Origin of the sequence: Cupriavidus sp. D384, from assembly GCF_001652915.1 — a bacterium.
Taxonomy (GTDB): domain Bacteria; phylum Pseudomonadota; class Gammaproteobacteria; order Burkholderiales; family Burkholderiaceae; genus Cupriavidus.
In genome coordinates, this window is record NZ_BBQI01000132.1 from 57,672 (window position 1) to 115,342 (window position 57,671).

General features: G+C 63.7%; 42 protein-coding genes (2 of these 42 cut by a window edge). 23 read left to right on the forward strand and 19 right to left on the reverse strand.

The window, feature by feature from the left end:
- From A9J21_RS30335 to A9J21_RS30345, 3 genes are all read right to left on the reverse strand, one after another.
- On the reverse strand, positions 1-13,950 hold the 5' portion of the coding sequence (locus tag A9J21_RS30335; protein WP_066742947.1) for a leukotoxin LktA family filamentous adhesin. The gene continues 1,047 nt to the left of window position 1, outside the view; only the first 13,950 of its 14,997 coding nucleotides appear in the window; it begins with the start codon at positions 13,948-13,950; its stop codon lies beyond the left edge, outside the window.
- A gap of 157 nt (positions 13,951-14,107) precedes the next feature.
- Positions 14,108-14,923, reverse strand: coding sequence for a SapC family protein (locus A9J21_RS30340; RefSeq protein WP_066742950.1), 816 nt, complete (start codon positions 14,921-14,923; stop codon positions 14,108-14,110).
- Between the two features lie 221 nt (positions 14,924-15,144).
- Positions 15,145-15,813: a response regulator transcription factor gene (locus A9J21_RS30345; RefSeq protein ID WP_066742954.1), complete on the reverse strand. Its 669-nt coding sequence runs from the start codon at positions 15,811-15,813 to the stop codon at positions 15,145-15,147.
- Positions 15,814-15,954: 141 nt separating this feature from the next.
- On the opposite strand from A9J21_RS30345, the gene A9J21_RS30350 reads away from it, so the two are divergent.
- Positions 15,955-17,802, forward strand: coding sequence for an ATP-binding protein (locus tag A9J21_RS30350; protein ID WP_082926710.1), 1,848 nt, complete (start codon positions 15,955-15,957; stop codon positions 17,800-17,802).
- A gap of 323 nt (positions 17,803-18,125) precedes the next feature.
- On the opposite strand, the gene A9J21_RS30355 is transcribed toward A9J21_RS30350, so the two are convergent.
- Entirely contained in the window at positions 18,126-18,719 is a 594-nt protein-coding gene (locus A9J21_RS30355; RefSeq protein ID WP_066742958.1) for a chemotaxis protein CheB, read from the reverse strand.
- A 415-nt stretch (positions 18,720-19,134) separates the two neighbouring features.
- Here A9J21_RS30355 and A9J21_RS30360 point away from each other — a divergent pair, with 415 nt between their 5' ends.
- Positions 19,135-20,253, forward strand: coding sequence for a sensor histidine kinase (locus A9J21_RS30360; protein ID WP_066742961.1), 1,119 nt, complete (start codon positions 19,135-19,137; stop codon positions 20,251-20,253).
- On the opposite strand, the gene A9J21_RS30365 is transcribed toward A9J21_RS30360, so the two are convergent.
- Entirely contained in the window at positions 20,246-21,271 is a 1,026-nt protein-coding gene (locus A9J21_RS30365; protein ID WP_082926711.1) for a chemotaxis protein CheB, read from the reverse strand. The genes A9J21_RS30360 and A9J21_RS30365 overlap by 8 nt on opposite strands.
- Positions 21,272-21,700: 429 nt before the next feature.
- Here A9J21_RS30365 and A9J21_RS30370 point away from each other — a divergent pair, with 429 nt between their 5' ends.
- From A9J21_RS30370 to A9J21_RS30380, 3 genes are all read left to right on the forward strand, one after another.
- Complete coding sequence (locus A9J21_RS30370; RefSeq protein ID WP_066742967.1) at positions 21,701-22,375, forward strand: alpha/beta hydrolase; 675 nt, start codon at positions 21,701-21,703, stop codon at positions 22,373-22,375.
- A gap of 48 nt (positions 22,376-22,423) precedes the next feature.
- The gene (locus A9J21_RS30375; protein WP_066742970.1) at positions 22,424-24,055 is read left to right on the forward strand and encodes an ATP-binding protein; all 1,632 of its coding nucleotides are present in this window, start codon (positions 22,424-22,426) and stop codon (positions 24,053-24,055) included.
- A 299-nt stretch (positions 24,056-24,354) separates the two neighbouring features.
- Positions 24,355-25,569 carry a monovalent cation:proton antiporter-2 (CPA2) family protein gene (locus tag A9J21_RS30380; protein ID WP_066743107.1) on the forward strand — a complete coding sequence of 405 codons (1,215 nt, stop codon included), beginning with the start codon at positions 24,355-24,357 and terminating at the stop codon, positions 25,567-25,569.
- A 148-nt stretch (positions 25,570-25,717) separates the two neighbouring features.
- Here A9J21_RS30380 and A9J21_RS31850 read toward each other — a convergent pair whose 3' ends face one another.
- Both A9J21_RS31850 and A9J21_RS30385 read right to left on the reverse strand, forming a co-directional pair.
- The gene (locus tag A9J21_RS31850; RefSeq protein WP_156546380.1) at positions 25,718-26,101 is read right to left on the reverse strand and encodes a hypothetical protein; all 384 of its coding nucleotides are present in this window, start codon (positions 26,099-26,101) and stop codon (positions 25,718-25,720) included.
- Between the two features lie 227 nt (positions 26,102-26,328).
- Positions 26,329-26,994, reverse strand: a complete 666-nt coding sequence (locus A9J21_RS30385; RefSeq protein ID WP_066742973.1) for a response regulator transcription factor — start codon at positions 26,992-26,994, stop codon at positions 26,329-26,331.
- A gap of 245 nt (positions 26,995-27,239) precedes the next feature.
- Between A9J21_RS30385 and A9J21_RS30390 the strand changes: the two genes are divergently transcribed.
- Both A9J21_RS30390 and A9J21_RS30395 read left to right on the forward strand, forming a co-directional pair.
- Positions 27,240-27,803, forward strand: coding sequence for a hypothetical protein (locus tag A9J21_RS30390; protein ID WP_066742976.1), 564 nt, complete (start codon positions 27,240-27,242; stop codon positions 27,801-27,803).
- Positions 27,804-28,036: 233 nt separating this feature from the next.
- Positions 28,037-29,749: an ABC transporter ATP-binding protein/permease gene (locus tag A9J21_RS30395; protein WP_066743110.1), complete on the forward strand. Its 1,713-nt coding sequence runs from the start codon at positions 28,037-28,039 to the stop codon at positions 29,747-29,749.
- A 55-nt stretch (positions 29,750-29,804) separates the two neighbouring features.
- Here the strand turns inward: A9J21_RS30395 and A9J21_RS30400 are convergent, their stop codons facing one another.
- Positions 29,805-30,014, reverse strand: coding sequence for a hypothetical protein (locus A9J21_RS30400; protein ID WP_066742979.1), 210 nt, complete (start codon positions 30,012-30,014; stop codon positions 29,805-29,807).
- Between the two features lie 79 nt (positions 30,015-30,093).
- Here A9J21_RS30400 and A9J21_RS30405 point away from each other — a divergent pair, with 79 nt between their 5' ends.
- The 12 genes from A9J21_RS30405 to A9J21_RS30460 all read left to right on the forward strand — a co-directional run bounded on the left by A9J21_RS30405 (position 30,094) and on the right by A9J21_RS30460 (position 43,446).
- Positions 30,094-31,152 (forward strand): porin, encoded by a 1,059-nt coding sequence (locus A9J21_RS30405; RefSeq protein WP_066742981.1) that lies wholly within the window; start codon positions 30,094-30,096, stop codon positions 31,150-31,152.
- A 235-nt stretch (positions 31,153-31,387) separates the two neighbouring features.
- On the forward strand, positions 31,388-32,575 hold the full coding sequence (locus tag A9J21_RS30410) for an alpha/beta hydrolase (RefSeq protein WP_066742983.1): 1,188 nt from the start codon (positions 31,388-31,390) through the stop codon (positions 32,573-32,575).
- 41 nt (positions 32,576-32,616) lie between these two features.
- A complete protein-coding gene (locus A9J21_RS30415; RefSeq protein WP_066742990.1) occupies positions 32,617-34,323 on the forward strand; it encodes an AMP-binding protein in 1,707 nt (568 codons plus the stop codon).
- Positions 34,324-34,336: 13 nt separating this feature from the next.
- A complete protein-coding gene (locus tag A9J21_RS30420; protein ID WP_066742993.1) occupies positions 34,337-35,215 on the forward strand; it encodes a VOC family protein in 879 nt (292 codons plus the stop codon).
- Complete coding sequence (locus A9J21_RS30425; RefSeq protein ID WP_066742996.1) at positions 35,212-36,372, forward strand: FAD-dependent monooxygenase; 1,161 nt, start codon at positions 35,212-35,214, stop codon at positions 36,370-36,372. The genes A9J21_RS30420 and A9J21_RS30425 overlap by 4 nt, the downstream gene beginning before the upstream one ends.
- A complete protein-coding gene (locus A9J21_RS30430; protein WP_066742998.1) occupies positions 36,369-36,818 on the forward strand; it encodes a thioesterase family protein in 450 nt (149 codons plus the stop codon). The genes A9J21_RS30425 and A9J21_RS30430 overlap by 4 nt, the downstream gene beginning before the upstream one ends.
- Before the next feature lie 20 nt (positions 36,819-36,838).
- Positions 36,839-37,597, forward strand: coding sequence for an Asp/Glu racemase (locus A9J21_RS30435; RefSeq protein ID WP_066743001.1), 759 nt, complete (start codon positions 36,839-36,841; stop codon positions 37,595-37,597).
- Between the two features lie 64 nt (positions 37,598-37,661).
- Positions 37,662-38,909: an MFS transporter gene (locus A9J21_RS30440; RefSeq protein ID WP_066743004.1), complete on the forward strand. Its 1,248-nt coding sequence runs from the start codon at positions 37,662-37,664 to the stop codon at positions 38,907-38,909.
- Positions 38,910-38,922: 13 nt separating this feature from the next.
- Positions 38,923-39,801 carry a TetR/AcrR family transcriptional regulator gene (locus tag A9J21_RS30445; RefSeq protein WP_231907094.1) on the forward strand — a complete coding sequence of 293 codons (879 nt, stop codon included), beginning with the start codon at positions 38,923-38,925 and terminating at the stop codon, positions 39,799-39,801.
- A gap of 154 nt (positions 39,802-39,955) precedes the next feature.
- Complete coding sequence (locus A9J21_RS30450; protein ID WP_066743010.1) at positions 39,956-40,912, forward strand: tripartite tricarboxylate transporter substrate binding protein; 957 nt, start codon at positions 39,956-39,958, stop codon at positions 40,910-40,912.
- A 35-nt stretch (positions 40,913-40,947) separates the two neighbouring features.
- On the forward strand, positions 40,948-42,150 hold the full coding sequence (locus A9J21_RS30455; protein ID WP_066743013.1) for an MBL fold metallo-hydrolase: 1,203 nt from the start codon (positions 40,948-40,950) through the stop codon (positions 42,148-42,150).
- Positions 42,151-42,270: 120 nt separating this feature from the next.
- Complete coding sequence (locus A9J21_RS30460; protein ID WP_066743015.1) at positions 42,271-43,446, forward strand: porin; 1,176 nt, start codon at positions 42,271-42,273, stop codon at positions 43,444-43,446.
- On the opposite strand, the gene A9J21_RS31300 is transcribed toward A9J21_RS30460, so the two are convergent.
- From A9J21_RS31300 to A9J21_RS31855, 5 genes are all read right to left on the reverse strand, one after another.
- The gene (locus tag A9J21_RS31300) at positions 43,405-43,737 is read right to left on the reverse strand and encodes a hypothetical protein (protein WP_197497603.1); all 333 of its coding nucleotides are present in this window, start codon (positions 43,735-43,737) and stop codon (positions 43,405-43,407) included. The genes A9J21_RS30460 and A9J21_RS31300 overlap by 42 nt on opposite strands.
- Positions 43,738-43,831: 94 nt before the next feature.
- The gene (locus tag A9J21_RS30465) at positions 43,832-44,260 is read right to left on the reverse strand and encodes a hypothetical protein (RefSeq protein ID WP_066743018.1); all 429 of its coding nucleotides are present in this window, start codon (positions 44,258-44,260) and stop codon (positions 43,832-43,834) included.
- 124 nt (positions 44,261-44,384) lie between these two features.
- Positions 44,385-44,882, reverse strand: a complete 498-nt coding sequence (locus A9J21_RS30470) for a hypothetical protein (RefSeq protein WP_066743020.1) — start codon at positions 44,880-44,882, stop codon at positions 44,385-44,387.
- Positions 44,883-45,126: 244 nt separating this feature from the next.
- Positions 45,127-45,591 carry a YaiI/YqxD family protein gene (locus A9J21_RS30475; protein ID WP_066743022.1) on the reverse strand — a complete coding sequence of 155 codons (465 nt, stop codon included), beginning with the start codon at positions 45,589-45,591 and terminating at the stop codon, positions 45,127-45,129.
- Positions 45,592-45,795: 204 nt separating this feature from the next.
- Positions 45,796-46,014, reverse strand: a complete 219-nt coding sequence (locus A9J21_RS31855) for a hypothetical protein (RefSeq protein ID WP_156546384.1) — start codon at positions 46,012-46,014, stop codon at positions 45,796-45,798.
- A 548-nt stretch (positions 46,015-46,562) separates the two neighbouring features.
- Here A9J21_RS31855 and A9J21_RS30480 point away from each other — a divergent pair.
- Together A9J21_RS30480 and A9J21_RS30485 are read left to right on the forward strand one after the other, a co-directional pair.
- Positions 46,563-47,240, forward strand: a complete 678-nt coding sequence (locus A9J21_RS30480) for a carbonic anhydrase (protein WP_066743024.1) — start codon at positions 46,563-46,565, stop codon at positions 47,238-47,240.
- A gap of 196 nt (positions 47,241-47,436) precedes the next feature.
- On the forward strand, positions 47,437-48,021 hold the full coding sequence (locus A9J21_RS30485; protein WP_066743113.1) for a YSC84-related protein: 585 nt from the start codon (positions 47,437-47,439) through the stop codon (positions 48,019-48,021).
- Between the two features lie 254 nt (positions 48,022-48,275).
- On the opposite strand, the gene A9J21_RS30490 is transcribed toward A9J21_RS30485, so the two are convergent.
- Positions 48,276-49,844 (reverse strand): MFS transporter, encoded by a 1,569-nt coding sequence (locus tag A9J21_RS30490; RefSeq protein WP_231907098.1) that lies wholly within the window; start codon positions 49,842-49,844, stop codon positions 48,276-48,278.
- Positions 49,845-49,923: 79 nt separating this feature from the next.
- Complete coding sequence (locus A9J21_RS30495; RefSeq protein ID WP_066743027.1) at positions 49,924-51,120, reverse strand: polysaccharide pyruvyl transferase family protein; 1,197 nt, start codon at positions 51,118-51,120, stop codon at positions 49,924-49,926.
- A 305-nt stretch (positions 51,121-51,425) separates the two neighbouring features.
- Here A9J21_RS30495 and A9J21_RS30500 point away from each other — a divergent pair, with 305 nt between their 5' ends.
- Positions 51,426-52,292: an alpha/beta fold hydrolase gene (locus A9J21_RS30500; RefSeq protein ID WP_066743030.1), complete on the forward strand. Its 867-nt coding sequence runs from the start codon at positions 51,426-51,428 to the stop codon at positions 52,290-52,292.
- 53 nt (positions 52,293-52,345) lie between these two features.
- On the opposite strand, the gene A9J21_RS30505 is transcribed toward A9J21_RS30500, so the two are convergent.
- Both A9J21_RS30505 and A9J21_RS30510 read right to left on the reverse strand, forming a co-directional pair.
- On the reverse strand, positions 52,346-52,963 hold the full coding sequence (locus A9J21_RS30505; RefSeq protein ID WP_231907095.1) for a response regulator transcription factor: 618 nt from the start codon (positions 52,961-52,963) through the stop codon (positions 52,346-52,348).
- A gap of 28 nt (positions 52,964-52,991) precedes the next feature.
- Complete coding sequence (locus A9J21_RS30510; RefSeq protein WP_066743033.1) at positions 52,992-54,662, reverse strand: MASE1 domain-containing protein; 1,671 nt, start codon at positions 54,660-54,662, stop codon at positions 52,992-52,994.
- A 421-nt stretch (positions 54,663-55,083) separates the two neighbouring features.
- Between A9J21_RS30510 and A9J21_RS30515 the strand changes: the two genes are divergently transcribed.
- Complete coding sequence (locus A9J21_RS30515) at positions 55,084-55,341, forward strand: hypothetical protein (RefSeq protein WP_066743036.1); 258 nt, start codon at positions 55,084-55,086, stop codon at positions 55,339-55,341.
- Between the two features lie 663 nt (positions 55,342-56,004).
- On the opposite strand, the gene A9J21_RS30520 is transcribed toward A9J21_RS30515, so the two are convergent.
- Together A9J21_RS30520 and benD are read right to left on the reverse strand one after the other, a co-directional pair.
- Positions 56,005-57,378 carry an MFS transporter gene (locus tag A9J21_RS30520; protein WP_066743038.1) on the reverse strand — a complete coding sequence of 458 codons (1,374 nt, stop codon included), beginning with the start codon at positions 57,376-57,378 and terminating at the stop codon, positions 56,005-56,007.
- Between the two features lie 200 nt (positions 57,379-57,578).
- On the reverse strand, positions 57,579-57,671 hold the final stretch of the coding sequence (gene benD / locus A9J21_RS30525) for a benzoate diol dehydrogenase BenD (protein ID WP_066743047.1). It continues 684 nt past the right edge of the window; the window shows 93 of its 777 coding nt (coding positions 685-777); its start codon lies off the right edge, out of view; it ends in the stop codon at positions 57,579-57,581.

Genomic DNA, 57,671 nt, shown 5'->3' on the forward strand with positions numbered 1-57,671 from the left:
ATCGGCGGACAGCGCCCCTGCCTGCAGGTTCGCGGCAGTCAGCGTGCCGCCGATACGCAACGCGGCGTTACTCGCGACCGTCAACTGGTGCAGCGCGGCGTTGCCGGCGACGGCCAGCTCGGCGGAGCCGCTGGCGAGGCGCCCGCCCGCGAGCGAACCGGCGATATCGAGCGCGGCATGGCCGGCGGCTGTGACGGACATCGTGTCCAGGTTGCCCAGCGCGGCGAGGGCGAGGTTGCGGCCGCTGCGTGCATCGAGTGACGACGTGACGATCTCCAGCGCGTCGTCCGCACCAATACTGCCGTCCGCCGCCAGCACGATGCCGGCGCCCGGTGCACGCGTCGCCAGGTTGATGCCGTCACCATTGGCGTCAGTGATATTGCCGCCAGCGGTAAGGCGGATGGCGTCCGCCGCGGTGGCTGCGGCTGTCAGCTGGCCGAGGGCCATGTCGCCATTGGCAACCGCGTCGATACGCCCGGCCGCCTCGGCGGCGGCGCCATCCGCCATCGTCACGGATTCGCCTTGCAGGAACAGGCCGCCGGCCGCGCGGACGTTGCTGCTGGCCGCGAAGACCAGCCCGCGCGCGCTGTTCAGCGCCACCTCGGTGCCGACGACCGTGCCATACAGCGTCAGGTTGCCGCCCGCCGCCGCGATGCCGACGTCGCCGCCTGCGACGATGTCGCCCAGTGCCAGCGCCCGCTGGTCGCTACCGAGGAAGATCCCTTGCAACGCGGTGGCCGTCACATTGCCATCGGCGAGTACCGTCAGCGCGAGCGGGTTGACGCTGCTGCCAATCGCTCCGGCCGCCTGCAACGCCAGCGATCCGGCCTGGATGGCCTGCAGCCGGTCCGGGCCCCGCACGTCGACGATGTTGCCGGCACGGGCCGACAGCGACACCGCGCCGGGCGAGTAGATTTCCGCCACGTTCAGATCACCGGCAAGCTGCGCGACGTGTACGCCGAGCCCGCCACGCGCGGTCAGCGTGCCGCCGTCGGCAATCTGCGTGGTCAGCGGATTGGCGGCAGTGCCCACGCCGCCGTCGGCGGCCTCCAGTACCACGCTGCCGCCTTCAAGGTTCGGACGCGCCGGATCTGTTGCCACGCTGTAGATACCGCCCGCGCCCTTGACACGGATCGTGTCGCCCGCTTTCACCGCGTCGATATTGAGGTCGGTCTCGGACCCGAGGTAGACGTGTGTGCCCGCCGTGATCGAGATGGCACCGGTACTGGCCACGTCGACGTCGTCGCGCTGGAGGATGCGCAACTGCCCGTTGGCCAGCACGGCCACGTCATCGGCCTCGGCCGTCGCCAGCGCTTCGCGCTGCGCCTGCGTCAGCGTGGCGCCAGCCGTGGAGGCGTCGATCAGGACTTCGCCCTTCAGCGTGCCGACGCCGCCATTGCGCGCCACCAGCGAGACATTGCGGGCCTCGATATTGGGTTGCTCGATCTGCGTCTCGGTATCGGTGGTGGTCTTGTTGTAGACCGCACGGCTGATGCCGTACTTGAGTTCGTTGGCCGTCCACGTGGCGCCGGTGGTCACCGACGCCTTGTCCTCGGCGGTGACGTAGCCGGCGTAGGTAAAGCCAGCCTGGTACTGCTGCGTCAGGTCGCTGGCCGTGCCGTCGGCAGTGGTCAGATGGCTGAAGCGGGCGTGCAGCGCCTGTAGTTCGGGCGAGGCCGTGGCTGGATCGTAGGCATCAGCCACCAGCACCGGGTTGCCGTCCGGCCCCACCACCTGGCGCAGGTTGCGCAGGTTCCAGTAGGTCTGGTACTCGCGGTCGCGCAGGCCAACCAGGCTGCGCAGCGCCTGGTCGGCGCTGGCCTGGGCACCTTCGCCCAGCAACTGCATGTCGGTCCACAGCGATTCGAGCTGCGCCAGGGTCCGGGTGTCCCGCGTGCTGTTATCGTTGGCGTCGATGAAGCTGCCGTTGTCGAGCACGATGCTGACGTCGCGCCCGTGCGACACCACGCGGTTCAGACGCAGGTCGCCGTCGCGCTGGCTCAGGAAGATGTCGTTATTGGCCTGGGCATCGAGCTTGCCGTTGACGCCGTCGGTCTGGATCTCCAGTGCCCGGGCCGCCGTGCCCAGCGTGCCGCCGCGTGCGATCAGGTTCAGCGAGGTACCGCGAATGTCGGGCTGCCCGCCCGCCGCGGCGCGGCCTGCCAGGATCGACGCGTCGGCGTCGAGCGTGACGGTGCCGGCCCCGGTACCGATACGGCCGATCAGCATGTCGCCGCTGCGCTCGCGCACCGACACGTCGCCCGTGACCGTGCTCGCGTTCAGCAGGCCGCCGTCCCGCACGTCCACCGAAATGGCATTGCCGTTGTTGCCAATGCCGGTGGCGGCCGACAGGTTCACGTCCTGGCCCACCACGACGGTGCGGTCCGCGGCATTGATGCTGCCGGCAGTGGAGGTGATGGAAGCCGTGCCGTTGCCTGCGTTGACCGTGCTGCCGATGACCACGTTGCCCTTGCCGGTCACGTTGACGCTGCCGGTGTCATGGCCAACGAACGAGATGCCGATGGCGTAGTCGGCCTTGACCGAGTGTTTGTGGAAGTCCTGTTTCTCGTACTGGTAGACGAAGATCTCGCTATCGCACCAGTAGGCGCCGCAGCCATACTTGCCGGTGTCGTAAGTCGACACATGCGTGGTGTCCTTGACCGTCCGGGTCTGGAACTCGTAGAGATAGGCGTCGTTCTCATGCGCAAGATCGCGGGTGACGAAGCCGGTACGATCATAGATCTGCTTGCCGCTCTCCAGCGCATACCAGCCCGTGCGCCAGGAGTCGCTGGAGTCGTCGCTGGCGCAGCCGTCGCCGCCGGCGCCGTAGCAGCCCTTGGTGGTGTAGTTGACCAGCTCGCGCTGGAACGTCTGCTTCTGGCCTGAGGTCCAGCCATACCGCAGGCCGGAAAGTGGCGTATAGGCGGTGGTGCGGCCTTCCCCCAGATTCGCGGTGGAGACCACCGCGCCGTCGCGCACGGTCTCCTGGGTGATCTGGTTGCCGATGCGCCGGTAGATCGTCGATGAGAGCGGCTGGCCGTCGAACAGCATCGCCGACGTGTCGGTGATCTTGATCGTGCCCTCGATGTTGCTGCCGACGTCGAGCGTGTTCAGGCGCACCGTGTAGTTGGTGTCGTTTTGCACGTTGATGCGGCCGTAGCCGTCCATCACGCGCAGTTCGCCGCCGCCGGTGTTCAGGATCTGGCCGGTCAGCTCCATGTAGCCGCCTTGCACGCGGACGTTGTCCAGCACGATTTCCTGCGAGACCGCGTCGTAGACCGCGTGGATCAGGCTGTCCGTGCCGGTCATCCGCACGCCGGACAGCTCGTAGCGGGTCTTGATGTCGCCCGGCTTGACGCCGGCCTTCAGCTGCTGGGCGTAGTCGGCGGCCGCATTGGCGATCTGTGCCGCGATGCTGGTGCCGCCGGTGCGCTCCGCGTCGAGCACGATCGACCAGTCCGGCAGGCCCGCCTGCACCAGTCCGTTGATATTGAGCACGCGCGCGTTCAGGAACACGTTGTTGCCGGCAATGATGCCCACGCCGCTGGCCAGCGGAATCGCCCCCGGATTGGCGGTCTCGATTGTGCCGCTCGGGTTGGGCCAGTTGGCGGGGTCGGTGCCATAGCGCAGGGAGTAGTCGCGGTACTTCGCTTCGAGCGCCTGCGCCACGGCGTCCCAGGTGGCCGACGGATCGCCCGCCACGTGGAAGTAGCCGTCCGTCGGGGACATCACGAAGTCGCGGCCCGCCGTGATGCTGACGGTCTGGCCCAGGATGCGGCTGCCCGCCATCGTGCCGTTGCCCTGCTGGCCATTCTTGACCAGCACACTGCCTTCCTTGCTCTCGATGGTGATGTTGCCGCCCAGGTTCAGCACGTCGCCGGTGATCAGCAGGTCTGGCGATTGGGCATTTGCGTCGCCGGTGTTCAACGCCTGGTAGCGTTGCGTCACGTTGATCGCCGGCTTGCCGCTGGCTGTGCCCGTAACCAGCGTGCCGCTACCCGCGTTTTCCTGGCCCAGGTTGCGCTGGGTGATGTCGGCAAGCGTGGTGACCGATGCATTGTTGAAGGTCACATGTCCAGCCTGGTCCTCGGGGATCTCCAGCTTGGAGACCTGAAGGTAGCGGTTGCTCGACGAGTCGATGTTGATCAGCGCATCGCCGGGCGCATTGACCTTGCCGGTTGCCGCCACGGTCAGCACGTCGGCCTTGACGTTGACGTCGCCGCCGCTGGCGTAGACCGGGTCCACCGCGATCACCTTGACGGTTTTGGACGAGACGCCGCCAAACGCCGCCAGTTCCTGCTGCAGGCGCGAAATCTCGGCGTCGATCTGCGCCACGAAGGCGTCGCCGGCCGCCGCGTACTGCTGGCGCGCCCGCGTGTAGGCATCGATCTCCGCCTGCAGGTTCGCCACGAGGTCCATTGTGGTCTCGCGGAAGGTGATGCCTTCTGACTGCTCGAGCACCTTCAGCGAGCCATCGGCGGCGTCTTCCACGCGCAGGATCTGCTTGTTCTGGATGCCTGCCTGCACATTACCGGCGATGTTCACGCGGTTCGCGACATCGGTCTTGCTGGAGCCGCCTTCGATGTCCAGCGAGACGTCGCCGCCGCCGAACAGGTTCGAGAAGAAGCTGCCCACCGCGGCCGCCGCCTCGCGCCACAGGTCCTTGCCCACGCCCTTGCCGTCGGCCAGCAGGTTGCCGCGTTCGGCATAGAGGTTGACGTCTTTGACGCTGCGCACGGCGGCACCGTCGGCCACGTCGATGCGGCCCTGGATGTCGATCGCGGCGTCGGCATTCGGGTCGGTCTGCACCGGCACGATCGACTTGTTGAACAGGTCGGTGCGGGCCACCGCGCGTACGGCGTTGGCATTGCCGTCTGCATCGGAACCCACCAGCAGGTTGACGTTGCCGTCGGCGCGAATCGCCGCACCGCTGGCGATATTGACGGCCAGCGTGCCGGTGACGGTTGCGGCCGAATTGCCCTGCGCCGCACTCGAAAGTCCATAGGTCTTGGCATTGGCGCTGGTCTCGATATCGCTGGCCACGCGTGCTGCAAAGCTGGCGTCGCCCACGGTGTCGATGTTGGCGCCCTGGGCGACGACGACGGCCGTGTCGAAATGGTCATGGACCAGCGATTCGGCGCGGGCGATGTCGAGCACGCCACCCGAATCCAGACGGGTCTTGTCGCGCGCCTGGACGTCGCTGTACGCGGTGAAGCGCGTACGGCCCGGGTCGTCGCGGTCGCCCGTGATACGCACCGAGGCGTTCTGGCCGACGAGCGTACGGGTGACGGTATCGATGTCGCTTTCGCTGACCACGGCCGAGCCGTTCAGGAAGCCGCCCGAGCCCGCCTCGGCGTTGTACTCGCCGCCGTCGAGCCATGGCTTGCGCACCAGGTTCGCCGCCGTGGCTTCGATGCCATGGCTGACGAGGTTGGCGCCGTCGCTAATGCCCGCAGTCACGCTGGCGTCGACGTCATGGCGCGTCAGGGCCCCACTGGCGCCCACGAGCGCGGCGTTGACCGAATCCACCTCGCCGTTGAAGCGTGCGGTGTGAAGGGCATCGACGACGATCTTGCCGTCAGCGCCCGCGCCGGTCGCCAGCAGCGCCTGGGTGCCGGTGCCGCCGCCCAGCGCTGCCGTGGTGCGCGACTGGTTGCGCGTATCGGCCACGGCCGCCGCGCCGGAGATCAGCCCGCCACTGCCCGACATGGCCTGCGCGGTGGTCTCGTCGGTACCGATGGCCTGCACGGTCAGCGTGGCGCCGGCCTGGCCGGTCACCCCGTTTTCGATGGTCGCCGTGGTGGCGGTATCGGCATCGGCCTGCGCGATGTTGGCGCCGACGGCCAGCACGCCGCCCACGGTGATGCCGTTGGCATTGGCGTGCGTGCCGGTGTCGGAACTGGCGCTGACACGCGTGGCGTTGCTCACCAGCAGGACCGTGTTGCCGCCGATCGTCGCGCGGCTTGTGGTCTGCGTCAGGGCATCGGCGTCGGTGGCATTGGCGCCCACGAGTCCGGCGCCGCCCGTGGCGCGGGCGAAGGCGTCGGCATTCTGGCTGCCCGCGGTGCGCATCGTGGCGGCGCGCACCTCCACGCCGCCGGCGACGATGCTGCTGCCCATGATCGTGGCGCTCGCGGTGGTGGCGGCGGTCGCCTTGGCCACCGAGGCGCCGATGGCTGCGTATACCGCGCCGTTGTAGCCTTCCGCGCGGGCCTGTGTCTGGGGTGCGGCCGCCGCCACCACGCTTGCCGTGCCGCCGGCCTGCACCGTGGCATTGGCGATGCTGGCGGTGACGATGCCGTCGTCGGTGGCCGTGGCACCGGAACCCGTGGCTGCGCCGGCGCCGCCAGACCCGGCACGCGCCAGGCTGCCAACACGGCCGTTTCGTTGTGCGCCGAGCGTGACGTCGCCTTGCGCGGCCACGTTGGTGCGCAGCCCACTGTCATCGCCGATGGCGGCGAGGGTCTGGCCAGACTTGTCGGCCGTCGCTACGGCGGCGCCCGCCGCCACCAGTCCAATCTGATAGCCCTGGGCTTCGGCGTTGGCATCGGTCGCGTCTTCGGCGGTCACGGCAACGTCGTCGCCGGCTTGCGCGGAGGCGCCGCCTGCAATCCGCGCCGACACCTGGTTGGCGATGTCGACCGTCGCCACCGCCGCACCGATCGCAGCCACGCCCCCTGAACCCTGGTACGCCAGCACCTGGGCGGCCGGCGCGTTCGTGCCAAGCGCGCCGGTGCCGGCGCTAAGGCGGATGGCACCGCCAGCCGTCAGCGTGGAGGCGCCGTCGACCAGCGCATCGACGTTGTGGCGGATCTGCATGACACCTACCGCCGCGCCGACGCCAGCGAAGCCGCCGGCGGCAGCGCCCACCAGGATGTCGTTGTGGTCGCTTTCGCTGGCGTCCAGTCGCACGTCGCCGCCGGCCACAACGGTAGAGCCCGAGATCACCGCCGCCGTGCGCGCGTCGAGGTCAGCCGCGTTGATGCCCGATTTCACGGAGACCCCGGTGCGCTGGTTGAGCGCCGTCCGGGTGTCGTTGTCCAGGGCATTGCCGAACCCGCTGGCGCCGACCTTGTCCTGCTGGCCGAGTGCCTCGACCTTGCTCAGCGTGCCGTCGCCGTTGTGATCGAGCTGCTGCGCGGCGTCGCCGCCCAGGCCCTGACCGACCAGCGTGACGGCCACCGATCCGGCCAGGCCCGCGCCGGTGAAACCCACGCCGGCCGATACCGCCTGGGCCGACAGGTCGCGCTCCGCACGCGCCTGGAGCGTCACGTCGCCCTGGGTCTTCACATCGCTGCGGTCGATCCAGGCCGTGACCGTGTTGTCCACGCGCGTGACCACTGCCGCCGCACCCACGCCAGCACCGCCGCTCAGCCCGGCGCCGCCAGCGAGATTGTCGACGGTCGTGCGATCGGTGGCGCTGACCGTAAGCGAGCCGGCGCCTGCGATGGCCTGTTGCGGTGCCGCGCCCATCAGCGTGGCGATCACCGTACCGTTGGGGTCGTACAGCACGCCGTCGCGCAGTTCGCCTTCAAACGGGGCGACGGTGCCGCTGGCATCTCGCAACGAACCCGAGACCAGCGTGGTCTTTCGGCCTTTCGTGTCGGTTTCGGTCCAGACCGTGGCATCGGACAGCGTCGCGCCGTTCGTGCCCTGCAGCGTGCCGCCCATCGCCTGGCCGCCAGCATCAGTGCCTGCCAGCCGGTTGTTGTCGATGGTGGCGGACTGGATGGTGCCGGTCAGCGTCACGTCGTTGCCGATCGTCGAGCCTGCGATCTGGCTGTTGGCCACCCAGGCCTGCGTCGCGCCTTCCGTCAGCACGACGGCGGCCGAGCCCGCCCCGGCGCCGAAACCGCCGCCCGCGCCAGAGACACTCCAGTTGTCGATCTCGGTGCGGCTGTCCGCCGTGACCGATACACCGCGCGTGGCGCGAATCGCGGCGCCATCGATCGTCGCAGTGGTCTGGCTCTGGTCCAGCCCCACGCCAAAGCTGCCAGACACCGCCACGCCGCCGCCCGATAGCGCACCGGCGCCCAGCGCCATGCGGCTGAGGTGATCGGCGTCGACCGAGAGGGCACCGGCCGCCGTGGTGCCGCCGCTGAGCGCGGCCTGGGTTGTGCTGGTGAACTTGGCTATCGAACCGGTGCCAGCCACGCCCGCGAGGCCGGCCGCGCCGCCGGCCGCGACCGACGCGGCGCTCTGGCTCGACTGCGCGACGATGCTGGCCGTGCCGCGCGCCCGCACGTTGCTGTCCACGACCTGCGCGCGTGTGGTGCCGTCAAACACATGGGTGTCCGCCGCAGCGGCCACGCCGACTGCGCCGCCGCCCAGCGCGCCGACAAAGCTGTTCGCATAGGCGTGGTCGGCGGCGCGCACGTCCAGTCCCTGGGCCAGACCGGCGCCGTCCAGCAGGTTGACGCTGGCATCGCGCACCTCGGCCACAGTGCGGCCGCCCACCACATCGACCTGCGTGGTCGCGCCCACTCCGGCATAGGTGCCACCGCCCACCGTCGCCGCCAGGCTTTCTACCGAATGCGTGGCGGTGGCGTTGACCGCCACGCCGGAAACCGACAGCGTTTCGCGCATGCCGGCCAGGTCGCTGCGTGCGTAATGGCCCAGGTCCGTGCCGTCGGCGAGATTGGCCAGGCCGTCGAGCCCGCCACTCTGGACGTTCAGCTTCGCGGCCGGATCGAGCGCCAGCGCATTGACCTGTGTGCCGTTCCCGACGATGCCCGCGTACGTGGCGGCGTCCATCACATTGACCACGGCGGCTGCGCCAACGCCGGTCACACCGACGCCGATGCCCACGCCACCGGCAGCAACCGTCACGCGGTCGTCACGGCGGGCCAGCACGCCCACGTTCTGCCAGGCCTGCACCGTGGCGCCGTTGTCGATCACCGCCGACGTGCTGCCGCCGAGCAGGCTGGTGGCGAACGAACCGGCCACGGCCACCGAGCCGCTGCCAGCGCCGCTGGCAGCGAGCGTGTCGATGGCCGCATCGGTAGTGGCCGCCACCGTGACGTTGCCAGCCTCGACGTCGCCGCCGTGAATGCCGGCCGACGTCACGCTGTCGATCTGGTTGACCGTGGCGGCGGCGCCGAATGCAGCACTGCCGCTGCCGGCGGCCGAGCCGGACAGCGAACGGATCAGCGCGCTGTCCGTGGCAAGCACGGACAGCTGCTGGGCATCGCCCGCGACCTTGGCATCGACCAGTTGTGCCGACGTGGTGTTGGCGATGGTCGCGGTGGCCGCGGAACCATTGACCGCGAAGCTGGGCGCGCCGCCCGCCGAGGCAGCGAGCGTGTCGATCCGGGACGTGTTGTCGGCGCGGATCGTGTTCGCGTCCCCGATGTGCAGGGCGGCGTCGGTCACGCTGGCCTCGACCGTATTGCCGATCTCGTTGACGCTGACGGCCGCGCCCACCGCGCCCGTCCCCAGGCTGGCGTTGATCTGGCCGGCCACCGCGCTGATGTGCGAGGCATCGCTGGCGGCCACCTGCAAGGCGCCGGCGGCCACCGCGGCCTGGTCGCCGCCGATGCGTGCGGTGACGGTGTTGCCAATTTCGTTGATCACCACGGAGCCGCCGCCGGAGAACTGTCCGGTGCCCACGCCCACGCCGGCCGCATAGCCGAAGAGGGTGGCGCCGCTGTGCGCCGCGACGTCCACGCGGGCGGCCGCCGTGACGGTCGATTGGTCGATCTCGGCCGTGAAGCGGTTGCCGATCTTGTTGAACAGCATCGACGCCCCGACGTTGTTGCCGCCTGCCTGGACGTTGCCGGCCACGGCGACGATGCTGGCGCCATCGGTGTCGGTATTGCCCGCGCCGGCGCCAGTGTAGTCGTACCCCGAGGCGCTGCCGGCGCCATCGTGCTGGTCGATCACGGCGTCCAGCCCGTCGATGCGGGCCGTATCGCTGGCCCGTACCGCCACGTTGCCCGCGTCGATACGCGAGCCGTTGCGGATGCTGGCCTGCACCACATTGCCGATGTCGTTGAAGACGAACGCGCCGCCCAGCGTGACGTTGTTGCCCGAGCCGGTGGCCGCGACCATGGCGCCGCCCGCGCCGATCAGGCTCGCGGTCAGCGCCTGCACCTGCACGTCGCCGGCTCCGATGATTGCCGTGTTGTCCACGATGGCCGTTGCCGTATTGCCGATATCGCTGTACGTGACGGCGGCGCCCACGCCGCCCCGGCCGCCACCAAGCAGGGCACCGCCCCCGGTGCCGAGCGTGGTGCGGTCGTAGGCCAGCACATCGACGTCGGTGCGGTGGGCCTGGCCCGTGATCGTACTGTCGTCCACCGTGGCCCGCACGGCATTGCGCGCGGTGCTGACCGAGACCGAGCCGGCCGCCGAGGCCGCCTTGCTCTGGTCGGCCGAGGCATTGACGGCCAGGCCTAGCGCCACGGCAAGCTGCTCGCCGCCCGACAGCGCCATCACGTCGACATGCGTGGCATCGGTAACGCTCGTGTTGTGCAGCGTGGCTTCGGTGGTGTTGGCCAGGTCGTTGAGCGCCAGGGCGCCCGCAATGGCCGCGCTGCCCTGGCTGCTCTGCGCGTTGGCCCGTGTCAGGGCCGCGGCGCCGCTGAAGGCACCGATATCCGTGTTGTTGACCGCCGTGACCGCCAGGCCGCCCTCGTCCAGCGTCAGGTTCGCGTTGCTGACGCCGGCGCTGGTCTTCATCGACACGAGGTTGATTGCCGAGGAGCCCGAGACGCCGAGCCCGAACTTTGGCGCGGTCTGCGGGGCCTGGGCGTCGCCAAGGAGGGTGTATTTCAGCGCGGTGCCCAGTGTGGAGAGCTTGCCGCCGAGCTTGTCGAAGAAGCCCGGGTCGGCCGGTTCCTTCCTGGGCTTGGGTTCCTTGGGCTTTTCGGGGGCCGCCTGCGTGGTGATGGCGCCCGCCACCGCAATGCTTTCGACGCGACCGTCGGTGCGTGCGCCGACATCGACGTTCGATGCCAGGAGGGTGACCACGTCGGCGCCGGCCTGATCGCTGCCGATGCGGGCCTCGGTGTCGGTGGCAACTTCGATCAGTGCATTGCCCAGCCCCACGCTGGCGCTTTCTGACTTGTTGATGCCGCCGGACACGGACCAGATCACGGTGTCGTCCTGGGCGGCCACGCGCACGTTGTTGGCCATTACCTGCGCACCGGCATCGATGACGGCTGTCGTCGCATGGGCGGTGTTGACGTATGCGAACGTGCCGTTCAGGCCAAAGCCGCCGCCCCGGCCCGCGCTGGGGGTCAGCACGAACAGGCGCTCCGTGGCGTCCGCCGTGACGGCCACGTCGACGCGCGCGCCGGCCGTGCCATCGGCGTTCACGACGTTCCCGCCGATCACTGCGCCGCGACCGACGCGGGCCTCCACGCCGTTATCGAAGTTGACCTGGTTGTAGGCTCCGCCGACCGATGCGGCATCGCCGCTGCCACCGCTGCCGTTGCCAGTCAGGCCGAGGTTGCCCGCCGAGAAGGCGCCCTCGGTCTCCATCGTCGCCTTGACGTGCACGGCCGTATCGAAATCGGCGCGAGTGCCGTTGCCGAGGTCCGCGCCCCAGGTGCCGTTGACGGACGGCTTGACGGTGACCGACGCGCCATCGCCTACTGTGGCGCGGCTGCGGTTGGTGAAGTCGAGGTAGCTGACCGCGCCCCCTACGCCGAGGTCGCCATCGTGTGCGTTCGTCGAGGCGTTGGCGTAGCCCGTGAGCTGGTCGGAGAGCCCAAGCGTTGCCGTGGCCTTGGCGATCAGCGCATCGAGGTTGTCGAACTTGCCCCAGGTGAACGCATAGGGCAGCGAGACGTCCGACAGCAGCCCGAACTGACCGGCCGTGATGGTCGCCCCGTCGCCCACGCGGGCATTGGCCTCGTGACGGTAGAAGCCGAGCGTCACCGCGCCGCTGACCGAGGCTTCGGTGGTGCTGTTCTGGTTGCCGCTGGAGGTGTCCTGGTCGGCCGAGCTGGCGCTCATGGCGTGGATCTGCGCATCGCGCACGGTGGCGGCCACCACCACATTGCCGGTGGCGTCGATGCGCACGCCATTCGCCACCTCGGCGGTGGCGCCGCTGGAGAAATCGGTGTATGAGAGCGCGCCGGACAGCTTGAACGGCGATCCATCGGAATCGGCGCGGTCGTCGGCCTTGGGCGTGCCGTTCTTGCTGTTCAGCAAGTATTTCTGGACCATCTCGGCCCCGCGCGCGCCGATGCCGTAGACGCGTTGCAGCAGGTGGATGCCGCCCACCGTGGACGACGCATTGGTGCGGTTCTTCAGCGTGTCGTCCTGCGCGGCGAGCGTGACGTCGCGCGCGCCGACCAGGTCGGTGCCGAGCCGTACCGTGGCCGCCGTCTGCCCGTCGAAGATCGCGGCCGCGCCGCCGGCCACACCGTCGTCGTTTGCGGTCTGGCTCATTGAGGTGTTGAAGCTGTTGGTATTGCTGGCGGCCAGCCGCACGTCGCCGGTGACGTTGACGTCCGCGCCGGCAGCAACATCCACGCTGGCGTTGGAGCGCGCACCGGTCAGCGCCACGCCTGCGGCGACGTTGTCCTCGGTGGAGATCGAGGTGACCGAAACGTCGAGCGTGGCTTTGTTGACGGCCTCGGCCACCAGCGTGTTTGCGCGCAGGGCGGCACCGGACTGCACCGATACCGAGGCCGCCGAATCGACGTCGGCCTTCAGGAAATCGACGCTGAACGGCACCAGCATGTTCCACAGCGACATCTGGCTGAACGTGGTCTCGGCGGAGGATTCTGCCTTCATCGCCAGCGTGCCGCTTGCCTGGATATTGGCGCCGGCACCGATATTGACGCTGGCGCGGCTGCGGGTCTGCATGGCGCCGAGCGTGACGTCACCGATCAGGTCCGCCAGCCCGAGCGAACCGCTGGTGGCGACGGGCACATCGGCAAGCGAGGTGATGTTCTTCTTGTAGATGGCCTGGCTACGGGCGTCGATCGAGATATCGCCGCTGGTTAGCGTGGCGTCGGCGATGTTGACGGAAGCCTCGGATGTCACGGACGAGACCAGATCGGTGCCGGCCGTATTGATGGACTCCGCCAGCAGCCTGATGCTGCCGTCCTTGATGGCGTCGCCGGTGCCGGCCCCGCTGCGGGTGTTCAGTACGGCGCCGCCATGCACGTCGAGCCGGCCGCCCGAGGTGACGTCGATCTGCCCACCGTTGTCGGGCGCGGCCGCCGCGTCGAGCCGGCCGCTGATGTCGACGTCGCCGGTGGCCGCCAGGAAGATGCGCCCCTGTACCGCCACCACCTGGCCGGCCTGCGTGATGCCGGCGGTGTTCACCATCTGGTCGAACTCGGCCTGAGGCACGCCGGCACGCAATTGGGCGGTGTTGCCAACGACGATCCTTCCGGCGCGCAGGTCGATGGTGTCGGCCGCGTTCAGGCGGCCCCGCACCTCGATCAGGCTGTGTGGCTCGATGGGCTGCTGCCCCTGCATCAGCAGGTCGACGGCGACGCCATTCGGCTGGTCCTTGCCGAGGAAGAAGCTGTCCATGAAGCCGCGCGACGGTGCCGACAGGTGCAGCGAGCCGGCATTCATCACCCCGGAGCTGGAGATCAGGAAGCCGTCGGGGTTGGCGAAGAACACGTTGCCGCCGATCCGGCCGTCCTTGAGCGCATTGACGGTACCGTCGATCTGGCTGCGGCCGCCGCCGATCAGGTTGATCAGCGCGCTGGTGCCAGTTGGCAGGTTCAGGTTGACCGTGTGGCCGTTGGCGACGTTAAACGCGGAAAAGTCGTTGAAGGCCGTGGCCCCGACCTTGCTGGTGGTGTCCACGCTCGTTACGGCAGCGCCCGGGGTGACCGTCGTACTGGTCTTGCCCGAGGCAACGACCTGTGCCGCCGCTTCGCCGAGCATCCCAGCCGTACCGATCAGGGTGGCAATGGCAATGGACAGTTTGCGCGCGACAAGACGTTCGCGGCGCAGCCGCGTGGCGTGGTTCTTCATGGCGATTTCCCCCGGCCCCCGCGCGGCATGGCACGGTGCGGCAACCCGTTGATTGTGTTGAACTGAAAACCCGTGCGTGCCGGCGATGGTCGGCCAGCTACCGCGCGCCCGCGAGGCTGGCCCCGGGGCGTGTCAAGATGTCATGTCAGCGACGGAGTCAGGCTTCGATGGCGTCGGCGTCGGCGTCGGCGTTGGTGGCGGCAACGGCTTCCGTTGCCGGATCGCTGCTGGCGGACGTCGCCGGCAGGCGTTCCCGCAGCCGCTGGGCGAGCTGTGGCAGGAGGTCGAGCGAGAGCCGATGGGCCATGACCGCCTTCATCGTGCCGTCCGTGAGCCAGCGCGCCAGCACCTCGGCGGGCAGGGCGGCGAGCCGCGCTTCGTCGACGGCCAGCAGGCCGGACAGCGAGAACCGGCCGGCCTCGCCCACGTCGGCCACGGCGTGCACTTCGGTCAGCAGGTCGTGCGCGGCCAGTTCGGCGGCAAAGGCCACGGCACGTTCGAACGTACGCTGGAACGCTTCGAGGAAGTCGATGCTGCCGCGCAGCGCCGGCAGCGGCTCGTTGTCGTCGCCGAACAGCGGCGTGCCCAGTTCGCCGGCGGCGTCGTCGACGAAGCCGGGATAGGCGCGGTCGATGCAGACGTTCCATTGCCCGCCGTCGTCGGCCAGCACGAACGGATACCGGCGCACGAAGGCCGGCACATACGGGGCATCCCAGCGTCCATCCGCGTCGACGAACAGGTTCTCGTCGCTGCGCACGCCAAGCAGCACCACCGGCACGGGCTTGCCGGTGGCATCGCCCGCAAACAGGATCGGGTAGACACGGCTGGCGATGCCGAACTCGGCCAGCGTCAGTACGGTGGAGTTGGTGTGCCGTGCGAAACCGTACGCGTTGTCCACCGGCAGCATGCGCAGATGGCGATGGCGGTAGCGGTTCAGCATCTCCGGCTGCCGATAGAAGAGCAGTTGTGCCATGGATGTCCCGTCAACCCTTGGAGGCACGACTGGCGCCGCGCGTCCGATATTTATTGTGTGTTTGTGTGGTGCTTCGCCGCGTGGCTTGCGAGGCGAGCGGGCGAAATATACCGGGCAGGGCGGGCGGGGAAAATACGGCACCCGTCGTATTTCGGGGTGGTGGCGCGGTGGAAACTGGCGCGGCGGCGCGGGCGGAGCCCTGTTGGCAGAGGGGATTGCGACTATACGGTGCGCAATCCCACCCGGACGGCATGGGCCACCAGTTCCGCCGTGTTGTGCAGCGACAGCTTGCGCATCAGGTTCTCGCGATGCTTGCGAACGGTGAGCGGGCTGATTTTCAGTTCGGCTGCGATCTCGCTGGCCGTGGCGCCGCGCGCGATCAACGCCAGGATCTGGCATTCGCGGCGGGTCAGTACGTCGTCGGCATCTGGCGCCGTCGCGGCGGCGTGGGCGCGCGGGCGCTGGCCAACGTGAGCGCCGTGGCCGATTCCCGCGCCGATGTAGGGCTGGCCCAGGCGTAGCGCCTCGATGGCGGGCAGCAGTTCGCTGACGTCGCTGCGCTTGACGAGGAAGCCATGCGCGCCCGCCGCCATGGTGGCGGACATCGCCTGCGCATCGCCATCGCCGGTCAGCACCAGCACCCGCATCGCCGGAAAGCGGGTCCGCGCCTCGCCCAGGAACTGTCGCACGTCCAGCGCCGGCATATGCAGGTCCAGCACCAGCAGGTCCACCGGCTGCGTGGCCAGCAGCGTGCGCAGTGCGGCGCCGTCCACGGCGGTGCCCACCACCGTCACGCCTTCCACCGCCGACAGCAGCAGCTTCAATCCTTCGAGCACGATGGCGTGATCGTCGGCGAGCGCAATGCGGGTGGGCGAGGGCGAAGCGGTCATGGGTTGGGGGCGTGGAGGATCGCGGACATGGCAGACATTGGCAAGCCATGGAAAAAGGCGCTTTGTCTGTTCGCGGGCAAACGGATAATATCAGGCGCCGACGCCACTTACTCCCGCTTTTTTGAGCCAACTGCCACTCCGATGACGCAAAAAGAACTGCCTGGCGCGATGGGCGCCGATCCGACCGACGTCGAATTGGTGCGCCTGCTGTACCGGCAGTCGAACGCGGTGCTGGCGGCGAATTTCGTCATCCCGTTGCCCGTCATCGCGATCCTGCGCGACAGCGTGCCGATGGCTGTCCTGCTGGTCTGGAGCGGTGCGATCTACGTGCTGACCGCGCTGCGGATCGTGCATTCGATCCATTTTTTCCGCCAGCGGGGCCCGATCGTGCCGGCCCGCTGGGCGCGCAGCTTCATGGTGATGTCGTGGCTGTCTGCACTGATGTGGGGCCTGGTGGGGTCCTCCTGGCTGTTGCCCGAGCAGCCGCCGTTGGTGGCGTTTGCCTGCGTCGTGCTGGCCGGCATGTCGGGGGGCGCCGTGCCGTCGCTATCGGCACATCGGCCCACGGCCATCGGCACCATCGTGGCCATGCTGGCGCCGTTTGCGCTGTACTGCTTTGTCCACGACGGCACGGTCTACAGGATCTATCTGCTGTTCACGCTTTGCCTGTTGGCGGTGAACCTGTACTACAGCCGCAACACACACCGCACGCTACGCGAGAGCGTGCGGTTGCGCTTCGAGAACCTGGCCCTGATCGGCGAACTCAAGCACGAGCGCGACCGCGCGACCGAGGCCGATCTGGCGAAGACGCGCTTTCTGGCCGCCGCAAGCCACGACCTGCGTCAACCGGTTTACGCGCTTGGCCTGTTGACCGCCACGCTCGCTGGCCTGGCGCGCCGCACCGATGTGCCCGCCGCGCAGGCTGCCCATATCGCTGGCCGCCTCGACGGCACGCTCGACAAGATCGGCACCATGCTTGACGGTCTGCTCGACGCGTCGCGGCTCGATGCCGGGCTGATGCCGGTGCGTCGCCAGCCGCTGTGGCTCGGCGCCTGGCTGGTCGAAATGGGCGACGAGTACGCGCAGCTGGCCCGGGAGCAGGGCGGCCAGCTGCGGGTGCATGGCGCCGATGTCTGGATCGACACGGACCCTGCGCTGCTGCATCGCATCATCGACAACCTGCTGTCGAATGCGCTGCGCTATGCGCCGGGTGCCCGTGTGCTGGTGGGTTGCCGGCGTCGGACGGGCGCGGTGGAAATCCAGGTCATCGACCAGGGGCCGGGTATTCCCGAGGCGGAGCAGGCGCGCATTTTCGACGAGTTCACGCAGTTGCCCGATGCGCGGCGTCCGGACGGACAGGGTTTAGGGCTGGGACTGGCGATCGTGCGCCGGCTGGCTGCACTGCTGGGCCATCGGGTGGCGGTACGTTCCATTCCGGGCCGGGGCACCATGTTCGCCGTGACGGTGCCGCTGGCGGCGGCCATGCCGACGCAGCGGCCGGATGTGGTGGCGGGCGGGGTGGTGAGCGACGACGTCATCGCCATGTCTGCCGCCACCCAGGCCCAGGCCCAGGCAATCGGCATCGTGCTGATCGATGACGACGCGGGCATTCGCTCGGCACTGGGCGGACTGCTCGCGCTGTGGGGCCATCCGGTCTACGCCGGGGCCACCGTCGACGACGTGCTGGCCGCCCACGCGGCGGCGGCTGCCGATGCGCAGGCGCCGATTGGGCTGATCCTCGCCGACTATCGACTGGGCAACGGAGTGACCGGCATCGACGCGGTGGCCGCGTTGCGCCGGACGCTGGGTACCGACGCGCCAGCGGTGCTGGTGACCGGCGATACGGCACCCGATCGCTTGCGCGCCCTGCACGCCAGCGGCCTGCGCGTGCTGCACAAGCCCATTGCGGCCGAGCGCCTGCGTGAACTGATCGCCGAAGTGGGCGGCATGGCCGATAGGCGGCCCTCGGCCGAGCGCGCGCTCGCCTGAGCGCGTCGCCGGCCTGCTCGACCGGCGGGGCACCTGCCTTCCCGCCGTTCTTTCTGCCAGGGCGCCTGTTGCCTGCCGGATGCGCCAAAACTGGCGCCCGCCCCCGCTAACCGGCCACGATATGCATCCATCTCCGCGTCAAGTGCGCCGTACGGCATGCGCGGGAACTCATTACGCGCCCTTTCCCAAGCTTGTCCCTGCCCGCACGAAGATCCTCATGGTTACGAAAGGCCAGGAAAGCCATCCACCGTCCGACACGTAAGAATTTCATTTCGCCGGCCTGGGCATGCAAGGACGTGATAAGAGACCGCGCGCCATAGGTCTCACGCCAGATGTTGGTGACCGTCTCGGCCCTCGGCCAGGGCGCAGAGCAGCGGACCGAGTTCGCCCAGCGAGATGGCGTAGTCCGGCTTGTCGCGATTCAGGGCGCTCATCGGCATGTCGGGCGCTTCGGCCTCCGCTGGGTGCTGCACGATGCTGACACCGCCTGCCTGCTTGACGGCCTGCAGCCCGGCCGCGCCGTCGCCATCGAAGCCGGTGAGCACCACGCCTGCTACACGCGAGCCAAAATGCTTGGCTGCGGAGGCGAAGAGCGGGTCGGCGGCCGGACGCACGAAGTTCACGCGGGGCCCGCCATCCAGCGCCATCGTGCCACGCCTGGAGACGGTCAAATGGCAGCCCGGGGGCGCGAGGTAGAAATGCCCGCGTTGCATGACTTCGCCGGCATTGGCGTATGACACTGGCATCGACGTATGGCGTTGGAGGAGCCGGTCCAGGTAACCCGGGCTGGTGGCGGAGGTGTGCTGCACCACCAGCAGCGTGCCAGGAAATTTGTCAGTCAGCGTACCGACCACGCGGCACAAGGCCGCGACCCCGCCCTTCGAGGCGGCGATCACCACGATATCGCGTCGCAACATGAACGATCTCCTTTCTGGCGGTGGATTGCCGATGCAGTGTTCCGCAACCTCCGTGCCTGGAAAGGCAGATATTGCTGACGATCCGCGTTTCAATCCCTCGAATCGTCGATGACGGATTGCTGCCTTTTGCGACGATCGTTTACCGCGCGGTCAATGGCAAGGGGCTGCTGCATTGCCAATCTGTGGCCGGTCTCGGTCCTCGGCCAAGCTGGGCAGGACTTTGCGGCTCCAGAGGCGAAGGCGCGACCGACCGTGAGAGGGCGTTGTCTTTCTCTGGCTGGTTGCCCTGAAGCGGACATCGGCGCAACATTCGACTGAGCGTCTGCCTGGCACCGACCCTAATGCTGGGGTGGACACCGCTCCTTGCGATCGGAACGAACGGCGCGGCAGAGATTCGACATTGACTGGGAAGCGAATGGAAAGCATCGATGGCTCCCTGCCGGACTTTCAAGCTATTTTTCAGGCAGGCCCCGATCCGTACCTCGTCGTGGATCGCGACTTTCGCATCGTTGCGGTCGCCGATGCGTACCTGAAGGCGACGATGACACGTCGGCAGGACATCCTGGGTCGTCACATGTTCGACGTCTTTCCAGACAACCCGGACGAGGTCGACGCGACCGGTGTGAGCAATCTCAAGGCCTCGTTCACGCAAGTGCTGCGCAACGGCGTGGCCCACTTCATGGCCGTGCAGAAGTACGACATCCACGAGCCGAACGACACCGGGTCGGGGAGCATCTTTGCGGAACATTATTGGCAGCCGGCCAATTTCCCGGTGCTCGACGATCGTGCACGCGTGCGCTACATCATCCATCGCGTCGTCGACGTCACCGAGCTCCACCGGCTGAAGCATTCGAGCCGGGAGGTCCAGCAACGCCTGGAGCGCGACCTGTACTTGCGCGCACGAGAGATCGAGCACGGCAACGAGTTGCTGCGCGAATCGCTGCTGCAGAAGGAGACACTGCTGCGCGAGATCCATCATCGCGTGAAGAACAACCTGCAGGTCATTGCCGCGTTGCTCCGATTGCAGGCTCAGCACGTTACGGACCAGGCTGCGCACACTGCACTCTCGGAGATGGGCGGGCGCATCCGCGCCATTGCCGACATCCACCAGACGCTCTATAGCTCCTTTGATCTCGCGCGTGTCGACATGTCGGAGTTCGCCACCCAGCTCGCAAAGGATCTTCTGGCCGTGTACGGTGTCGATCGTGAGCGGGTGCGCCTGCGCCTGGAGATTGCATCGTCGAGCCTGGACATCGCGCTGGCAGTGCCGTGCGGGCTGATACTAAACGAGTTGATCAGCAATTCCCTGAAGCATGCCTTTCCGATCGGCCGCAGAGGCACCGTCGTTGCAACGCTCGACGAACATGCGGCGTTGCTGAGCGTGTCAGACGACGGCGTCGGCCTTGGAGGGGCGCCGGCGAAGGTCACCTTGGGCATGCAACTGGTGCACCTGCTCGCGGAGCAGATCGGCGCGCAAGTTCGCGTCGAGTCGGAGCGCGGAACACGGGTCACCGTGACACGCGCCGCTACGTGATCTGTTCCCGGTCGCGCCGTTCGAGCGCCAGTTGCAGCGCGACGTGCACTTCAGCAGCCTCATAGGGCTTCATCACGTATCCGTAGGCGTTGGTGCGCTTGATGCTCGCGAGCGTTTCGGCATCCGCGTAGGCGGTCAGGTAGACGACGGGAATCTGCAACCGCTCCCAGATCAGCGACGCGGCCTGCGTTCCGTCCATCGCACCGGAAAGGCGGATGTCCATCAGGATCACGTCCGGAAGGGTTCGCCCGGCCGCTTCGACCGCCGCCTCGCCCGTCAAGACCGACGCACAGACGTCGTATTGCAGCGCGTGAAGATCGTTCTCGATGCTCTTCGCGACGATGCGCTCGTCTTCGACGATCATCACCCGCGCCTGGAAATCGCCGGCCAGCGGAGGCGCGCGCCGCGGGCGGGTGGCGAAGTCCAGAATCAACTCCGCAATGTCGGCCAACCGCGCCGTGTAGTCGACGGGCACTGTTTCGCGGACGCGCGTTGGCAAATCCGGCGACGGGGCCTCGGCCGGGTCCTGGACGACGATGAGGCCCCCTCGGCGCCAGATCTCCCAGGACCCCGCGACACCGTCCTCCATCATGCCAGTGAGCACGACGCCGACGACGCGCCGCCCATAGGCCGCCGCCGCCGACCGGAACAGCGCGTTAATCGAGGGGCGGTGGTAGCTTTCGCGCGGGCTCGGCTGAACGACGACGCGGCCCCGCTCCAGTGACATGTTCGCGTCGGGCGGCGCGACGTAGACGCGGCCGGTGCCAACCAACTCGCCGTCTGCCGCGAAGCTCACCGGCAAGCGACTGCGTTGCCCGATCACGCGGTCAATCTGTCCGGGGTACCCAGCTCCCAGGTGGTGAACGACAAAGAATGCGGCGGGAATCTCCGCAGGAAAGTGAGAGAAGAACTCCGGCAGTGCACTCACGCCGCCCATAGAGGAACCGACCACGACGATGTCGCGAGCGCGAAGAGGTGTCGAGGCATCGGGAATCAACTCGGCGTCCGCTGAATTCATGAAGTGAGCCCCGCAGGCGCGTCGCGCGGTTCAGGTGCAAACGACGCCATCAGGCATCGGCGACGTGGCGTCTTGCGAGTTGCAGCACCGTTTGAGCATCACGCATCGCGCCCTCCGAAATCGAGTACCCGGGCCGAGCCGCATGATATCTGCATGCGGCTTTGCGCCTGCGTTCATGGCGTCGGCGAACTGGCACCGCTGGCATCAAGGCCATTTCGCTTATTGGAAAGTCGCTAGTCACCAGCCATGGTGACCCGTAGGGAGTATAGGGGGCCATCCCATTTTCGCTGGCACCTTTTCGTGCCTCTTGCCAGCAGCCAAGAATGCGGCGCTTACGCATGTCCGCCTCGGCGTAACGGATTGGGAATCCCATGCACAAAATTGGTGATATATTACATATCACCAACCTGATAATGCGTCGCCTCCGTCATGTTCGATCCTTCTCTGCTAGGCCGGATGACTTTTACGCATGCCGAGCCGTTACAGCCCCGGTTGCCACCGGGCCGCCATCCGCTCGGAATTGCCGACGAGCGTGACGCTGTCCTTTACGTACCAGCAGGGCTCGGCCCGGCGCCGGTGCCATTGCTGATCATGTTTCACGGCGCCGGCGGCTTTCCGGAAAAGGTGTTGCCCTTCATCGAGCCGCACGCGGACGCGCATGGCTTCCTGGTGCTGGCGCCGCATTCGACCTTTCCTACCTGGGACATCGTCATTGGCGGTAACGGGCCTGACCTGCAGCGGCTGCAGCAGGCGCTCGGCGCGGTTTCGGGTCGTTATCGGATTCGCCATGATCGACTGGCGTTCGCAGGGTTTTCGGACGGTGCGAGCTACGCGCTATCGATTGGCATCACCAACGGCGATATTGCCAGCCACGTCATTGCTTTCTCCGGCGGGTTCATGTCCGTATTCATGCAGGAAGGCTCGCCAAAGGTATTTATCGCGCATGGGCTGGCTGACGAGCAATTGCCCGTGCAGACGAGCGGCCGCACCAACGCCGCGAAGCTAAAGGCCGCCGGTTACGACGTCGAATATGTCGAATTCAACGGCACGCATGCGGTACAGCCGCCAATTGTGACCGAGGCCATCCGCTTTTTCCTGGCATAGCGCTCCGTTGTGTGAGCCCCGGGATTTGCCGCTAACGGAGTGCAACCCATGAATCTCGAGATTCCGCAGTCCCTGATTCACCCGCTACTTGCAATGGTCCAGGCCGAGTCTGCGCTGGCCCGGCAACTCAAGGCGCATGGCATCTGTCATGGCAGCATGTCAGTGTCGGCCGGTCTGTTTGACGCGCAGTCGCTGAATTCGCTCTACACGCTGAGCAAGGCGCAGAACGAACGCGAACTTCTCTTCCAGATGCTTGCGCTGGATAACATCTACAACGCGCCGCAGGCGCGCACCATTCCCAGCCTGGAATTGCTCGTGGCAGGGCTTGTCGCTTACCTGTCGCGCGACGTCATCGACGGCTGGCTGTATCAGCGCAGTCGCGATGGGGTGCTGCTGCCGTGGTTGGTCCAGCGCATTCGTCACGTGGAGCCCGAGCAGGGCATGCCCTACGTTGCCATCGACCTGTTGGCGAACACGATGCTGTCAGCGAATTCGGAGCTGACCGATCCCGCGCGGCGCAGGGCGGGCATGACGACTTCGATCGTCGTTACGCGTGACGAGATCGTCGACCGGACCATCCCGCAGCTTCTCGCCGACTTCGGCTTCTTCAAGGAATGCGCGGAATTCCGTCAGGAATACGAACGGCACGCGCAACGCTTTGTGCGCTACCAGCGCAGCTTCGGCGCACAGTACATCGCCACGGGGGCCGCCTTCACTGCCGAAGGGAAGGGTACCGTAGCGCTGGCGCGTCTTGGCGACGGCGTGGCGGCTCGCTGCATCAACGACGAGGAGCGGCTCGAGCGCCGTTTCGAAGTGACATGCGACGCCGAGTTCTGGCGCAGAGCCGGCGTTGCCACCGGGTTTGAAAAATTGCCGCTACACGGCTACGTACACTTATTCCATCTGGAATGGCATCGGAACGTCTGGGTGCATGTACAACACCTGAGCGAATACCGGTACCAGCCCGAACTGCGCGACAAGCTGGTGCTGCCGGACCACCACCGCGACCTGATCGACATTCTGACCTCGCACATGAACGTCCTGGTCCAGGATGTCGTGCCAGGCAAATCGGGCGGCACGACCATCCTCTGCCAGGGAGCGCCCGGCCTTGGTAAGACGTTGACTGCAGAGGTGTATGCGGAAATCGTCGGCAAGCCGCTTTACCGCGTGCATTCCGGACAGTTGGGCACGACCGCCGCATCGGTGGGCGCGAGCCTCATGGAGATACTGCGTCGGGCCATGCGCTGGAACGCGGTGCTGCTGCTGGATGAGGCCGATGTCTACATTCGCCGCCGCGGCAACGACCTGGAGCATAACGCTATCGTTGCGGAGTTCCTGCGCACGCTGGAGTATTTCAGCGGGCTGTTGTTCATGACCACTAACCGTACCGGCGACGTCGATGATGCGATCCTGTCGCGCTGCATTGCCACCATCCAGTACGAGACGCCGGGCAGGGAAGATGCGGCGCGGCTATGGCGCCTGCAGGCGGGCCAGTGCGGCGCGGCACTGGACGACGAACTGGTGAACATCTTGACCGCAGCCTACCCCAAAGCAAGCGGGCGCGACATCAAGGAGCTGATGAAACTCGCCACCCGCTACGGCAAGGCGAAGCAGACGCCGTTGTCCGAAGATGTGTTCAGGCTGTGCGCTCAGTTTCGCGCGATTGGCTCAATCGGATGACAGGGCACCTGCAGCGGCTTCACAGAGCTGCAGCCCTGCGATGCGCACACGGACTTGCCGCGCAGGTCTTACGCGTCGTATGTATGTGATGCGAAACGGGCGTGGTGTCCATCGTTATCGGCAATCGGTCGTTCCGGGGGGGCACTTCAAGCAGAATGGACTTTGGTCCAATGGACGAATCTGCCGCATGAGGACAGATTGAGGCCGCATGCCCGTGCTCCCGGCGTGATCGATCGGATGCCGTAGCAATACAACCGTCCTCCGAGCGCTGATCTTGATGTATATGAAGGATGGCAATCATGGAACTGCTGCTCCAGGCAGTGCTATTCCTCGCATCGGCCCTCATCGCGGTGCCCATTTCGATACGCCTTGGATTCGGCTCCGTACTCGGCTATCTGGTCGCAGGGATGGTGATCGGCCCCTCCGCCTTTGGCCTCTTTACCGACGTCGACGCGGTACTCCACATCTCTGAACTGGGCATCATGCTGATGATGTTTATCATCGGCATCGAGATGGATATTCGAAAGCTCTGGGAGCTGAGGCATTCCATTTTTGGTTATGGAGGGGCCCAGGTTGTTCTGTGTGCGGCGTTGCTGGCCTTGGCATTCATGGCCTTTGGGTTGAACTGGCGCGTAGGGGTGGCAGCGGGCTTTGCGCTTTCCCTGTCTTCGACGGCCATGGTGATCGCGATTCTTGAGCAGCGTGGCTTGATGGACAAGCCGGTAGGCCGTACGAGCTTTGGCATCCTCCTGTTTCAGGACATGGCGGCCATCCCGATGATTGCGCTCCTGCCACTGCTTTCACCCGCCCCCACCAGCACCGACACGGATTCGGGGTGGATTGCGGCGCTGGTGGCGATGGGTATGCTGGCGGCGGTTGTGTTTGGAGGAAGCGTCCTTCTTCGGTATATCTTGCCAATCATCAAACGTAGCGGCACCCGGGACATGGTCACGGTATTCGCCCTGCTCTGGGTGATTGGGATCGCACTGCTCATGCACAGCGTGCACCTGTCGATGTCCCTTGGTGCGTTCGTGGCCGGTGTACTGCTGGCAGGATCCGATTGCCGGCAGGAGATAGAGGCAGACATCGGACCAATCAAGGGTGTGCTGCTCGGCCTGTTCTTTATGGCTGTGGGAATGTCCATCGAGTTTGACGTATTGGCGAGGAAGCCGTTGCTGGTAGCGGTGCTTCTCCTGGTTCTGCTGGGCGCAAAAATATCCGGCCTGATTGTTCTCGCAAAGCGGTTTCAGTTGCCATCAGCCGATCGTCTCTACTTTGCCGTCCTCCTGTCCCAGGGCGGAGAGTTTGCGTTCGTCGTCATGGCCGTGGCGGAGTCGGCGCGCCTGCTGAACGCGGAGCAAGCCTCCATTGTGACTGCCGTGGTGGCGCTATCGATGGCCGCCACCCCACTATTGTTGATGGTGGTTCGCTGGCTTCCTGGAACCTATCAAAAGGAAGGCCGCTCACCCGCGGCGAGCAGCCAGGGCAACGCCCCCGACGTGGATGTGCATTGACGCTGCTGCTCAGGCGAACATCAGAGTGCCATGGCGGTTCGTCGAATCGTTCGAAAGCCAGACATGCTAACGAAGTCGTCGGCCACTCGTCTCAATGGCAGTTGCTTCGCGCATTCGAGAAGGGTAGATGAGCGGAAGGCACCCAGTCTCACATCACGGATGCCGGTTCGGTGGCATCTGAATGCTCGTCTCGTGCAAACCTTCTATTAATGCGGCTGCTCGTCCCGACGGCGGATTTGAGCGGCTCGATTTTCCATACCGACAAAAGCGCATCGAATTCGTCTTCCATCGGCGACAAGCCACGCAGAAACGCTTCAGGCGGACCGCCCAGTACATGTATGGACAATGTATATCCGGATTTATGGACATTCTGAAGCATCCCTGCACCGGCTAGTACCTTTCGGGCTCTTCCGAAATCGTGGTTGGATAGCAAGTCTCTTTCAACGATTTCCTTGCGGGTGAGGCACTCTCCGCCTCTAAGCAAGGCATACAGCGTTTCTGCGCACTCATGATCAGATTTGGTGGACCTCAAAGCGGCTCCTTGGCAGGCATGACGAATCAGTACTATGAGAGTTGGGGACGTCGGAAAAAATCGCCCTTCGGCAGGACAAGCCGTGGTGCACGTGTCGTAGCGTGCAAGCTCTTATCCTCGATTCGATGAATCGGGATGGCGTCGATCACGATGATCCGTTTTTTTTTGAAAGGTGCGCCGAAAAATGGGGGCGTGTTCACCAACGGGTGACAGAGAAGGCCTGCCCGTCAATTTAGTGAACCAGCCTCCAGGATGCTGCGGGCACTCGCATTCCGACCTGTCGCGGGCGGAATGTATGTCATCCCCAGCTTATCGGCGCAGCGCACAAGTTCTGCGAGCGAGTCGATCTCGAGCTTGTCCATGATGTGGGCGCGATGGACCTTCACGGTTTTCTCAACGATGCCGAGGAAGTTGGCGACCTCCTTATTTCGGAGTCCGGTCGTTACCATCGCCATTACCTCTCGCTCGCGATTTGTCAGCCGTTGAACCTTAGCATCGAGTGCCGCCTTGATGGTCCATTCCTTGCCGCGTTGCGCGGCCAGCTCCAGCGCACGATTTACCGCCGTGATGAGGCGGTCCTCGGCCAATGGTTTCTCAAGAAGGTCAACGGCGCCCGCCATCATCGTCTCAACCGTTTGCTTCACATCTGCACAGCCGGTCAACATGATGAAGGGCACATGCGGTGGCAATCGCTTCAGCAAATCATGACCACTGATGCCAGGCAGGATCAGTTCGGCTACCACGCAGGCGGGGCCGCGGATGTCTTCCAGGGCAACCTGACACTCTTCGGCCGAGCCGAACGCCCTTGATGCAAATCCTTTTGCAAGCAGCAGCCGCCCTAAGGCCTTGCGGATGCTTTCATCGTCGTCCACAACAATCACGGTCCCGGTCATCGCGCTTACCCTCTTGGAAATTGGGGTTGACTCCTGGGCACATTACCGAGTGCCGTCTACGTCCACAACCGTCTTCAGATGAAGCAAAAAAGTTTCATCACGACTTGTGAAATATCTTTCGACTAGCGGACATTGTGCGGACTGGAAGCGCCGCTCTATTGTTGCGCGCGCAATGGTCCGTGCCCTTGCTTGTATGGGAGGCAGGTATCGACCATCCTCAAGTTGACTGAACAACAAGAGGAGCAATGATGTCCACCCCATTGGTCTGGCACTACACCGTGGGCACGCACCTGCCAGCCATCACCCAAACCAGGAAACTTTTGCCCACGAGCGCGCCGTATGCCAACACCGGCTGCCCGATCCTGTGGTTTTCGAAGGCCCAGACGTGGGAGCCGGCGGCCGCTACCCTGTCGTGGAAGCGCAGTGCCGGGAAGGTTTTCCTGCCGACGCAGCGCGAGTCCAGACAGCAAGGCCTGTATCGTTTCGGTCTCCCCGCGGGCGACCAGCGGCTGGCGCCGTGGCCGACGATCACCAGCCTGGCCAGGATGGCGATCCCCGAGTCCATCGCCCTGGTGTCCCGGGCGCTCCAGGTCGGAGCCAGCCCCACGGACTGGATGGGCACGCTCGAGATGATCCCCGTTTCCGAGTTGACGTTTCAGCAATGGGATGGCGAAGCGTGGCAGGAGGCGGAACTGCTGACTTGCGCCGAACAGGAGGCCAGCCGGGTACCCGCGCCCGCCAGCCAGGCATCGGAGTCTAGCCGCCGCTTCTACATCCACAACTACGGGGCGAGTCACGACCTGCACTGAGAAGGACCTGCACTGAGAAGGACGCTCATGAGCATCAAGTCGGCATGCGCCAAGGTCTGCAGGTTCGGATGAGGCCTGACGGCGTACGCGGCGCCGGGCCGAGGAATGCTGCAACCGGCCCGCGGGAAGCGCAATGCATGCGTTCCTTTCCTTGGCATGCGAAATGCATACACCGGCTGCCAGAAGCCTGTGCCCCGCGAATAAGCCCTCCGGCACAGGCCTTGTCGAACGAAATGGTCATGTCTACGCGCGATGGCAATCTGTGGAAGCGCTTTCTGAGCATCGCCAAGCCATACTGGCTGTCACAGGAGAAATGGAAGGCTTGGGCGCTGCTGGCGGTATTGGTGTGCCTGCTGTTGGGACAGACCTGGACGAATGTGCTCTTTAACAGGCAAACGGGTGAATTTGCCTCGGCGCTTGCTGCCAAGGACGCAGACCGATTCTGGTACGCCATCAGGATATTCGTCTATGTGCTGTTTGCGGCCGTACCCGTCTACGCCTTTTACTACTACACGCGCAACAAGCTGTTCATCCAGTGGCGATCGTGGATGACGCACCACTATCTGGACAAGTACTTCGGCGGTTGCGCCTTCTATACGCTGAATGCGGATACGGCTATCGATAACCCCGACCAGCGCATTTCAGAAGACATCAGCACCTTCACTCAGCAATCGTTGTACTTTTTGCTCCTGATCCTCGGCGCGCTGCTGCAGCTGGTTGGGTTCAGCAGGGTACTGTGGTCGATTTCCCGAGAATTGGTGGTGTTCCTCGTGCTCTATGCCATCTGTGGCACGGTGGTCTCAGTGCTGTGCTTTGGCAAGGTGCTGATCGGGCTGAACTTCTACCAGCTCAAGCGCGAAGCGGACTTCCGCTTCAGCCTGATCCGGGTGCGCGAGCATGCCGAGTCAATTACGTTTCATCGTGGCGAGCGCCATGAATCCGATCACGTGCGTGGGCGATTCCAGCACGTGTTCGCCAACTTCAACCGGTTGATCCGCTGGCAGTTGAATCTCTACTTTTTCCAGTATGCCTATTCGTTCCTGACGCTGATGCTGCCCAGCGTAATCGTCGCCAATCGCGTACTGGATGGCGAACTCGAAGTTGGCAGCGCGATACAGGCTGCGGGTGCGTTCGCGGCAGTGCTGGCTGCACTCACCGTCATCGTCGAGAACTTCGAAAGCCTTAGCCGCTTCCTGGCGGGCCTTGACCGGCTTACCACTTTCGCCTCTTCGCTGGGATCCGCGCGCATGGTTCGCCGCAAACCTGGAAGTCAGATCGAGCAACGGCGGGGCAACACGCTGTCACTGGAACATCTGACTCTCCATACGCCCGACTACCAGCGTACCCTGCTCAACGACCTTACCGTGACAGTGGCGCACGGCGAAAACCTGCTGATCGTGGGGCCCAGTGGGGGTGGAAAGAGTTCGATGCTGCGGGCCATTAGCGGCCTGTGGAATTGCGGCAGTGGCCGGATCGTACGCCCTGAGGCGGCGCAGATACTGATCCTGCCGCAGCATCCCTATATGGCGGTCGGCAACCTTCGCTGTCAGTTGCTTTATCCCAATTGCGAAGGGCGCCACGTACCGGATGGCGAGCTGCTGAAGCTGCTCGATACGGTTAACTTGCCCGACATGGTGGAACGCTTCGGCGGACTGGATGCAGAACTGGACTGGGACAAGGTCCTGTCGCTCGGCGAGCAGCAACGCCTGGCATTCGCGCGCCTGCTGCTGGCTCGTCCGCGTTACGCCCTGCTTGACGAAGCGACCAGCGCACTGGACATCGGCAATGAGACCGGACTCTACAGCCAGTTGCTCTCTGGCCCGACCACACTGGTCAGCGTCAGTCATCGCCCCACCGTGCTGCAGTATCACTCCCAGGTGCTGGAGTTGCGCGGCAATGGCGACTGGGAACTCCACCCCACGCACGACTACCGATTTGCCTCTTAGCCGTCGTCCAAGCTGGGGCGCCGGACGGTGACCCGGACGCGACGCGCCCGAGCGGTCAGCTCCGCTCAGATTGACCCAGTGGGTGGAGGAACAGCCCGCTCGCCGTTTCCCTGACTTCCTTTTGGTAGCCCGGCGGCCCGGCGTCGGTTGCGAGATTGCGCTCCGCCTCGATCAATCGGTTCGGGAAAACCATTATTTGACTGGGTATCAAAAAATCCGTACCTTTAATTGTGTGGATGTCAATTAATGTGGCGCCGTAGTGCATGCCCCCATGCCAGGCGCACAAGGACAGCACATCGCTGGTTGTTTCAGGCCGCGATCGAAGACAAAACTACGGAGGAGCAATGAAACGAAGCCTGGCCATCGCCGGTGCGCTGCTGGCAACCGGTGCGACCGCGCACGCCCAATCGTCTGTCACGCTGTACGGCGTTGCAGACGCTGGTATCGAATATCTGAATCACGTACCAAATGCCGCCAAGCAGTCGTCGAGCCTCGTGCGCATGACGTCCGGCAACATCGCCGGCAGCCGTTGGGGCTTGCGTGGCGTGGAAGACCTGGGTGGGGGGCTGAAGGGCGTGTTCCTGCTCGAAGGCGGCATGGTGCTCGATTCCGGCTCGGCCGCACAAGGCGGGAGGTTGTTCGGTCGCCGCGCCTATGTCGGCCTGGACACCCCATACGGGCAGGTCACGATGGGACGTCACCACAATCTGACGTTCGACCTGATCATCGGTTTCGATCCGATGTACTTTGCACCCAAGTATTCGTCGTATTCGCATGACACCTGGCTGGCAGGGCGTACGGACAACGCGGTGAAGTACACCGGAAAGTTCGGTGCGCTGACGGCTTCAGCGCTGTACAGCTTCGGTGTCGACTCGACGATTGCGAATGGCAGCGAAGTCCCTGGCAACAGCCGCGTGGGCCGGGAAATGAGCGCGGGCTTTTCCTACGACATGGGCAAGTTCCGGCTTGCCGGTGTCTTTGACCAGCTCAATGGCACCTCCGCTGCCACTGCGGGGCGGACCGAACGTCGCTACGTGGCATCGGCAGCGGCCGATTTCGGGCCGGTTTCCGCCTACTTTGGTTATCGGCGGCTGGTCAGCCAGATCCTGGCATCGATGACGCGCACGGACCTGTTCTGGGCGGGCGCCACCTACAACTTCAGTCAGGCGTTTGCGTTGACTGGCGCGGTGTACAAGACCAATGACCGGACCTCGGCGAAGGACCCGATGTCGTTGGTGATGTCTGCCGATTACCGGTTCTCGAAACGCACGGACGCTTACCTGACGGCCTCGTACACCATGAACAAGGGCGGCTCGGCGTTGGGTGCCAATGGGTATGACGGCACCGTGATTGCCGGTGCCAATCAGTTTGGCGCCGTCGTTGGCCTGCGGCACAACTTCTGACCGTTGTCGACTGGACGCGCCGGCGGGGTCGCGTCTTGCGGGTGTGCCGCCTTCGCGGCACACCTTTTTTTCCGCGAATGTGCAGCACGCATTGCGATCCGGAATTATTTGACAGTATCTCAAATAAACACTAGATTATTGAGACGGTCGCATTTACGAAGGAGACAGCGTGAGCGAACAAGACAAGCCGCAAGTGACGGCAGGAATGCGGGGTGCCTCATGGGACGCCCGGCTGATGGATCGTCCGTATCAGATGGTGCCCTATGCGCTGGGTACGGCCGATGGGCAGCGCACGCTCGGCTTCCTGTTCAGCCTCACCGGCAAGGAGAAGACGGTTGTATCCCTGATGCACCCGCGCGAAATGGCGATCACCCACTATCTGGTGCCATTTGTGCTCGATGCCGGATGTGCCTGCTGGGTGCAGGGCCCGCGCTCGATCGGCAACGACCTGCGCCTGGAGCACGAGATCGCGCTGTTCGATGTCGCGGCCGGGATGACGCACCTGCGCGATCTTGGCTATGAAAAGATCGTGCTGCTCGGCAATTCGGGTGGCGCGGGCTTGTACACGTTCTATAACCAGCAGTCGCTGACACCCCGTGAAATGCGGATCGCCCGGACACCGGGTGGTCGCCCGACAAACTTGGGTGAACTGCATATGCCGGAAGTCGATGCGTTCATTCTGGTGTCGCCGCACCCGGGGCAGGGCAAGCTTCTGATGAGCGGCATTGACCCGTCGGTCACGGACGAAGACGATCCCATGCAGACGGATCCGACGCTTGATCCCTTCTCGAAGGCCAACGGGTTCGATGTGGCATCCGGCAAGGGTCGATACGCGTCCGAATTCGTCGAGCGATATCGCGTTGCCCAGACCGAGCGCGTGGCGCGCATCGATGCACGGGCCAAGGCCATGCTGCGGGCCAAGCAGGAGGCAAGGCAGCAGGTGAAGACTGGCGCGGCGACCGATGCAGACCGCCGGCTGGCGGCTCATGCGCCGATTTTCGAGGTCTGGCGTACCGATGCCGACCTGCGGTCATGGGACATCTCCCTGGACCCGTCCGACCGGAAGACCGGCTCGCTCTGGGGCAAGGATCCCTTTGTGTCCAACTGGGGCAGCGTGGGCTTCGGACGCGTCGTCACGCCGGAATCCTGGCTTTCCACCTGGTCGGGGCTGTCATCCAACGCGGCGCTGGAAAAGACGATCGGCACGCTGCATCAGCCCACGCTGCTGCTCGAATACACCGGCGATCAATGCACGTTCCCGGCGGATATCCAGGCCATCTACAGCCAGATTCCGGCGGCGCGCAAGCAGCATATTCGCGTACGCGGCAACCATCACGGCATGGCGTTGAGCCGCGAGGAGGAGCCCGGGCAGCGCGTCGCCGGCCGTCATATCGTCGAATGGCTGCGCGAATCGATGGCCTGAGCGCCAGCGCAGATCCAATATAAATACAGAGGTAGACAAAGATGCTGCAACCCACCCACGTACGCCCGTCCGTACTGCTAGACGGCGTGCGCTATCCCGATGAAGACCGTCTCCGCCGATATGTGGGCGAGGGCTACCTGACTGGCGAAACGTTGGTCGGCGCCTTCCGGCAATCGTTCCGCGACCACCATGACCGGCTGGCGCTGGTGGGACCGGAGGGCGAGTTCACCTATCAAGAGTTGGACGAGCAGACCGACCGTATCGGGGCGGCCCTGCTGGCGCTGGGCCTGCGGCCGCTCGATCGTGCGGTTTTTCAATGCGGGAACAGCAACGAGCTGCTGTTCGCATTTCTCGGCTGCCTGAAGGCCGGCATCATCCCGCTGTGTTCGCTTCAGGCATTCCGCAAGCTGGAAGCGGGTTACCTGGGCAACCTGTGCGAGGCGCGTCTGCATTTCGTGCAGGGAGACGACCCGAAGTTCGATGACGTGGCGTTTGCCGAGGAGATGCAGGCGGAAGTGCCGAGTCTTCAGTTCATCCTTCAGGCACGTGGTGAGCGTCGCGGACGAGCCGTACTGTTGGCGGACCTGATCCGCGACATGCCGCTGGCGCGTGCCCAGACGCTGTTGGCAGAAGTCAACCACGAGCCGTTTCAGGCAGCCGTCTTCCAGTTGTCCGGGGGCACCACCGGTGTGCCGAAGATCATCCCGCGCTTTCAGAACGAGTATCTGTACAACATGCGCGCAGTGGCCGCATGCAACGGATACACCGCCGACGATGTGTTGTTCTTCCCGACGCCTTACATGCATAACCTCAACATGGGCTGCTTCTTCGGTCCGTTCCTGTTGAGTGGCGCGAAGGTGACGGTGGCTCCGGATATCGGCGAGGACACGCTGCAGTCCCTGGTTCGCAACTACGAACCGACCTGGTTCGGCGTTGCCGGACCGATCCTGAATCGCATCGCGCCGGAACTGCTGCGCGGCACCGCCTCGGACAAGGCGCGGCGCAACTTCATTGCACCGAAGAACGCTGCCAACCTGACGCGCCTGACCGGCTCGCCGACCCATCATATTTTTGGCATGACCGAAGGCGTGATCATGTTCACGCGCCCGGGAGACCCCACGGAGATTCGCGATCAATCGATTGGATACCCGGTATCCGATGCCGACGAAGTGCGTCTTGTCTATCCCGGCACCGAAGACGCCGTGGCTGACGGCGAGGTTGGTGAAGCATTGTTCCGCGGGCCTTACACCATCCGCGGCTATTACAAGTCCGAGAAGGAAGATGTCACGCGCTTTACGCCCGACGGCTTCTACCGCTCCGGCGATCTGATGTCCGCCCAGGTGGTGGATGGCAAGCGCTATTACTTCTTCCGCGGCCGGATCAAGGATGTTGTCGACCGCGGCGGTGAAAAGATCAATGCGGAAGAGCTGGAAAACGTCATCAACCAGCACCCGGCGATCCTGGCGTCAGCGGTTGTTGGCATGCCCGACAAGGTCTATGGAGAGCGTGTCTGCGCGTTCGTGCTGCTCAAGCCCGCAGCGGCGGCCTCGGGCCTGACGCTGCCCGAACTGACCCAATACCTTCAGGACGCCGGCCTGGCCAAGTTCAAGTGGCCCGAGCGGCTGGAAATCATCCCCGAATTCCCGCTGACGGCATCGGGCAAGCTCAGCAAGGTTCTGCTGCGTGACCGCATCGTCCAGATGCTGCGCACCGAAGCGGACAAAGACAGTGTTCACCAAGCAAAGTGAAGAAGGAAGAGACATGAACCCATCCACGCAAGGCGCCCACGCCAATGTGCCCGTCGTTGCACTGCACGGCGTTCACCATACCGCCCGGCCTACCTGGAAACTCGCAGAAACGGTGCATTTCTATCGCGATCTGCTCGGCCTGCCGCTCGTTCATGCGATTTCGGCGAAAGGTTGGGGTCCCGACAATCACGCGGACTTCCTGCACTTTTTTTTCGATAGCGGCAATGGCAGCACGATTGCCTTCTTCTACTACATCGGTACCGAGCGGCCCGACTGGCTGACCGTGCGCGAGCACTACCAGGACCGCGCCACGCACACCGCATGGCGGGTGCGCGACGAAGCGGAACTGCTGCAGTGGCGCCAGCGCGTGGAGGCGGTGGGCATTCCGCTGCGCTACCAGATTCGCCACGAGGTCATCGAGTCGATCTACTTCAACGATCCGAATGGCTACCCGATCGAAATCACCTGGCAGGTGCGCCCGTTCAGCGAAGCTGACAGGCAGGACGCGGCGTTCACGATCGATTCCGCCATTGAGCTGGAACGTGCGCGCGAGACGGGCGCAGCGTTTGCATCGATCGAACCCGTCTGGCAGCGCAAGGCCGAACGTATCGAGCGGGCCGTGCCGAGCGCCGGGAAGGCATCGGTCTACGTACTGGATGTGCCCGAGTTCGCACCCTTGATCGACGTGGCGCGCAAGACCGATGGCTACCAGACCACGGCACTTGGCAATGGCTACGTGCGCATCGACGGAAACCCGACGTTGCAGTTCCGACGCAAGGAACTTGGCTTCAAGCCCGCAGTCTGGTATGGCGCCTTGACGGGCGGGTTGGCCGGTAGCATCCGTCAGTTCGATATGGATGCGCTGGTGGTGGCTCCGGGAGATGCGCAATGAAGGTGGCGATCATTGGCGGCGGCCCGTCGGGGCTGTTCCTGTCGATCCTGCTGAAGGAGCGGATGGCGCAGGTCGACATCGATGTATTCGAGCAGAATCCGGAGGATGCGACGTTCGGATTCGGCGTGGTCCTGGCCGATACCGGTCTGTCGAATCTACGGTCGGCTTCACCGGTTGTGGTCGACCGGCTGGCGAAGGTCATGCGTTTCAACGACCAACATTCGATCGTCAGCCATGAGCACCCCATCGTCATGAAGAAGCCGGGTGCTGGCGGCGGTGCCATTCCGCGCATCAGCCTGCTGTCTGTGCTGCAGGAGCGCGCAAAGGAACTGGGTGTACGGGTGACGTACAACAAGCGTATTGCCAATTTCGATGCGCTCGATGCCGACCTGGTTGTCGGGGCGGACGGCATCGGCTCCCAATTGCGTACTGCCAACGAGGCTGCCTTCGGCACGACGCGCCGCACGCTGACGAATCATTTCGCCTGGTTTGGTGTGGCAAAACCCTTTGCGAGCCCGGCCCTGGTGTTTCGCAAGTACGAGGGGGGCTACTTTGTCGCCCATTACTACCCTTACTCGGATTCCATGAGCACGTTCGTGGCCGAGTGCGACCATCGGACCTGGGTCGACTTTGGCATGGAGGAGATGAGCGCGGAAGCGCGACAAGCCCTCTTTGAGACGGTATTTGCGCCGGAGTTGGCCGGGCACGGTCTGGTCTCGAACAACTCGATCTGGAGGCAGTTTCCGGTCATCCTCAATGCGAACTGGCATGTCGGCAAGCAGGTGCTGATCGGCGATGCATTGACCAGCGCGCATTTCTCGATTGGATCGGGCACCCGGATTGCCATGGAGGATGCCATGGCGTTGGCGGACGCCATCGTGGCCCACCCGGACAGCGTTCCGGCGGCGCTTGAGCAGTACGAAGCCGTGCGCAAGCCGGAAAAGGCCAAGCTGATCAGTGCCTCCGAGGCTTCGTACAACTGGTATGAGCGTATCCGCGAGTGGATGGAGCTTCCCACCCCGCACGAATTCGTGTTTCGCTTCATGACGCGTACCGGTCGCGTTGACGCGGAACGTCTGCGCGCGCAGTTCCCGGCGCTGATGGCCGAGCTGGCCGCAGGCGGCGTGACAGCCGTGGCCGCTGAAGGCCAGCCATGATTCGCGCCACGGAGTACGTGCTGAGCGAAAGCCCGTTCGTGGTGCGGCGTACCGCGCGATGGGGCGATTGTGATCCGGCTGGCGTCGTCTATACCGGCCGCTTCACCGATTACCTGCTCGGTGCGGTCGGACTCTACACCGCGCACATGGCGGGCGGCGAGGGCAGGCTGGGCGAGGTTCACGGCGTCGGGACGCCATGCAAGGCCATGAGTTTCGAGTTCATCGGCACGCTTTGGCCGGGCGACGTGATCGATATCACATGCAGCGTCGAAGCAATCCGGACCAAGTCGTTCGATATCCGCTGCGTGGCACGCCGGCCTGACGGCGCCCTGGTCTTCGACGCCATGTTCTCGCCGATCTGCGTGCGTCTTGACCGGCGCGAAGGCACCCCAATTCCCGACTCGCTGCGCGCCGTGCTCGATCGCTTCCTGTCGCCAGCGCCCTGAATCGTTTCCTGGAAATATCAATGTCGAAGTATCGAATCGGGCAAATCGTGCCCAGCTCCAACATCACGATGGAGCGTGAAGTCCCTGCCATCTTCCATGCCCGCATGCAGGTGCTACCCGAGCAATTCAGTTTCCATGCGAGCCGCGTGCGCATGCACAGGGTGGTGGCAGAGGAGCTGGAGAGGATGAACCGGGACATGGGGCGTTGTGCACTTGAGCTGGCCGACGCACGCGTGGACGTCATGAGCACGGCGTGCCTGGTGGCCACCATGTGCATGGGCAAGGGTTACCACCGCCAGGTCATTGAAGAACTCGGTGCCGCCATTGGCGATGCCCCATATCGTCCGCAGATCATGACGTCGGCCGGTGCGCTGGTCGAGGAACTGAAGGAATTCGGCGCCCGCCGCATTTCGCTGATGGCGCCCTACAGCGACGCCCTGACGAAAACCGTCGTCGAGTACATCGAGCACGAAGGCATCGAAGTAAAGGATGTGATCAATTTCTCGATCCTCGACAACCTCGAGGTCGGCGAGCGGGATCCGCTGCAACTGATCGAAGACGTGAAGCGTCTGGACACCAAGGGTGTCGACACCGTGGTCCTGTCCGCCTGCGTGCAGATGCCGTCGTTGGCTGCGCTCGAACCCGCGCAACAGGCCCTGGGCATTCCGGTGACGTCGACAGCCGCCTGTACCGTACGGCAGATGCTGCGCAGGCTTGGGCTGGAGGCCAAGGCACCGGGCGCAGGCGCTTACCTGGGCAGCCAGACCGGACTGCGCTGAGCAGCCGCCCATCCACAAGGCGACCGCTCACGGAAGGCGGCGCCACGATCACGGAGACCCTGATATGCAAGACGCCCCCCAAGTATTGCCCCGTGCTGCCGGCTGGATCTACGTCAGCGTGATCCTCGGTGCCGCTCTCGGCATGCTGGCCGGATACGCCCCCCTGTTCAATGCGACCGCTGGCGTCTTCGTGAGGCCGCTGGCCGCGGAGTTCGGCTGGGGCCGGTCGCAGGCGTCACTGTCGTATGCGGCGTCGATGTTCGGGCTGGCCGTTGTCAGTCCTATCGTCGGCGCCATGATGGACCGGTTCGGCATTCGTCGCGTCATCGTGTGTTCGGCAATCGTCTTCGGCCTGTCCACGGCCGCGATGTCACTGCAGAACGGCAGCATGCTGATGTGGGTGGCGCTTTCCGTCGTTGTCGGCGTGTCGGGTGCGGCCACCTCGGTGCTGGGCTACCTTGCCGTGCTGCCCCAGTGGTTCGATCGTCGTCTGGGCCTCGCGCTGGGCATGGCCATGTGCGGCCTGGGCGCTGGTACCGTCATTCTGCCGATGACGGCGCAGTTTCTTGTCACGACGTTTGGGTGGCGTACCGCTTACGTCGGTCTGGGTGTCGGGTCGGTCGTGCTGTCGCTGGCAGCCTGCGGGTTGCTACGGGAGCGGTTCTCCGGTGCGCGTCGGGCAAAGCACGCGCGCGAAGGTGTGGCACTGGGTGTAGCACTGCGTAGCTATCGCCTCTGGGCGATCTGGCTGGTGTTCGTACTGAGTTCGGCGGCCACGTTGTCCCTGGGGCCGCATCTGCCATCGCTCTTTGCGGATCGTGGCTTCGATGCGGCCATGGCTGCGCGGAGCGCCTCGATGGTCGGAGTGGGGCTCCTCGTCGGGCGGCTGCTTACGGGGTTGCTGATCGACAAGATCCATGCGCCACTGGTGGCAAGCGTCTTTTTCGTCGGCGGCGCCATCGGGGTATTCGTGTTGCGCGGAACGCATGACTACACCGCGCTGCTGGTGGCGACGACCCTTATCGGCCTGACCATCGGCGCAGAAGGGGACCTGATCTCCTACCTGGTGCGGTCGTACTTCGGCCTCGCTTCGTTCGGTTCACTGTTCGGCATCGCCTTTTCTGGCTACGGGCTCGGTGCGGTCATTGGCCCGATCGGGCTGGGCGCGTGGTTCGACCGGCATGGCAGCTACGACGTCCCGCTGCTGGTCCTGCCGTGCATGCTGCTGGCCGCTGCCGCGCTGGTGCTGTCGCTCGGGCGCTACAGGGTCGGCGCGGAAGAGCAGGGCGTAACGGCAGTGGCGTCTGCCTAGGACCACACGGAGGATGGCATCCGGGGCGATCGGCGATAGAATTGGCATACCACCAATTTCCAGTCGGTCTGATCGTCCAACGCCCATGCCTGCCGCCCGCAAGTCGCCTGCTGCCAAGGTTGCCGTACAGCCCACGCCCAATCCCGCGCCGCGCCGCCGCGGCCGGCCGCCAAAAACGGAGTCTCCGATTGGCGCCGAGCCCATGCTCAGCCGCACGACGATCCTGCAGCATGCGATCAAGCTGACAAAGACCGTGCCGCTGGACCAGATCTCCATGGTTCAGCTTGCCAAGGATTTTGGCGTGGCACCGGGGCTGATCCACTATTACCTGGGCGGCCGCGATCAGCTCGTGTCAGGTGTACTGAACGATTACTATCGCCAGCGCACCCTTCGCATCCCGCCGCTGACTGGCGACTGGCGCGCGGACGTTGAGCGCATCGCACGGCTCAGTTTCCAGGTGGCAGTGGAAAACCCTGGCGTCAGCAACTATGTGGCGTCGCATAACCGGTACCGCCTGTTTCAGGATGTTCAGCCGGGTGAAACCGACTATGGCCTGGAGTTCTTCAACCGGATGACGTCGGCCATCATGCAGGGCGGGTTTTCTGCCGAGCAGGTTGCCTTGGGCTACCACTTGCTGGCGCAGTACCTCGTCGCGGCGAGCATGGCCGAAGCCTCGCGCCAACTGCCTGCCTATCACCAGGCCTTTATCCAGAACAAGCTGGATTCGGTTTCGGCCGAGCAGTATCCCGGTGCCCGCTTTGTCAGCCGGTCGTTTTCCCAGCTGTCCTCCGATACTGCCTTCGAAGAAGGCCTGCGCATTACGCTCGATGGCATCGAGGCCTGGCAGCGTGACGCAAAACCCGTGAAGAAGAAAAGCGCGCGTTCTGCATAAGCCGGCAGGGCGCGGTGATCGCCCTCCGACGCCTGCCTGCTAGTGGTATCTACTTATTTGAGATGCAGTCAATAAAACTACAATCATTATTTGACTGTATATCAAATAAGTGCCGCGACGATGGGGTCGCCGGTACGCCAGACGTGGAGACATCATGAAACGCCCCTTCCTCGCACTGACGCTGTTCGCCATGGCCGTCCCGGCCTTTGCCGGCACGTATCCAGACAAGATGGTTCGGATTCTCGTGCCATCGATTGCGGGCAGTGCGCCGGATATCATCGCCCGCCAGGTTGCCGAGCGGCTTACCAATGCCTGGAAGCAGCAGGTGATCGTGGAGAACAAGCCTGGCGGTAACGGCATCGTCGCGATGAGTGCCCTCAAGCAGGCGCCGGCCGATGGGTACACCCTTGTGCTGTTTCACGCCGCGGCGGCCGTTACGACGCCTGTGATGTACAAGGAAGCAAAATTCGATATCCAGCGCGACACCGAAGTGGCCGCAACGCTGGCGTACACGCCGATGATGTTCGTGGCCGGTCCCGCGACGTCCTACAAGAATCTCGGTGACGTCATCAAGGACGCCAGGGCACGTCCTGATGACGTCGTGATCGGGAGTCCTACCCGGGGCTCCGTTCCCCATCTTACGGCCGAAATGATGGGGCAGTTGCAGAAGGCGAAGTTTCGGCAAGTGAGCTTCAGCGGAACGACGCAGGCCATTCAGGCCGTGGTGAAGGGCGATATCCCGATCTATGTCGACGGCATCGCACCGCTCGTGCCCCTGGTACGTGGCGGTCGCCTGAAAGCGCTTGCCGTGACATCGGACGTGAACCTTCCCGGCCTGGAGGGTATTCCGCTGGCCAAGGACGTGGCGCCTGGTCTTGTCGCCAAGGGCTGGTTCACGATCTTCGCGCCCAAGGGTACGCCAGTGCCAGTGCTCGATCGCGTCAACGTTGCCGTCAACCAGGCACTGACGCAGCAGCCGTTTGTCGACCGGCTCAAGGACCTGGGCACCTACCCGATGCCGATGTCGCGGCCGGAAGGCGCACGGTTCATCGAAGCCGAGAAGCTCCGCTGGGAGAAGGTGATTTCGGACGCCGGCGTTAAGCCGGAATAATGCCGGCCCGGTCCTGAGCTTCCTTCGGAGAACACATGCGAGATCTTCTTTCCCGGGCAGGGGTTGACCCCACCAATGGCTTCCGCCTGCTTTGTGCGGGGGCATTTGCGGCGCTCGCCGTCCTGGCTTCGGCATCCCATGCAGAACCAAACCCGCAGCCGCATCAATCCCTGGTGGCGCAGTCCGGCCCCAGCCTCGTACTGCTGGGTACGGCCGGTGGCCGGACTTCGTGGCGAGGTTCGCAGTCTGCGGGAATCGCCTCGGCGGTCGTGGTCAACGGCCAGGTCTACCTCGTAGATTTCGGCGCTGGCTGGTTGCGGCGCTACTTCCAGGCGGGCTTGGGTGCGCCGCCACCGGCACGGGGCCTTGAAACACTACGGGCGGCGTTTATCACCCATATGCACGCGGACCACATCGTCGATTATCCGTCGCTAGTCTTGTTTGGCGCGTCGGACGGCCTGGCCGAACGGCGTCAGAAACTCAAGGTGATCGGCCCTGGCTCACGCGGAAAACTCCCGCCCTCGAGCGGCGGCAACGACGGCATGGCGGACGTCGTGGCGCCCGAGCAGCCAATGCCAGGCACCGTTGCCATGACCGAAGCGCTATACCGTGCGTTCGCGGCGGATATCAATGACAACATCCTGGATAGCCGCAAGCCGAATCCCCATAGCCGCGTCGATGTCATGGACATCACACTGCCGGCCGGCCTTGACGTTGATCCCGATCGCGACCCCGCGCCACCGATGGCACCGTTCGAGATCTACCGCGACGAGAACGTCAGGGTGACAGCAACGCTGGTCAACCATGCTCCCGTCTATCCGGCATTCGCATATCGGTTCGACACCTCGAATGGGTCCGTCGTCTTCTCAGGTGATACCAGCCCCGACCGGAACCTGATTCGGTTGGCGCAAGGCGCTGATGTCCTGGTGCATGAGGTGATTGACACTGCCTGGGCGGATTCCCTGTACCCGAAACCCAGGAACGCGGCGCAGGAAGCCAAGGCGCACCATCTTGTGCATGCGCATACCGCGGCAACGGATGTCGGTGCCGTCGCCGAAGCGGCTCACGTCAAAACACTCGTCCTGTCGCATTTGGCCCCGGCCGACGGCGACCCCCGCCGTTGGGCAGCAGCCGGCCAGGGCTTTTCAGGGCAGGTGATCGTTGGCCGCGATCTCCAGTGGATTCCTCTTGTGTCCCCTGCGCCCGATTCGAAAGCGCGCGCGGGTCAGACGCCCTAACTCCCCAGGTACCTTTCCATGGCATATGCACGCCGCGCGGCGTGCGGCCCGCGCTCGTCCTGACGACGAGGCTGACGATTCCCGCAAGCCAGATGTATCACGACAAAAAAGGAGACAGTGGTGAAATTGAATCGTTTTGCAGCAGTTGCCCTGGCCGCGTGCTCGGGGTCTGCATTGGCCCAGTCGAGCGTCACGCTCTACGGGGTGGTCGACGCAGGCATCGAGTACGTGAACCACGTGGGCGTGGTGCCGACAGCGGCCAATGGATTCAATCCAGGGCCTGGTCATGATGTCGTCCGCATGAACTCGGGTGGGTTATCCGGTTCCCGTTGGGGCATTCGCGGCGTCGAGGACCTTGGCGGAGGGACGCAAGCCGTGTTCGTGCTCGAAAATGGATTCAACGGCGACACCGGCACGATGCAACAGTCGAGCCGACTATTCGGTCGGCAAGCTTTCGTGGGGATAAAGAACGCGACCTATGGCCAGATTAGCCTTGGGCGTCAGTACACCTCATTGTTCGACAGCATTGTCAATTTTGTGCCGGCGTACTTTGCCACGCAGTATGAGCCGATCACGCTCTTCACCGGTGCGAACTTCCGGGAAGACAATACGATCAAGTACACCTTGAATGCGGGCCAATTCACCGGAGTGGCGCACTATTCCTTCGGCACTGGTGTGGCGTTGCCGCAGACCGTGCAGTCGGGCCTGGCGATCGGCGGAAATGGTGAAGTGCCAGGCCAGGCGCGAAGAGACAGCGCCTATGGCGCTTCCCTGTCCTACACCGGCGGGGCCCTGTGGGCAGCCATCGGGTATGACCAGTTCAATCCCTCCATTGGCACGACGACCAGCGCAAGCAGCGGCAGCTTCCGAAAAGCCACGGCCGCGCTAAGTTACAGCCTGCCTTGGGGGCGAGTGATGGGGGGCTATCGTTGGGGGCAAAACAAGACGCCGGCGGGCGCAACGATCGGACGTGATGATTTCTTCTGGGTCGGCGGCATCTATCAGGTTACGCCAGCGTTCAGTCTCACGCTCGAGTATGACTATGACAAGGTCCGCAACGCATTTGGTAACACTAGCGTCGCCAATCCCTGGCAGGTAAACCTGATTGCGGATTACAACTTCTCGAAGCGAACGGATGTCTACCTGTCCGCCGCCTACGCCAAGAACGCAGGGTTGATGTTCGACTCGGCGCTGATTGCCTATGCAAATAGCCTGGCGCTTGGTAACAGCTACGTACTTGGCAACGGCAACTCGTCAATGCTGGGCGTGTCGATTGGCGTTCGGCACAAATTCTGAGAGGGCCCTGATTGCGTCATCCACGCTTGTAAATATTTCGTGACGGCCGGATTTTCCGGCCAGTGCACGATATATCTCCGGTTCGGTCAGCACGCCTTCGGGTATGGCAACGGTTGCAAAGCCTACGCCTCGCCGGTCCAGTTCCGCGCGGATGGCGCTGGTCAGACCGACATACTCCGGGCTACCCAGTGCTGCGACGGCTACCAGGGAGCTTGCGAGGACGGCTGCTGTAGCCGAATCGGCGGCGATGACCAGGTGACGCGATGCGCCCAGCAGGGCAAATGCCACCATCGGCAGCAATATCGTGTAGAGCCCCGTGACACGCACGCGACCGTGCGCGATGGCCCTCGATGCCGTGTGTTATCCCGGATTGCGTTGCCTGCTGTCAGGCCATTTCGCTAACGGCTTCTTCAGCCACCGCGACTTCCGTCTTGTCGGGCACAGTGCTTTCCGCTATCGCAGTGTCGACTTCGGAAAGCATCTCGCCAAGACCGATGACAACCGTGATATTCGGCGTCCAGTCCTTCCGGTCGGTGCTGACCTCGGCAAACGTGGTCACCGTTGCGGTGTAGCCCTGCGCTCTGAGGTCGTCGGCGAGCCGATGCGCGCGCGGTTCCAGTGCTGCTTGCGGATTGTCTTCGCTGATATCGAGCACCAGCCTGGTCTCGAATTCATCCTTGCCCCGCTGGATTGCCGCTTGCATTGCCTTGAGTTGCTTGTTTGCGAGCGCGACGAGCTTGCTGTACCTGGATTCTTCCTGGCTGGCGCGCAGTGCCTTGGCGGCGTTGATGATTTCGGAGCGGTCCACGAACATGATTGCCTTTCGAGGTGGAGGAGAGAAAGCGCGAGCCCGCACGAGCTTGACCTCGGAGGCCCGCTTTTATGGCGGCGACGACAACTGTATAAATATACAGTGTTCTTCAGTTGGCCTGCAAGGGTCAGCGGATCTTTCCGAATCCGCCGTCAGCCCACCGGATCGCACTGTCCCGTGTCAGCCGAAAATCCGCTTGTACATGGATGGCCGCGAGAACATCCCCCGTTTGTCCCATGGCCGTCAACGTGCCGAAGGGTTCGAAATCGTCTGGCGTAATCGCAAGCCTGACGTTGACGATCTGCGATGCCGTCTCGATGGTTACTTCCCGGTTCAACTGTGCATGCAACTGCTGCTCGTGGCGACGAATCACCTCTGAGGCCGTCTTCACAAGGGTCTGATGGGCGGCGGCGTCGAGCGGTTTTGGATCTACCTTGTTTCTGCCCATGGTCCACGGACCGACGAGCGCCGGCTCGGCGCTGCCGTCACGCGTCATTTCCACTGCCCAACCGTCGCCGTCCTCGTTCTTGATGACCTTTGCCGTCCAGCCTTTGTCTCGCCAAAGGCGCGGCTCATAAATCTGGGAGGATTCGTCTTCCGAAACAGCGGTGTCGTCGTGGGACATGGCGAATGGCGTCGAGCGATTGAATTGGGGGAGGCCACGGGCCGCGGCCTGTCTGGATACTGTATAAATATACAGTATGCGACTCAAATGTCGCAAGTGTCGGTAATGCCCACCCGATGCGGATGTTTTCGCGTCGCGTGGTTACCGAAACCGATGTCCGCAATGGATCGTCCCGGTAGCCTTGTCTGGCCGCGCTACCTGGTTTTAACGCGCTGTTGCCTTGTCTGCCGCAGTTGGGTCTGCCTCAGGGCGCCTTCCTGGGCGGGGCATGACGGGCCAGAAATCGGTCCAGCTGCCCCGCAAAGGTCTTGCTGTCCTGCGGCGCATACGGCGCAGGCCCACCAGTGTCTATGCCGGAGGCCCGCAGCTGGTCCATGACCTCCCGCATCGTCAATCGCTCCTGGATATTCTCGCGGCTGAACCAGCTTCCGCGTGGATCCAGCACCTGGGCGCCCTTGTCCAGGGCAGCTGAGGCCAGCGGGATGTCGGCGGTGATCACGAGGTCGCCGGCGCTGACCAGTTCGACGATACGGTCATCGGCGCTGTCGAATCCCGCAGGCACCTGTATGAACTTTATGTGCCGCGAAGGCGGGGTGCGCAGATACTGATTTGCCACCAGCGTCACGCATACGCCGACACGCTGCGCGGCCCGAAACAGCATGTCCTTGACGACAACGGGGCAGGCATCGGCATCAACCAGTATTTGCATGTGAGAGTTCCAATTGCCAGGGGGCGGGGAGAGGAGAGCCGGGAGGGCAGGGCGCTCATGATACTGCCTGCCTGCACCGATCTGGCCAGACCGGTGACGTCATCGATGGCAGGAGTCCCATCAGGCCGGATTCTCGGATTATGCTGAACTGTCTTCAGCGTGCAGACGTACCCGCAGAATGCCGGGGATGGAACCGCGCGGCTTTCACGGCAAATGCAACTGTTTCGCGGGACGCCACTTCGTCGGCCGGCCGATATGGACGCTGACGCCGGGATGGTTCTTCATCGACCAATGGCCTGCTGCGATGCTGGTTTCAAATACTTCGGGCTTCGAAGCAGTGTTGTCGTCAAACAGAACAACGAGGTGCCAGCGCCGGTTGATGTAAGTAACGGAGATGCGCTTGGGACTGGGACGTAGTTCCATGTGTCAATAGAGAGACGGTGAACGGAAGCACCAGAGGCCTTCGGTCAACGCGACCTTGCGTGCCACTAGATCGGATATAGGCGGAGCAGCGTCCGATAGCAATGGAAATTCGTCCAATCAAGCAGGGATCAGTCTACGGAGTGCTCTAGCGTCGGAGATCGAGCCGTTTTGCGGGGAGACGTGGATCATGCCTATCGTGGGCAGATCAACATCTGCGATGCGAGATATCGACAATGCGGCGATTATGGGGGCAAGCTGTAGCGCAATTCGTGCCGCATTGGAAAGCTAGCTGGACCGCCCCCGTGTACTCACAAGTGCGATTGCGTCGTCTGTACGTCAGGCCCCAGAAATTGCGCGGCCAGTCGGCACCCGACGTATATATTGAATCTCGGCCGTTCTGGTTCCAGTTGTGATTAGTCATTCACGTTTTGTGGTGGGGAGCTGCATTTGAGGTCGCCTGGCGCCAGTTTTGACGGGTGACGCTCGATAGGCGCTGACGGCAAGGCTTGGCGGCCTCCATCCCCAACCAGCCGCTGCGGAGACAGCCCATGCGCAAACTCATCATGGGAATCGTTGAGTTCCGGGAGAAATTGCTACCGCAGTACGCGCAGAAGTTCAGCGAGTTGGCGCTCGCGCAAACGCCTGACGCGTTCTTCATCACGTGTTCCGACAGCAGGGTTGTGCCGGACCTGCTTGCTTCGACCCATCCCGGGGATCTGTTCACCATGCGCAATGTGGGCAATCTGATTCCGCCCGCAACCGTTGACGGTGCATCCACGGGCGATCTGTCGGAAGCCAGCGCGATCGAGTACGCGGTACTGATATTGAAGGTCGCCAATATCGTGGTGTGTGGGCACTCCGAATGTGGAGCAATGAAGGCGGTCTACACGCGCAATTCGAAGCTGAAAGCGCCGAACCTTGACAAGTGGTTGTACCACGCCAATAACGCAGCGTTTCGCCTGGAACACGAGGGGCCGCTCGATGGCAGTCTGAAGCCCCACGATCAATTATCGCAACTCAACGTTCTCGTGCAGCTTGAGCATCTGATGACCTATCCGATCGTCCACCAACAGGTTGCTGCAGGCGCGTTGGTGCTGAGCGGCTGGTGGTTCGATATCGCGACGGGCGACATGTATGCCTACGAGCGGACGAGCCGCTCGTTCGAGGTCATCGACCGGGCCATGGCTGACCGAATCATTGCACGCCTTGCCGCAAGAGCGCGTTAAAGCGCAATCGTTCTCATCTGACGCAGATTTTGCTGCCGCAGCCCGTGCGCAGGGTCTGGCCGCCGTGGTTTTGTGCCGCCATTGCCCTTTCGCCCAATGGCGAGCGCATCAATTCGCGCCTAGAACAGCCTTGCGGGCCTTTTTTCTGTATTCAACGCCTGTCGCCGGGTGTGACAGGGCTGCGTGGGAGATCATGATGAATCGACGTCAATTTGTGGGCAGGCTGACTGGATCCGGGCTGCTGGTTGCCACCGCCTTTGCTGCGGGATGTACAACCACAGGAACGGGAGCATCGACCGACAACGCGGCGAAACGACGCGAGATCGATTCGGGCGTCGATGGCGCACTCAACCGATTGTTTACTTCCGTCAACGGCTCGCGCGAGCTGGCACAGCGTGCGTATGGCGTGCTGGTCTTTCCTCGCGTGCTTGCCGGCGGCTTTATCGTTGGTGGCGAGTATGGGGAAGGATCGCTGCGCGCGCACGGTGCCACGGTGGGCTACTACAGCACGGCGCATGCATCTTTCGGACTCACGGCGGGTGGTCAGTCGAAGGCCGAGATCATCATGTTCATGACGCCTGACGCCTACAACAAGTTCCTCAATAGCAGCGGCTGGACTGCGGGTGCCGATGCGAATGTTGCCATCGCAAAGGTGGGCGCAAATGGGCAACTTGACACACTGACCAGCCAGCAACCGGTAATCGGCTTCGTTCAGGCCAATGCGGGTCTGATGGTGGATGTCTCGATGAACGGTGCAAAGATCAGCAAGCTAAATATCTGACGTCGTGTCGCCTGCACGCAGCGTCCGGTTGGAGCGGGAAGGCGAAGCCCGCTCCTGGACGGCGCGCGTCTGAACGACCCAGGTACTGCGGCGTTGATGTCAGCAGCATGAAGTTGACATGGACGAACGAGAAGTAGCCGATCGAATTGAATGTCAGCGTGCGGCTTCCAGGATCGAAGCACGGATATTGTTGATGTGCTCGGCCGTCTGGCGCGCGGCTTCCTGGCGGTGTACGTGCACTGGTGCGCAGCCCGCTACCTGCGTGGGCGGATGGTTGCAACTGCAAGGCCCGCCCCCGCAAACGCGCAAAAGGCGCAGACGAGCGCGACTGCGTGCAGCGCGTAAGCGATGGCTTCAGCCTCAGCCCGTGCAACCGGCTGCGGCGGCGAACTGCGGGTAGCACCTGCTGATCCCCCGGCTGGCGCGAGGCGGTCGAACGATCCGCCTGTCCCACGTGCTTCCCTGTGAACCTGTAGCACGTCGAGGCGTGTCGACAGCGCCGCCTGGTACGACCACACGAACACAATACCTAGCACTGCAACGGCCAACAGGCCCGCGACGCGTGCCACTGCGTTGTTGATCCCGGATGCCGCGCCGACATGCATGCGTGGCACCGCTCCCATCACGGTTGCAATCAGAGGGGCAACCGTGATCGTCATGCCGATGCCGAGCATGACCAGCGCGGGGAAGAACGCGATCCAATAGTCTCCACTCAAAAATGGAAGCGCCAGCATCGCGAAGCCAATGCCGGCCACGAAAGGGCCCGCGCTCAACAGGACTCGCGCACCGAACCGGTTCGGCAGGCCACCAGTGAAGCGAGAGAACAAGCCGATGATGACCGGTACCGGCAGCAGCGCTGCGCCGGCCTCTGTCGCCGTATAGGCATGCGCACGGATGAGCGTGAACGGCAGGAAGAACAGAGCGCCCCCCAGACCGAAGTAGAGCAGCAACGTGACGAGGTTGGCACCAACGAAATCCCGCGAGCGGAAGACATCCAGCGGCATCATGGGATGGCGGCTGTTCGCTTCGATTTTCAGGAAGGCGGCCAGCACCAGCACGCCGGCGCCTGTCATGCTCAGTACGCGCCAATCCGCGAGACCGCGTGCTGAAGCCTCGGTCAGGCCATAGGCCAGGGCGCGGAGCCCTGCTGTAGCGGTGAGCGCCCCGGGCCAGTCGAGCCCGTGCGGCGCATCGATCTTGTGGCTGTTCGGCACGGACGCTATCGCCAGCGCGATGGTTGCCACCGCAAGAGGCACGTTCAGGAAGAATATCGCACGCCACGACGATGCATCGACAAGCCAGCCACCCGCCACCGGGCCCACCGCAGACGTGATCGCCCCGAAGGCGGACCATGTACCGATTGCCCGTCCCCGTGCTTCGCCTTCGTATATGGCACCAATGATCGCAAGGCTGCTGGGCACGAAGAGCGCCGCGCCAACGCCCTGCCAGGCGCGCGCTGCGATCAGCCAGCTTGCATTTGGCGCGAGTCCGCAAGCGACGGACGCGACGGAGAAGATACCGATGCCCGAGAGGAACACCGTGCGGCGGCCGAGCCTGTCGCCCATCGAGCCACCGACCAGCACGAGCGACCCGAGGAAGAGCAGGTAGGCATTGACGATCCACTGCATCTCGGCAATGCTCGCGCCGAGTTCGCGCTGGATGGTGGGTAGCGCGACATTGACGACGGAGCCGTCGATGAACGCCATGCTCGAGCCGAGGATGGTGGCTGTGAGCGCCAGACGCTTGCGCCGGCACGGCCTGTCAATCGCGGTGGGCTGCGTGCGGATGACCAGTTCGTCGCATGGGCTTGCCTGTGCAGCCATCAGACGAGCAGCGTTTGCGGATGCAAGGTCGCTATCGGGTAAATCCGGGTTAGCCACGTTCACTCCCACAGGCTGTTGTCTATCCGGGGGCTCGCGCCAGGTCTGCCCGGCAGGCATCGACGAGCCGTCTGGCCAGATTTGCGCGCTCGGCGGCGTCGGTTGCCATGGCCTGCTGCATCCTGTCAGCCAACGCCTCTATCGTGACGACGGCGGGCAGGTCTGCCGTGCGCCAGGTCGACCAGAAGGCGGCTTGCTTGGAATTCTGCGGTAGTTGTCCCGGCCGCAGTAGCCCCAGGCAGGGGAGGGCATAGGCGGCGGCGACAATGCTGCCGTGCAGGCTGCTGCCAACAAAGCCGCGGCTGCGGGCGATGACAGCACAGATGTCCCAGAGGTTCAGCGAGGTAAACACCGTCACGGGCGCACCGGTCCCCATCGCGACTAGCCGCCTGTAGCATGACAGATCGTCGTGCCACGGCGCCGCCCCGGCCCGGAATAGCACCACGCCCAGGCCAGTGGACCGGGTGATGCGCTGGATCTCCGAGGCCAGCAGCGTGAGCGTCCGATCGTCACCGAAATCAGCGGCGAACTGCATTGCGAGATAGCCATCCGGAAATCCGGACAGCAGCGCGGACAGTTTGCCGCGATGGCATCGGGCGTCAATCCGCGCACGGAACAGCTCGGCGACCATCACGGCTGGGTCCGGGGCCAGATGACATGCCATGCCGCAAGCGGACAGTATCGTGTGCGTCTTTTGGTCTCGGACACTGATGCGCGTGGCGGACCCAAGCTTCGCGACGACTTCGTCGCGCATGGCCGGATCGCTGCGGTCGAGATCGAAGCCGCCCACGGCCTGGTAGGTGATATGCCTGACATTGGTAAACCGCTGTCCGGGCAGCAGATAGGGCGCCAGATCGGTGAGCCCCAGCATCGTCTGTGCCCAGGCCATCCGCGCTTGCGGGTGTACATCGAGCTGGGTGACGACCGATCGCGCCGGTTCGGTCGGCAGAAGCATTACAGCCGCCTCCCACGTGCTGCAGGTCAGGACTTCGCCGCCCACGTGGACGATATCGACAGCGCCGTCGCCTACGGTTGAGGCAAGGCGTGTGATGGCCTCCACCCGATGGCCACCATGGCCGCGCAGGTCGCATTGGACCAGACCGGCATACGTCAGCCGGCGGGGTGCGAGCATACGGGCCATTACGTGTGGCAGCAGGAGGTCGCCAAAGTTGTGGCGATCGAAGGCCCCAAACAGGATGATGGGGCGGTCGACAGGCATTGGAATGTTGTGAACGATCGGTATCCCTATTTATAGGCGACGCCACGCTGACGCGGCGGGGGCGGCATTCCAGGTGGCCGAAGCCGACATCCGGATTTGCCCCCGCAGCACCACGCATGGCCGGCGCGTGTGATCCATGGGGCTTGTTCATGGATGGCTATCACAAGCGCCGGGCGGGCGGTCTTCTTCCACGGGAACCCGCATATTCCTCGCTGACCTATCAGAAGCGTTGATAGATTCCATCAAAATTATGCGTTTTTCTTTTTGCCGACCTTCCATCAAAGTCTCGGCAAAGGAATAACTCCATGAATGCACGAGCGCCCCTCACTACCCTGGCTCTGGCCGGAGCCTGGCCACAACCGTCTTTTGCTTACACTGCCGACGGCACCTCCGTGCCCTATCTGGAAACGGGGCGCGGCGAGCCAATGGTTTTCGTGCATGGGTCGTTGTGCGACTACCGTTATTGGGAGCCGCAACTCGCCACGCTGTCGAAGCGCTTCCATTGCTTCGCCCCCAGCCTGAGTCACTACTGGCCGGCAACCGGCGCATCTGGACATGGCGACTTCAGTTGGCGGGCGCACGTCGTTGAAATGGCGGCGTTCATCGAATCGCTGGGTCGGGGGGCAGTCCATCTGGTCGGTCACTCGCGTGGTGGTTGCGTGGCATTTCATTTGGCGCGCGAGTACCCGCATCTGGTGAAGACGCTGACCCTTGCGGATCCGGGTGGGCCCTTGCAGGCAACGCCGCAGGCAGCTGTTGCAAGCTTGCCGGCGGCGGTCCATGCGTTGAGGGCGAGGGCGGCCGAACTGATCGATCAAGGTGAATTCGACGGCGGCCTGACGCTGTTTGTCGACTCGGTCACCATGCCTGGCTTCTGGAACAAGAGTTCACAGAGCTTCCGCGGCATGGCGCTTGATAATGCCCTCACCCTTCCAAAGCAACTGCGCGACCCGCTGCCCGCCTATACGCGTGAAAGCGCCAGCGACATTCAATGCCGAACGTTGCTGATCGATGGGCAAAAGAGTCCGCGCATGTTCCGAAGCACCGTCGAGAAGCTTCAGGAATGGATTGGGGGTGCTGAACGGCAGACAATCGCCGGAGCCTCTCACGGCATGAATATCGCCAACCCCGGCGCATTCAATCGTGCGGTTGCGGAATTTGCGAACCAGTGAGCCTCTGGGGTCAGGGAGGGTTTCGCGTTTAGCGCGTGAAAGGCACCTCGCACCTATTGGCTTTCGACCCACTGGATGGCAAAACGCATCAGCTCCTTGCCACTGCGGATATCGAGCTTTTCCTTGATATTGGCCTGGTGGGCTTCGATGGTCTTGATGCTGCGATTCATTTTCTCGGCAATCTGGCGTGTACTGAAGCCCAGTCCGATCAGATGCAGGACTTCGAATTCGCGCTCTGACAGGTTGGCGATGGCGCTTGTGGACGCCTTTGTTGGCGTCGTCAGCGTCCGCGCGAGCTTCTCATGCATCGCTGCGCTCAAGTAGACATTCCCGGCGAGTACGTCCCGGATGGCATTCAGGATATGCTCGGTCGCCCCGAGTTTCATCAGGTACCCATTTGCGCCTGCCCGCAATGCACGTTCGGCGAACAGGGCTTCGTCATGCATGCTGAGAACAAGGATCGCCAGCATTGGATAGTGCTGCCGGAAATTCTTGACAAGATCCAGGCCGGAGTTCGACTGCAGGCTGAGATCCACGATGGCGAGGTCAGGCTTGCAGGTGACGGCAGTCATCGCTTCTTCGACACTGCCCGCTACGCAGCAGACGTGCAGGTTTTCATGTGAATGCAGCAGATGTGTCAGCCCTTCCCGAATGATGGGATGGTCATCCACGATAAGGATCTGGACCGCCCGGCCCGGACTACATGGTGTTCCTTGCATGGTCCGGACTCTCCGGTATCGGGAAGCTGATTGCAACCGTGGTGCCACCCCAGTTATTGCTGGACACTGTGCACGATCCCCCCAGCAGACTCGCACGATGACGCAGGTTGTGTAATCCCAGTCCTGTGCCGCGTGCCATCTGGTCCTCGGCCACGCCCACCCCGTCATCGCTGATAGAGAGTCGCTGCAGCCCGCCGGTGCGATCCAGTTCGATCCATATGTGGCGGCCATGGCTGTATTTGAGCGCATTATTGACCGCTTCCTGTGCCGCACGATAGAGATGGATCTGCAGTGGCGGAGCCAGGAAGTCCACCTCTGACCTGATCTGGAGCGCGCAGTCGATGCCGTTGACCGATCGTGTTGTCATGACCAAACCTTGCAAGGCGGCTGACAGACCACCAGCCTCGATGGCGACAGGATCCAGGCCGTGCGCGACCTTACGTGTCATCGAGGCGGCCTGCCTGACCAGTTCGACGATCTTGGCGGCGCTGGCGGCGGCAGGGTGCCGATGCTTGTGCAGATCCTCATTCAGCGCCATGCAGTAGAAGCTCAGGCTGGTGAGATGCTGCCCCAGGCCGTCATGCAACTCCTGGCCGATGAGCCGCTGCTGCTGATCGCCGTTTCGAATCAATTCCGCCTCCAGCAGGCGACGTCGCGCGATCTCCGCCCTCAGTTCCTGGTTCGCGCGCTCAAGGTCCAGGGTTCTTTCTTGCACGCGTGCTTCGAGCATGACGTGGGACGCGAGCAGGAGCCACTGGATTCGTTTTTCCTGAGCATGTGCCGCCACCAGCAACAGGCCGGAGGCGGCGACGACGTTGGCAAATGCGCACCATCTGACCAGGCTATCCACCGGCGTTTCGCCTGCAAAGGGACCGGTTCCGTTTGTGGTCCCCCAAATGGCGATGATCGCAACGAGGAGGGTTGAAAGACAGGTTCCCCAATGATCGAAGCGTAGCGCCGCCCAGATGGTGAACGGAAAGATCGCCAGGGCAGCAGGATAGTATCCGTGCCCCGCAAGCTCGCTCGAGCCGAAGATGAGATAGCTGATCCACGCCGTCGCGAGTGCAAGTACGCATGCTTCCAAGGCCAGCCTGGCAGAGTGAACCGGGTGCGTATACGAGATCGTTGTCAATAACACAGGGGTCACGACCAGCACACCCATCATGTCTCCGAGCCACCATTGAAGAAGGGCGGTGATGTATTCGGCAGGACGCGCGAGCCCTGCTGCAACCAGCGCGCTTGCGCCTGTGAGCGCGCTGACTGCCGTACTGGCCGTCGCACCGAGGATGATGAAGGCGATCACATCCTTGCTGCGATCCATGGTGCTTCGGAATCGCACAAACCGCTTCAATGCGAGCCACGCCAGCAGGGATGCGGTCATTGCACCAAGTGCGATGACCAATGCCACTGGGGGCGGCACGCCCACCGACACGTTGGCGGCGATCGAGCCAAGCGCGATCCCCGGAGCAACCTCGATACCCAGGACAAGCAAGGCAGCCAGGGCGATGCCGCTGGAGGGCCACACAAGCGACACGGCACCCCCCACCACCGCATAAGCAAGCCCCATCTTTGCGCCGGCGAAGTACGCCAGCGCGACCATTGCAGTGTGGACAAGAAGGCGGTACCGCGCCGGTTGCGTGCTGTTCTGCATTGCTAGCTTCCGATCATGGGCAGACCCTCGAACACCAGGCTTTTGTTTGGCCACAATGACGATGCTTGTGCGCGCGGTATTGCGTCCCTTCCAGGCACGCTGGGAAGGGCGCAGCGTAAGAGTATCTAGAATTTATGCCAGATTTCCGCGCGCGGTAAGGAACGATTCCATGCGCCGGGCAGGGTTGGCTGCTGCTTCCGAGTGCTATGGCGTGTTTCGCCGTTCAGAGGCCGGACACGATACCCGTTCGCAACCGCAGCGGACGCAGGATCTGCGAATAGGGCGTTCCCCTAGGCGTTTTTCGGACCAACCCCTGAGCCCTGTACTTGCCGTTGCGGCATACATTCACGAGTACGAAGTTGCGGCGCACAAACTGAAGCTTCGGGGGTTCTTCCAAGCACGTCTAATTGGGGGTGAAAAAATGGCAAGAACAATCTTGTTGCTCGCTGTGGCGAGTGCAGCGCTCAGCGCTGGCGTGGCCTATGGTGGGGTGGGGACGCGGGACGTCTACACCGATGGCGCCAGCACGATGGGGCCGCGGGATCCTTATACCGATGGCGGTCTGACATCAAAGTTCGATGTCTTTTCTGATGGCGCGCGCGCCACGGACAAGCGAGACATGTTCCTTGATGGCGCTCGTATCACGGATAGGCGGGACGCGTTCACCGATGGTGCGTAATTCCAGCGTGCAATGAATCACCAGACGGCCGTTGCGGGCTGTCGATGATCAGTATGTCCCTCGGGTGTCTTCGAGGGATTTTTTTTTACGCTTGCCTCGTCGGGAAGAGGAGAAGTCCCTTTCCAGGAGTGAGTAGCCCTGGCATTCAACGGACGAGCGGTGGAACGGAGAGATGCGTTTGCATTAGCATTTCTTTTCAAAGAGAAAAGATACGCGCCGCATGGGATTGCCCCTGATTGCCCCTTTTGTTGTTCCGATCTTCGGGACGAGTCTTGAATTACGCAGATGCCCCCGGCTGCATGGTGGACGCCGGGCAGCGGGATATGTGAGCGCCAACGATGCCATGCAGGAAGCAACGAACACAAGGCCAAGGCAGCGTGGTGTTTTGCGTCGCGGCCAAAGCACGTTGGTGTGATCTCGCTCGCGGAATGCGGCATCGCAGCATCCAGAGATATTCCTAGCCGACGGTGCAGCAACAAATCGCAAAAACAACAAAAAAACCCGCCCATACAGCGGCGGGGTGGTGAAGTGGTAGCTGTCTCGCGGTAAGACAGCGTAGATATTTGACCAAATTATGCTGCGCTGCGCCATATGCTCTTACATCACTTTTCAGGCGCGGGCAGAAAAAGACATGTACGACCGCAGGAAATGGAGTTGCCGATGTCACGAGCCGAGTTGTTGAGCGCGCAACGACAGGCTCGGTTCTGTTTCTGACAACTCGCTGTCGATCACCGAGGCCGATCGCTTGTGGTCGATCAGGAGTACAGCCAGCACGGCGATGACAGCTGGCACTGCCATGGCCAAGAAATTCTGCTGGAGCGGTAGTGACAGGCTTACCAGCACGCCAATCACAATGGGCGCAAGGATGGCGCCGCTTCTGCCGACACCGGAGGCCCAGCCAATGCCCGTGCCGCGAACCGTCGCCGGGTAGAACTGCCCGGCATAGGCATACGTGACGATCTGCGTGCCGATGGTGGAGGCGCCCGCGAGCGCTACCACAAAGAACAAGGCTTCGGTTGGCATCCTGAAGCCAAGCAGTGTGATCGACACAGCGGCAAGTGCGTACATGCCGACCAGGACGTGTTTGATATTGAATTTGTCTGCCAACCAGCCACCGCCAATTGCACCGGCCATCGCGCCAAAGTTCAGCACCAGAACGAACGTCAACGCCGATCCGAGGCTGTAGCCTGCGCCCGCCATGAGCTTTGTGAGCCAGGAACTTAACGCATAGACCATGAACAGGCACATGAAGAAGGCGATCCACAACATCACCGTACTGAAGCCCCGGCCATCGCGGAACAACATGCTGAGGGGCGCGCTGGTACCTTTTTCGGCCTGCGGCAACGCGAAACGGTCAGTCGCCTGGGCACGGTAGGACGGCTCCATCTTTTGGAGTACGGCCCGAAGCGTGTCAAGGCGATTGCGCTGAATCAGAAACGGCAGCGATTCCGGCATCCACCTCAACACGGCGGGGATGATCAGCACGGGAATGCTGGCCGCCAGGAAGACCGATTGCCAGCCATACGTCTCGATCAGCGATTTGCCCATCAATGCTGCGAGCATGCCGCCTACGGAATACCCGCTGAACATGAGCGTGACCATTGTTCCGCGGATCCTGCGCGGCGAGAACTCCGTCATCTGCGCGACGACGTTGGGCATCACACCGCCAATTCCCAGTCCGGCAAGAAAGCGAGTCACGCTGAATGTAATGGGATCCTGCGCCATGCCGGCCGCAGCGGTAAAGACGCTGAACAATGCGATGCAGATCGCAATGGCTCTGGGACGGCCAATGCGGTCGGCAATGCTCCCCATGATGACCGCGCCGAACATCATGCCGAACAGCGCGGAACTGACCATAAATCCGGCACCTGTTGCGGTAACGCCCATGCCTTTCATGATCGACGGGAGAGCGATGCCTACGACGGCGAGGTCGTAGCCGTCGAAGATAATGATGATCGCGCACCAGAACAGCAGTCCGGCATGAAACCGGTTGAAGCGCGCTGCGTCTGCAAGCTTGTGAACGTCGATGTGACGCATGATTTTGTCTCCTCCGTTTGTTTGGAATGGCCCGCGACATCCCTGCTGGCCATGAAGCCTGCGGGAAGTGGCGGTTGTCCTGGCCTGAAACATTGAATCTGCCGGTCGCTGTCTGGTGCAGCGTTGGCGGGGGTGTGATGGCGTGCGAGTTTTCCCTCGGATCGCCTCGACCCTGTGCGTGAAGCGAACCTTGGCGGGCGTTAGCCGTTGTCGCCGCCGGCCACCGGTAACACGGTGCCAGTGATGTAGCCCGCATCGTCAGAGGCGAGGAACAGAATCGGTGCGATCTGCTC

Coding starts and splice junctions, on each gene's coding strand:
- A9J21_RS30340 (WP_066742950.1), bottom strand. CDS start 14,923: ATGGCACAACTGCTCTTCTATCGGCAGCCGGAGATGCTGAACCGCTAC.
- A9J21_RS30345 (WP_066742954.1), bottom strand. CDS start 15,813: ATGACCGCTTCGCCCTCGCCCACCCGCATTGCGCTCGCCGACGATCAC.
- A9J21_RS30350 (WP_082926710.1), top strand. CDS start 15,955: ATGACGCAAAAAGAACTGCCTGGCGCGATGGGCGCCGATCCGACCGAC.
- A9J21_RS30355 (WP_066742958.1), bottom strand. CDS start 18,719: ATGTTGCGACGCGATATCGTGGTGATCGCCGCCTCGAAGGGCGGGGTC.
- A9J21_RS30360 (WP_066742961.1), top strand. CDS start 19,135: ATGGAAAGCATCGATGGCTCCCTGCCGGACTTTCAAGCTATTTTTCAG.
- A9J21_RS30365 (WP_082926711.1), bottom strand. CDS start 21,271: ATGAATTCAGCGGACGCCGAGTTGATTCCCGATGCCTCGACACCTCTT.
- A9J21_RS30370 (WP_066742967.1), top strand. CDS start 21,701: ATGTTCGATCCTTCTCTGCTAGGCCGGATGACTTTTACGCATGCCGAG.
- A9J21_RS30375 (WP_066742970.1), top strand. CDS start 22,424: ATGAATCTCGAGATTCCGCAGTCCCTGATTCACCCGCTACTTGCAATG.
- A9J21_RS30380 (WP_066743107.1), top strand. CDS start 24,355: ATGGAACTGCTGCTCCAGGCAGTGCTATTCCTCGCATCGGCCCTCATC.
- A9J21_RS30385 (WP_066742973.1), bottom strand. CDS start 26,994: ATGACCGGGACCGTGATTGTTGTGGACGACGATGAAAGCATCCGCAAG.
- A9J21_RS30390 (WP_066742976.1), top strand. CDS start 27,240: ATGATGTCCACCCCATTGGTCTGGCACTACACCGTGGGCACGCACCTG.
- A9J21_RS30395 (WP_066743110.1), top strand. CDS start 28,037: ATGGTCATGTCTACGCGCGATGGCAATCTGTGGAAGCGCTTTCTGAGC.
- A9J21_RS30400 (WP_066742979.1), bottom strand. CDS start 30,014: ATGCACTACGGCGCCACATTAATTGACATCCACACAATTAAAGGTACG.
- A9J21_RS30405 (WP_066742981.1), top strand. CDS start 30,094: ATGAAACGAAGCCTGGCCATCGCCGGTGCGCTGCTGGCAACCGGTGCG.
- A9J21_RS30410 (WP_066742983.1), top strand. CDS start 31,388: ATGGATCGTCCGTATCAGATGGTGCCCTATGCGCTGGGTACGGCCGAT.
- A9J21_RS30415 (WP_066742990.1), top strand. CDS start 32,617: ATGCTGCAACCCACCCACGTACGCCCGTCCGTACTGCTAGACGGCGTG.
- A9J21_RS30420 (WP_066742993.1), top strand. CDS start 34,337: ATGAACCCATCCACGCAAGGCGCCCACGCCAATGTGCCCGTCGTTGCA.
- A9J21_RS30425 (WP_066742996.1), top strand. CDS start 35,212: ATGAAGGTGGCGATCATTGGCGGCGGCCCGTCGGGGCTGTTCCTGTCG.
- A9J21_RS30430 (WP_066742998.1), top strand. CDS start 36,369: ATGATTCGCGCCACGGAGTACGTGCTGAGCGAAAGCCCGTTCGTGGTG.
- A9J21_RS30435 (WP_066743001.1), top strand. CDS start 36,839: ATGTCGAAGTATCGAATCGGGCAAATCGTGCCCAGCTCCAACATCACG.
- A9J21_RS30440 (WP_066743004.1), top strand. CDS start 37,662: ATGCAAGACGCCCCCCAAGTATTGCCCCGTGCTGCCGGCTGGATCTAC.
- A9J21_RS30445 (WP_231907094.1), top strand. CDS start 38,923: ATGGCATCCGGGGCGATCGGCGATAGAATTGGCATACCACCAATTTCC.
- A9J21_RS30450 (WP_066743010.1), top strand. CDS start 39,956: ATGAAACGCCCCTTCCTCGCACTGACGCTGTTCGCCATGGCCGTCCCG.
- A9J21_RS30455 (WP_066743013.1), top strand. CDS start 40,948: ATGCGAGATCTTCTTTCCCGGGCAGGGGTTGACCCCACCAATGGCTTC.
- A9J21_RS31300 (WP_197497603.1), bottom strand. CDS start 43,737: ATGGTGGCATTTGCCCTGCTGGGCGCATCGCGTCACCTGGTCATCGCC.
- A9J21_RS30465 (WP_066743018.1), bottom strand. CDS start 44,260: ATGTTCGTGGACCGCTCCGAAATCATCAACGCCGCCAAGGCACTGCGC.
- A9J21_RS30470 (WP_066743020.1), bottom strand. CDS start 44,882: ATGTCCCACGACGACACCGCTGTTTCGGAAGACGAATCCTCCCAGATT.
- A9J21_RS30475 (WP_066743022.1), bottom strand. CDS start 45,591: ATGCAAATACTGGTTGATGCCGATGCCTGCCCCGTTGTCGTCAAGGAC.
- A9J21_RS31855 (WP_156546384.1), bottom strand. CDS start 46,014: ATGGAACTACGTCCCAGTCCCAAGCGCATCTCCGTTACTTACATCAAC.
- A9J21_RS30480 (WP_066743024.1), top strand. CDS start 46,563: ATGCGCAAACTCATCATGGGAATCGTTGAGTTCCGGGAGAAATTGCTA.
- A9J21_RS30485 (WP_066743113.1), top strand. CDS start 47,437: ATGAATCGACGTCAATTTGTGGGCAGGCTGACTGGATCCGGGCTGCTG.
- A9J21_RS30490 (WP_231907098.1), bottom strand. CDS start 49,844: ATGGCTGCACAGGCAAGCCCATGCGACGAACTGGTCATCCGCACGCAG.
- A9J21_RS30495 (WP_066743027.1), bottom strand. CDS start 51,120: ATGCCTGTCGACCGCCCCATCATCCTGTTTGGGGCCTTCGATCGCCAC.
- A9J21_RS30500 (WP_066743030.1), top strand. CDS start 51,426: ATGAATGCACGAGCGCCCCTCACTACCCTGGCTCTGGCCGGAGCCTGG.
- A9J21_RS30510 (WP_066743033.1), bottom strand. CDS start 54,662: ATGCAGAACAGCACGCAACCGGCGCGGTACCGCCTTCTTGTCCACACT.
- A9J21_RS30515 (WP_066743036.1), top strand. CDS start 55,084: ATGGCAAGAACAATCTTGTTGCTCGCTGTGGCGAGTGCAGCGCTCAGC.
- A9J21_RS30520 (WP_066743038.1), bottom strand. CDS start 57,378: ATGCGTCACATCGACGTTCACAAGCTTGCAGACGCAGCGCGCTTCAAC.